Consider the following 57,671-nt stretch of genomic DNA (forward strand, 5'->3'; position numbering starts at 1 on the left):
GGTTTGTGTACATGTACCGCGTAGTTAGCACCTATAGGCAGTGTTGCAATAAATTGCCCATCAGTATAGTCAGATTCGTTAAGGTAAACTATTTCACCATTGTGTGTATTTGCTACAGAGATCGTAGCAGATAGAGCATTTCTGTTTTCCGAATCGTAGACAGTTCCCTGTATGTAGGCGACAGGTATCGGTTGTATGTGGCGCGGGATGTCTACGCTGTAAATATCAAGTTGTCCTGTAGAGTCGGCCGAAGACAGATAACCTACGGATCCATTCATAATAATGTGGATAGCGGTCTGGTCGTAATTGTTGTTAATCGGAGCGCCTAAGTTGGTAGGAGGAGTCCACTCTCCTAAACTATCTATTTGAGTTTTGAATAGGTCGAATTGACCAAATCCTGGCCAGCCAGCAGATGCAAAGTACAAGGTTTTGTTGTCCGCATGAATGTAAGGCGAGCGCTCGTCAAATATTGAATTTACTTTGCCACCTAGATTTTGGGGTGTTTGCCATTTGCCGTCTTGAGATAGTTCACTTTTCCATATATCACTTCCTCCGAATCCCCCTTCTCTGTTACTTACGAAGTAAAGCGTTCGGCCATCTGCTGATATGGCGGGTTGTGCTTCCCAGCCTTTTGTGTTGATAGGTGGTCCTAGATTATGAGGTATACTCCATGTTCCATTTTCGTATTTAGACACATAGATGTCGCAACTACCGATACCGTTAGGTCTATTGCATCCTGTAAAAAATAAATACTTACCATCTGGTGATATGCTATGTGCTCCTTCGTTAAAAAAATCGGAATTTATTGATCCGGATAGCTTTTTTGCAATAGACCAAGATTGCTCTTTCATGATGCTCTCAAAGAAGTTCTCTTGATTGTTGGTTTTTCGTGTGAATACAATATGTTTGGCATCAGCTGTCAACTTTGGAAAATATTCATCATCTTGTGTGTTTATGGAGCTTGATAGTTTTTTAACCTGTATAGACTTATCTGATATTTGATTAAGAGCAAATTCACAATCTTGTATGTATTTTTTAACCTTCTCCTTGCTTTTTGGCGATAGATCATTTTTTGCATATGATACTAGATTATCTAAAGCAGATTGATATTCTCCATTTGCAAGTAGGCATTCACCAAGGCCAAAAAATGTCAATTTGGTCAGATTCGGATCTATCTGTAATACCTTTTTGTATAGTGGGATAGCTTGTCGATATTGCTTTTCAGAACGGTATAAATCAGCTAATTGCTGATAAGCTGTGGCGAAGTACGGATCTAGTTGAGTAGCGTATTGAAGCTCCTTAATCGCGTTAGTTTTATCTTGAAGAGTCAAGAGTTTTGTCGCATTTTTATATGCGTTTTGCGCCTTTTTATTCGTCGATTCTTTTTGGGAGAAAGCGAACGTTCCCCAGCAGAATGCGATTAAAAAAAAGAATATTCTGAATAACCATTTCATCTGAAAATTTGTTTTTGTACAGGATGAACAGAAATACCGAGTATCTAAAGTCAGACGTTAAAAATAGGAAACTTTCTTTAAATAAGCGAATTAAGGTATGTTCAAGAATTTGTGGGTTTGTAAAGAAATATCCCAATGCGGATGATCTTTCACGTATTCAATGATTAATGGTGTTATTTCATTTGATTTGGACCACTCCGGTTGAAGGTATAATTTACAATTAGGACCAACCATTTTAGCATGTTCTTCAGCCCATTTAAAATCGCTTTTATTGAAAACAATCACTTTAAGCTCACCCGCAGCCTGTAGTACGTCTTCTTTCGGTCCTTTGAATTTCTTTGGAGACAGACATATCCAGTCCCAGACACCACTTAGTGGGTAGGCCCCAGAAGTTTCAATAAAAGTTTTTATTCCTTCTTCCTTGAGGCGTTGGGTGAGATAGTCTAAATTATAAATAAGTGGTTCGCCACCTGTAATTACCACAGTTTTTGCAGGATGCTTTTTTGCATTTTCTACGATAGTTTCCGCATCGGTAAGAGGGTGTAATTCAGCGTCCCAACTCTCTTTTACATCACACCAATGGCACCCGACATCACAACCTCCTAGGCGAATGAAATAAGCTGCTTTCCCAGTATGAAACCCTTCTCCTTGAATCGTATAGAATTCTTCCATTAATGGAAGTTTTGTGCCGTTTTCGGGGACTTGATGTGACATTATCATGTATTTTATAGCTTGCAAAGGTAATATAAATAAGCCAAGGATAACGCATGTAAAAAGTTTAAATTCCATTGTTGTTATTTTATTACGAAAAGATTATATTTGGTTCAGTCCTTCTGGACACATCTATCTATACTATGAATATGAAATGGAACATGCTCCTGTTGGTGGGCTTGTTTTTTTGGACGAATGTCGTTTTGGGCGAAGGTTCTAGGGACCTATATCCTGAAAATGTCAGAGGAAATAGGGCATTTTTGGTCTCGAAACCTTTGGGAAGAAATGCTTTCGCCAATCAAGCTTCACATTATGCCTATGCTCAAGAAGGGGAGACGATAGCAGTAGCCTCTAGTGCTCAGAATATTGGTATAGGCCGTATTATACTTACGGCTCCAGATGGAAAAAAATATCAGACCAAGTCAAATAATATAGGGAAAATTTCAGAATTCAACGGATCTACACGTGCTGCCGAGCTGGCTGGTCCTCGTGTTGGTTATGTTCCTTTTGAAGTTCCTGTGACAACCGGACAAGATGGTATTTGGCTAGTTGAGTTTACATCTCCCGATGTTGACCCTATTAATGGCAGTTTAATCGAACCTTATAATTTGAGAGCCAATGCAAATTGGAAGCAACACGAAGAAGGCAGTTTGATTGCGGCATGGGATATCTCTATTCGAAATAAGAATAATACGGATTGGGTAGCTGGAAGAGTTTTTGCCACAGTATTACAACTGCATATTTCCAAAGAAAGCTTAGCTTACAGGGATGGCGCTTTTTATGGTCGCAATTATGTTTTGACCGACGACGGTTATATTTATCATGTAGATGGGAATGGGAGTCACGGAATAGATTTTGCTTACTTTGTTAATAGTTCGGGAATTTTGAACGAACAAAATACTCCCTCGTATAAGAGTGCCGACGAAGAAAAAAGTGCAAAATTCCACAATCCTAATAGTGAGGATGAAGGGCTTCATATTACACATAAGATGTTTTACAATCTTCCCGACAATAAAATGCCTAGAGAGAGTCGTGGATGTGTTCCTAGTGGTAGAACCTGGCTCTTTAATTCACAACGATTTGTAGAAGTTAAAGATATTCAGATTGCTCAAGCCATAGATAATTCAAATAAGATAGCCTCGAAGGGAATTTCTATGAGCTTTAACACCAATCGTAATGGACGTTATAAGATTTTGATAAGTTCTAGATCAGAAAAACATTCGTTTGATAAGCGCGAAATAAGTATTGAAGCGAAAGAAGGAGTGAATGTTTTCTTTTGGGACGGATTGGATGGTCAAGGAAAGCCTATGCCGAATGGTAAGGACTACTCAATAGGCGTTTCAGTGTCTTTAGTTGAAGGAGAAATTCATTTTCCTTATTTCGATATGGAGATTAACCCCAATGGAGTTCTTGTGGATCGAATCAACGCGGATGGTAGCAGGCATAGTGACGCAATTATGTTTTGGGACGATTCGGCTGTCACTAGGGGTCAAGATAGCGAGTCTTCCAAACCAAATGTAAATAGAGAGGGCACTCCGAGCCGCATAGACGGCCATAGATGGGGGACGTATTCCTCCAGTAAATTTATAAACAACGGGTCTTCCAATGGAGGTTATGGAGCCTACAGTTATGGTAATGAGCGTGTAATGGATACCTGGACCTATACCGCAAAGTTGCAGGCTGAGGTCGAATTACAGATTAGTTTTGGAGTACCATCTGATATTGAAGGTGGGGGGGCAGCGCTGCCAATAGAAGGGAAAAAGTACGTAGAATTGTATCAAGGAGGAGACGTTGTTTTTGATCTGTTAGGGGGGGATAGTCGCAATGTGTCGTTAAGTAGTTATGCTAGGATAGAGATTCTTGAAGTCCCCTATTACGGAGACTTAACCATAAATGGTAGCACCGTCCTTTACAAGACAAAAGATACCGGTTATGTCGGAAACGACGTGCTTTCTTATAGATTGATAGACGAAAATGGTCTGGAGAGTATGATGGGCAAAGTATATTTTGAAATCAAGATGACCACGCCTCTGGCTAAGGATGATTTTTTTGAAATTGTATACAACACGGTGGATATATCTGACGTGACGAATAATGATTTTGTTGAATATTCCTATTTAAATAAGGAAAGCTTTCGTATTGTAGAACATCCAGTTAATGGAAGGCTGTCTAAAGATGCAGACGGAAAATGGATTTATGAGTCTGTTGATAAGTTTGTTGGCAAAGATCAATTTAGGTATCAGATTATGGACGGCAACGGAAATTGGTCGAATATAGCTACAGTACATGTTTACATAAAGGGGCTGTTTATTCCTAATACAATAACACCCAATGGCGATTTGAAAAATGATACCTTTCACATTGTTGGATTATCCTATTTTGATCATGCGGAGGTGAGCGTTATGGATAGATTCGGTAGGATCGTATTTGCCTCGCCAGACTATAAAAATAATTGGTCGGTTCCCTCCAATTTGACTAGCGGGGTTTACTATTATGTTTTCAAGGGGAATAAGCATGGACAGAAGCCAGTACTTAATAAAGGGTCGCTTATGGTCTTAACTAGCATGAATTTTTCAAAATAATGATTTTTGTTGTTATTTTTTCTTGGTAGTAAATTATAGTACTATATTTGAGTTAATTAATTATAATTAATTGTTTGATTGAACTTCGTTGTTGTAACGTTTGTTTAGGCATTCCATAATTTACCAATTATAAGTATGTGCTATATATATAACGCTTTTGTAGTTGCTATTATTTTGTTTTGCAATATTTGCGCTTATGCTGACGGTTCAAAAGATTTTTATCCGCGATATCCTGAGCAAGTAAGGGGCAATAGGGCTTTTTTGGTCTCGCGCGCCCAAAATTCAACCAACGTTTTTTTTAATCAAGCGGCGCATTATGTATATGTTCGGGAAAATGAAGTATTAGCTGTTGCTTCGAGTGCCCAAGGTATTAAAAACGGCTTTATCCAGTTGACATCCCCTTCCGGAAAGGTAGTCCAGACGATAATAGGCAGTACTACCGGTAAAATAGCTTCTCGAGCAGAAGAAGTAGCGGGGCCGGGGCTAGGTTACACGCCTTTTGAAATTAATGTAGGAGACGATATTGGGGTATGGCGTGTCGAGTTTATCCCTACTCGTTGGTCTAATAATAGGTTGCTGGAGAATTCTGACAAAGATTTGGTTGTTAGGGCAGATGATGATTGGATACAACCGGATAACAGTTATTATATAGCTGCTTGGGATGTTTCTGTGCGCAAAGCAGGCAATACGATTACAGAATGGCTTCCGGGACGCGTTTTTACCAATGTGTTGCATCTGTACATTAGCTCTGCCACATTAAACCAAGAAGAAGGAGCTTTCTTTGGGCAAAATTATGTGCTGACTAAGGATGGATACATTTATAAGGTAGATGGAAATGGTAGTCATGGAATCGATTTTCAATATTTTGTCAATAGTTCAGGGATTTTAGATGCCGACCATAATCCATCTTATAAGAGTTCTAACGACGGATTTAAAGCACTATTTCATGATCCTAATAAACAAGATGTCTCGGGGAATATAACGCATAAAATGTTTTATCGATTCCCAGATGTCACAATGCCTAAGAATAGCCCCGCAGCTTCGCCTTTGATAGAGACTTGGTTGTATAATGAAATTAAGATTGCTCAAATCAGTAATGTTGAGTTTGAAACTATTGAAGGGAATAAGAACTACGTAAATAAAAAGGGCGCAGAAATACGCTTTGTTACCAACTATGCCGGTAGGTATAGGGTTACTATTGAATCGGCAAGTGAGGACTTTTTGTTTAAACAAAAGGAAATTATAGTCTCGGGAGTAGTTGGAAAGAACAGTCTGATTTGGGATGGAACGGATGGTGATGGTAGTTTTATCCCGGTAGGATCGGATTATCCGATAAAAGTCTCCGTTTCCTTAATAGAAGGCGAAATACATTTTCCATATTTTGATATGGAAATAAACCCGCGCGGCATTTTGGTAGAGCGATATAATCCTGACGGCACTTCTGCTGGATATGCTAGCATGTATTGGGATGATACTGCAATCACTTCAGGAGCTTTAGGAGAATCTTCGTCTCCGGTTTCGAAATTGGATGATATGTTACAGAGTCAAAATGGCCAACACAGTTGGGGGACTTATAGGCAGAGTGACCTACCTGCCCATGTCGCATCGAATTATGGCGGCAACGATAACTATGGCGCATATAGCTTCGGCAATAATAAGGCTATGGACACCTGGTCTTATTCCGTTAGAATGAATGAATCGATAGAACCTCAAATCACAGTATTGATGATCGATTTGGAAGTGGTCAGTTTGGATGCAGACAAAGACAAAGTAGAATTGGGGGAGACTTTCAGCCATACTGTAGAAGTTCGGAATAATGGCCCATCAGATGCCGTTAATGCCAAGTTTGAGTATGCCTTGCCAATAGGTTTTGTTATTACTGGAGTTTCTCCTCAAAGTTCATGCGGAACACTTTCTAACCAAGTATTGCTCGACAATACGGCTGTCGGCCGTATCGACCTACCTGCCGGCTGTAGAATGACGATTGTGGTCTCGGCAAGATCTGAGATGAGCGTTCCCGATGCAAGTTATGGCATTGTAAAGGCAACAGCCGGATTAGTACGACCTGAAGGCTATTATGATATAGATGCCACGTCAGATGATAGGACGAGGCTGGTGCCTGGAACTGCGGAAGAGGAATGTCTCAGTGGTAAGTGCAATAATATTAAAGTCAATGACAAGGTGTTTTTATTAGAGCCATTTAATGAACGAGGGCAATTGGCCTTAGTGAAGTCTGTAAAGCATATTGATAAAAATGGGAATGGTTTTCAAGAAGCTGATGAGTTGTTAGAGTATACTTTTACAATATTCAATACAGGTGAAGTTGATGTTTCGTCCATATATATAGAAGATCCATTGCTTGATAGTCAAAAAATAAAGTTTGACAATCTGATTTTAAAGAAAGGGGAGAAAGAAGTACGGTCACATACTTATTCTATACAGGGTAAGGATGTATTAAGGGGAGAAGTGGTAAACACGGCTAGAGTTTATGGGCTTAATCCACGGAAATTTATAGTTACAGACATATCCGGTACAGCAGCTGAAAACGATATTGCCACAAGGATTGACATCGACCAATCTCCAAGATTAGGATTAAAAGCTTCCGTAATAAATATAGGTTCAGGAGAAAATGGACAGTTTACAATAGGAGATAGAATAGACTACTTGCTAGAGGTAAAACATGAAGGTAGCATTGCTGTAGGAAAGATCTTGATCCAGGATTTTGCACTTGGTTGGTCTGAGTCGGCTTTGGCGACCGAATATTTCAGTAATAAAATTTTATCCTATCTGTTCTCTTATGTAGTTAATGAAGGTGATATTGAGAGAGGATATGTGAAGCAATCTTCTTTGATTGAAGGTAAAGATGAGAAGTATGGAAACCGTATTATTGATAACTCTGGAGAGACTTTTACAGATGATCTGCCCTTGATAACAAAGACGGCAATCGCACCTAGGGGCGTAGATGATAATTTCACCCTTTATCAGGGGAAAGATGCAGTCTTTGCAGTGTTAGAAAATGATTTGCTAGGAAGCAGCTCGCTAATGACAATTAAATTGGAAATAGTTGATAGCCCTGAATTTGGGACAGTGTCTGTAGATAATGGTCTGGTGAGGTACATTCCTAATCATGCATCCATTTATGGAAAAGATAGCTTTACTTATCGGGTTATGGATAATAGTAAGCTTAAGAGTAATCTTGTACGTGTCAATATTGATATAGTTAAGACCATACCAGTAGCAAAAGACGATTTCTATGTCATGACCTATAATTTTTTTACAGATATAATCCCAAGTAAAAATGATTATGTAGAACACAGTTCTATTGTAAAAGGTAGTGTTCAGATATTAGAAAGTCCTCAAAAAGGGCTATTAAGTCCTATTGGAGAAGGTGTCTTTAGGTATAAGCCTCAAGATAATTATACGGGATACGATAAATTCACTTACATTATACAAGATGAAAATGGAAATTGGTCAGCCCCAGCTACTGTTAATCTAGAAGTTAAAGGGTTTTTCTTGCCAAATACAATAACTCCCAATGGTGATCAAAAAAATGAAACATTTGAGATTCTGGGGGCTTATCTTTTTGATAAAATAGAGCTAGAAATTGTAGATAGGTTTGGTCGGGTAGTATTCCATTCTCGTGATTATCATAACGATTGGAATGTCGATTCTAAAGTTAAAGACGGGACATATTTTTATACTTTCAAAGGGATAAAGAGTGGCGTCGAGCCCATTATTCGCAAGGGATCTTTGTTGATTGTGAGGGAGTTGAGGTGATAGAGACTTTAATGCCATTCTTCCCGACCTAATGGTCTCTTGTTTTGCGTATTTTCTATAGGATGAAAGTCCGCCTCGTTTACTTTTAATTTTGATAAGTTAGGTTGACCGGCATCTATCCAAGCAGAATACCATATGGACGCTACGTAGAAAATAGAAGATCGAAGTCGTCGTTCTACCATGCCGTTAAGCGCTTGATGGTACTTCGTGGCATATCTGTCTGAATAGGTATAGATTAATTGGTTGTTTCTCTCTATATAGGCTTTACGTTCAGATGGTTTAAACTCTTTAGAAAGTAGTTTCTCTATCTGAAGCACCGAGTCGACCATAGCGTTGCTTTCTCTTACTATTTTCCAAGATTCTTCAAGAGGATCGTTGATATATACAGCTCTTTTTATAAAGTAATTATATTCATGTGAGAACATTTCTGGAAGTCTCGTCTCCCAAAAAGCATGTATACCAATTTGATCGGTATATTGACCATTGTAATTGCTACTGGTATGTAGTGGGACGTGAGCATCTGCAATGTAATGTCCTATATCAGCACTGTATTGAATGATTTTTGCCTCATTACGATCTTTGAAAGATCTAACCAAGTTTTGATAGGTTTTCCATATTTGCCAAGGCACTATACCTTGGGCTAATAACTTCCGCTCAGAATACTTTTCTACAGCTTTGCTCCAATGAATCGGAACGGAATCTATATTTTCATAACGATCAATATCTATGTAATGCCTTGGACTTTCAATTGTGTCTATATAGCATCGTTTGTCTGCGTCAACAGCTTTTTCCGTAATAAGCTTTATGTTTTTCTTAAAAAAGGGGGCGATTTCGGGAGGCAAAAGGAATACTGCCGTCTCGTTGATTTTTTTATGAGCATAGAATCCCCAAGAACAAGTAATCATGAGTAAAAAAATCAGTGTCAATACTTTTATTGTGAATATCATAAGTGGTTGGTTATGAGTTTGAATTTACGGAAATAATGTTCTTAATCATAATTTAATACTATGAGGGAAGGCAAATCGAAAAAAATGAGTATTTTCGAATCACTATAGAATAGAGGATGAAAATATTATACGCCATACAGGGTACAGGAAACGGTCATCTTTGTCGAGCAATGGATATCATCCCATGCTTACAGCAATTTGGTCAAGTAGATGTATTAATTAGCGGAATTCAAGCCGATATCCAATTGCCTTTTGATATTACGTACAAACTGCATGGGCTTAGTTTTATTTTTGGAAAAAGCGGTGGAGTTGACTTATGGAAGACATTCATGAGCTCAACAATACGAAAGTTTATCCAGGAAATAAATTCAGTTCCTGTAGAAAAATATGACCTCGTCATTAATGATTTTGAACCCATCACAGCATGGGCATGTCATACAAAAGATATACGTTGTATTGGTTTAAGTCATCAAATTGGCGCATTGCATCCCGATAGTCCCAAGCCTGAGGAAGGGGATATGATGGGTAAGTTTATTATGAAAAATTATGCCCCAGTATCAGAAGCGTACGGATTTCATTTTCAGTCTTACCATAAGTCTGTTTATACACCTGTGATTCGAGAATCCATACGAAATTTACAAGCTACAAATAATAATCATTATACAGTCTATTTACCATCATATGATGATGCTCATCTTTTAAAACATTTGACAAAATTTGATGGCGTAAAATGGGAGGTGTTTTCAAAACACAATTCGAAATCCTTACGTTACAAAAATGTAAGTATCAACCCCATCAACAGTGATGCTTTTGTGAAAAGCATGGCTTCATCTGAGGGGGTATTGTGCGGAGCAGGCTTTGAAACACCAGCAGAGGCATTATACTTAGGAAAAAAAGTATTAGTGATTCCAATGAAGAATCAGTACGAGCAGCATTTGAATGCTGCAGCTCTAGAAAGAATGGGAGTTCCTGTGATAAAAAGCTTAAAAAGAAAATATGAATATGATATCGAGCTGTGGTTAAACGATAAAAGTAATGTTGTTGTTGACTATCCCAATAATACGATGTCTATTATAGAAACCATCATAAATAACCATAAATGAAATTTAGATTAATCTGTGCTCTGGCACTAACAATGACCGGCTCATTGTGTATTGTCAATGGACAAACTGCTAAAAAAAAGCAACCAACGAAATCCCAAACTAAAAGCGTTCAAAGTAATAAAACTGTTGCAAAAAAAGTAAACGTTGTCAATACTGTTGTTTTGAAAAATGGACGAGATTCTTTGTCTTATGCTTTAGGTACCGATGTGGCTAGATCATTAAAATCAAGCGGTTTTGATTTGGATGTTAAAATGCTGTCTGAAGGTATCTCTAATTATTTTAAAGGAGGTAATGTTCTTTTGACGGAAGACAAGAGCGCTGAGATAATTCAAGCCTCTGTCCGAAAGATGATGGAAATCAAAAATTCCGAGCTTCGTAAGCCAGGAGAAGAATTTTTAGCCAAAAATAAGTTGAATCCTAATGTCAAAGTGACGAATGAAGGTGTTCAATATGAAATTTTAAAACAAGGTGATGGAGTTCGACCTAGTGTTGCCGACGAAGTTGTTGTTCACTATTTAGGAACGTTGCCAAACGGTAATAAGTTCGATAGTTCCTACGATCGGAATGAACCTCTTAACCTTTCGCTGTCATCTGTTATAAAAGGCTGGCAGATTGGCATACCTTTGATGAATGTAGGTGCCAAATATAGATTTTTTATTCCCTACAATTTAGCGTATGGCGAACGCGGATCTGGTACAATTCCTCCGTTCAGTCCATTGATTTTCGAAGTAGAACTTTTGGAGGTGAAGACAAAGAATGCGACTGAATAAACTTGGACGTTCCGAGTTAAATGTCTCGCAACTGGGGTTTGGTGCCATGTCGTTATCAGATAAAGATATGGCATCAGGCATTAATCTGGTAAAAGAAGCCTATGCACAAGGAATTAATTATTTTGACACCGCCGACTTGTACGGAAAGGGAGAAAATGAAAAACTGTTGGGCGAAGCTCTGAAAGGATTTAGGGAAGAGATCATTTTAACCACTAAAGTTGGTAATGTGTGGCGTGCAGATGATTCTGGCTGGGACTGGAATGTTTCGAAAGATCATATTAACAAAGCGATAGATGACTCTTTGGCACGGTTACAGACAGACTATATCGACTTATATCAACTACATGGTGGTACAAATGCTGATAATTACGACGAGGTGATTGAGACATTCGAAAGGTTGAAAGATAAAGGGAAGATTCGTGCCTATGGTTTGTCCTCTATTCGCCCCAATGTTTTTCAATACTATGCTAAATTCAGTCATATAGCTTCTAATATGATGCAATTTAGTGCATTAGATACCAGGCCCAAAGAGTATTTTGATTTTTTTGCGGACAATGGCATAAGTGTAATTGCCCGAGGAGCATTAGCACAAGGTATCTTAGTGGAGAAGGCTGCTAAGGATTATCTAACTTTAGATATGAATACCGTAACCCAGATCAAAGAGCAGATTTCAGCTTTGGCAAAAGCTTATGGTGTTTCCAACCTTGCGATAGCACTACGTTACGTTTTACAAAACTCTATTGTTGCTAGTGCTTTGGTCGGCATCCGAACAAAGACTCAACTTTATGAGCTACTAAATGCCTATGACGAGATGAACTCTTTAAATGCGAATGAGTTAATAGAGTTTAGTTCTTATTCGCATTATAGAGAGCATAGGGATTAAGTTATGTATTAAAGTACTTTGCGACTAGAAGTTTTAGATCCTCAGGTGTGTCTATTGCCTCGTTAGAATGGCTAGATATAGCAGTATGAATTTTATAACCGTTGTCTAGCCAGCGTAATTGCTCGAGCGCTTCCATTGCTTCAAGATCCGAGTAGGGAAGGGCTGCCAATTCTTTTAAAATAGGAACACTGTAGCCGTAAATGCCAATATGATTGTAGTAGGGACGTTGTTTTAACCAGTCCTCTTTTTTTGTTCCTCTAAGAAAGGGAACAGCTTGTCGTGAAAAGTAAATTGCCTCACCATTTTTGCTAACTACAACTTTCGGTTTATTTTCATTAAATAGTTCTTCAAAGGTCTCCACTTTACGTATCAATGTTGCTATTTGTGTATTCTGGTTGTCAAAGCAGCTGCGGAGCAGGTTTATCTGTAGAGGGTCGATGAATGGTTCATCCCCCTGTATATTTATCGCTACGTCAAATCCCTGGATATTTTCAATAACTTCTGCGCAACGATCTGTCCCCGATTGGTGATCCTTTTTGGTCATAATCACATTTCCTGCGAAATTTTTGACGTGGTCAAAGATGCGTTGGTCATCTGTTGCTACAATAACTTCGTCCAAAGAGGACGCGTGTTTTGCCTGGTTATAGACGCGTTGTATCATACTGATACCTCCAATATCTATTAAAGGCTTGCCTGGAAATCTCGAAGAATCATAGCGCGCTGGAATTATCCCTATAGTTTTCATCTTTTTATTCTTTATTTGGGAAAATTAGTAATAAATGTGTTATTAAACCATCTTTATATAAATATTTTGTTCAAAGATGGTTCAATTAAGAAGAGACATCCATTTGGATGTCTCTTCAGTAAAAATATAAGGGTTGATTAGTTTATTAGTGAATAAATAGGAGTTCGCGTAATTTTGGTAAAGGCCATCTTGAGTCGTCAACAATCTTTTCTAATTTATTGACATGATAACGTATTTCATCAAAATAAGGCTTAACGATTTCGTCATAGCTGATTGCTTTCTCTCTTGTGTCTTCAAATGTGTTTGCTTTTTTACGAGCTTGACGCATTTCTTCAGATTTTTCAAGGATAGTATTAGCATGTTTAGAGATACGTTCTACGAGATTGAGCTGTGAAGAATAAGATTCCTTTGCTAGGCCCAGCTCTTTAAGACCTTTCACATTTTGTATTAGTTCATTTTGATAAATGAAGCAAGCTGGTGCTATTTGACTATTCACCACTTCACCTATCACACGTGCTTCAATTTGCAATTTTTTGTAGAAATTTTCCAATAAAATCTCATGACGTGCTTCTGATTCTCGCTTTGAATAAATACCCAATCTTTCGAAAAGAGCTATAGTCTCATCCTTAATATAAATATCTAGCGCCTTAGGTGTGGATTTAATATTAGAAAGTCCTCTGGATTCAGCTTCTTGAGCCCATTCATCGCTATAACCATTTCCTTCAAAGCGGATAGATTTAGAGTCTTTGATATATTTTCGGATTACATTTAGGATAGCTAGATCCTTTTTCGTCCCTTTTTTGATTTGTTTATCTACTTCTAGCTTGAATTCAATCAACTGAGCCGCCACTATTGCATTTAATACGGTCATAGGTAAAGCCGAGTTTGCAGAAGAACCTACAGCACGAAATTCAAATTTATTACCAGTGAAAGCAAAAGGAGAAGTCCGGTTACGGTCTGTATTGTCTAGTTTTAGTTCAGGTACCTTAGGTATACCATGCCAAAGATTAGCTTCTGATTTTACTTTTTTTGCAACTCGAGCTGATTCTACTTCTTCTAATAATTCATCTAGTTGAGATCCAAGAAAAATTGAAATAATCGCGGGTGGAGCTTCGTTTGCACCCAATCTGTGATCATTACTATGGCTAGCGATAGAGGCTCTCAATAGGTCTGCATATTCATGAACAGCTTTAATCGTATTTACAAAAAACGTTAAGAACATGAGATTGTTCTTTGGTGTTTTTCCTGGAGATAATAGGTTGACTCCAGTATTTGTAATTAGTGACCAGTTATTGTGTTTTCCAGATCCGTTAACTCCTGAATAAGGCTTTTCATGTAGCAGAACTTTAAAGTTATGACGTATTGCCACTTGTTCCATGACATTCATCAGTAATTGATTATGGTCGATTGCTAAATTTATCTCCTCATACATTGGTGCGCATTCAAACTGCGAAGGAGCTACCTCATTATGACGGGTTTTTAAAGGGATACCTAATTTAAGAGCTTCATTTTCTAGATCGACCATAAATGCTAATACACGTTCAGGAATAGCTCCAAAGTAATGGTCTTCTAATTGTTGACCTTTGGCAGACATATGTCCAAATAGGGTGCGGCCTGTGAGTTGCAAATCTGGACGTGCATTGTAAAGAGCAAGATCTACTAAAAAGTATTCTTGTTCAATGCCTAATGAAGCATTTACTTTCGTAACCGCTTTGTCAAAGTATTGCGCGACATCTGTTGCCGCTTTGTCAATTGCATTTACAGCTTTTAGTAGAGGAGCTTTATAGTCTAGTGATTCTCCAGTATAGGATACAAATACTGTAGGGATACAAAGGGTTTTACCTGCAGCAGACTCATAGATAAAAGCCGGAGATGAAGGATCCCATGCAGTATACCCGCGTGCTTCAAATGTATTTCGTATGCCTCCATTTGGAAATGAAGAAGCATCGGGTTCTTGTTGTACCAATGCATCAGCAGTGAATTTTTCAATAGCATCACCGTTTTCGTCAGGTTCGAAAAAAGCATCATGTTTTTCTGCGGTACTACCTGTTAATGGTTGAAACCAGTGTGTGTAATGAGACACACCATTTTGGATAGCCCATGTTTTCATTGCCTGAGATATGAATTCTGCAATTTCTCTGGTGATTGGCTCGCCATCTTCGATTGCTTTGGTCAGCTCTTTGAAAGTAGTTTTCGGTAGAAAATCTTTCATTTTAGCAATAGTAAATACATTTTTACCAAAAATAGTTAGCGCTCTCTTGGTAACGACCTTTTCTTCTGGCAATGCATGTCTTGAGGACGCAGCATTTACGGATTCAAATCTGATACTTGACATTGGGTTTTGAGTTGGAGTTGCTTTTTGTGTGATTTATTTCTTTTGTTTGTCAAAAATACAATCTATTTTTTTGTTTTTTAAATAAAAATAAAAAAAAGACTCAAAAAAATGTTTTTTTTTGAGTCTTTAGTGGGTTTATTTTTGTCTGTTTTGATTATTTGGTGTCAAATCCCCAGTTTATTCCTTTTTTTGTTGCGTTTACTCCTGTTTTTATCCATTCGGCTGCAGGTTTTTCCTTTAAAAAGTGATCGAAGAATTGACTTTGGCGAATTTGTATGTCTTTTCTGTTTTGTCTTTGTATTAAATTATGGTCATCGCCATTATAGTTCAGCAACCAAACTGGCTTTTGTAGACGACGCAAAGCAGTAAACATTTCAATACCCTGATACCATGGCACAGCTCCATCATTGTCATTGTGCATGATCACTACCGGAGTATTTACGTTGTCCATAAAAAATAAAGGAGAGTTTTCGATATACAAATCTCTGTCTTCCCAAAGTGTTGCCCCCAATCGACTTTGTGTTTTTTCGTATTGAAATTGTCTTGACATGCCAGTTCCCCAGCGAATACCTCCATAAGCAGAAGTCATATTGACAACAGGAGCTCCGGTCCATGCTGCGGCATACATATTAGTGCGAGTTATTAAGTGAGCGACTTGATATCCGCCCCAACTTTGCCCTTGGATAGCCATTTTTGTAGAGTCTACCCAAGTATTTTTTGCTAGGTGACGCATGCCAGAGTTGATATACTCTTCAGCGGATTTACCCGGATGTCCCGTTTCGTACGAGATATCCGGTGCAAAAACTAAGTATTCATTACTCACAAAGTAAGGTATATTAAGTCTTGAAGGAGTAGGGGCTGGGGCTTGATAGCTATATAGACCTTGGGATAGCTTTTCGTAAAAATAAGCTATTATTGGATACTTTTTGTTCGGGTCGAAATTTTCTGGTTTATATAAAATTCCTTCTGCTTGATGACCATTTGGGGTCACCCATTTGATGAGTTCTGCTGTCCCCCAGTTGTAGTCGTTCTGTTGAGGATTAATATTCGTTAGCCTTTGTTCTTTTTTAAACTGGGTAGAAATATAAAGGTCAGGACTGGAACTGTAGTTTTCCTTTGTGTAAATATAGGTTTTAGCCTGTTCATCCGTTGCAAAATTCTTAAATGTGAATTTATCTTGGATAATTTCAAGAGGATTTTGAGTTTTTGACGGATTTACGCTAAATACACCGTTCTCTTTGTTACTTTCATTAAAGCTACTTAAAAACAGCTGTGTTTTTTCGTTTATTTTAAATGTTTTTTTTCTTGGATCGGGGTTGTTTCTAGGGTTTATTGCTCTGAATACAAGTTTATTGTTTCTTCCGAACTGATTAGTAACACATCTCTTAGTTTTGCCATCCAAAGAGAAATACCATATGTCATATCGGTCGTTGATATAAATGCCTGCATTATTGTCTGCCCAAGCTGCTATACCATAGGAAGGTGCTGTTGCAGGCATATCATTTTCCTCGTCAGCAAATTGTACAGAAATATCTTTATTTAATAAATGTTCTGTTCCGGTAGCGATATTATGGCTATACCAATTGCCTTCTTGTTCGTTAAATAAGACGATATACTGTGCGTCTGGGGATAGGTAACCTTGTCCATTCCATTTTGATTTTATTAATTTCCGTTCACCAGTACGTGTTGATATTGCATAGATTTGTTGTAGCAGAAAGGCTTGCCATTGATATTCTATCCTATTGCCAAATGTGGTCGTTGCGAGCATCCATTCCTCCGTGGCTGCGTCGGTGTAAGAAGTTCGGTCGAACGTGTCATCGATTAATGAGATTAATTCATTTGTTTTTAAATTGTACACCGCATCATAATTTCTAGATAGGTCTCTTTTTAAATTGACAAGTTGTTGTGTCATCAAATAATCGTCTTTCCAATGCCATATATCTACTTTCGCATTTTCGAATTCAATCAAGGTGGTGTCTTTTACTGCCGGGATAGGAGCTAGGCCAAGGAAAAGCTTATTGCCATCGGCATCAAATGAGAGTTGACCATCACCCGATACATACCAATCTTTTGGTACTCCATGTGTGTTTTTGTCAATAAGAACTTTCGCTGAATCTTGTCCTATTTTATATAGGTATAGTTTGAAATCTTTTATTTGAGCTTTTGCAGGGCTTTTATCAGCTAAAAAAGAAATTTGATTGCTTTGATCGTCAAATGTTATATTTTTATAAACTCCTTTTCCATTACTGATCTTTTGTAGTGCTTTTTTTGAAAGATCATAGAGATAGAGTCCATCGATACCCGAACTGTCTTTCTCTTCAGTCTTTTTGTTAAAGACTAAGTATTTTTCATTATCACTGAAAAAATAACTCTCTGCTTTCCAAAATTGAAGCGTGTCTCCTGAGTGCAGTTGTTGTAGAACCAATACATTCTCCTTTTTACCCTTCGTACCCTTGATATTTTTTTTTGCAAGTTCAGCACCTGTACTATCAATTTTGTTTTTTGAACTGTCAGCGACGGTAGGTGTATTTAATTCTTGTGTATATGCTACATAATTGATAGCATTTTGGGCTGCTTTAAAACTTTTAATAGGTCCAAGCTTAATTTGTTGCTGATCCTTTATGTTGTAGATCAATAATGAATCTTTGGGAAAATCCTCACTTTTTTTCTTTTTGATCTTAGCCTCCCGAGTGTCCTTGAAGACTGGCTTTATTGTGCTGATCAGAAATTTCTCTCCTTCTGTAATTTTTGATCCAGATGCACGGTCAATCCGTTGTATTAATTTATTGTTTTTGTCTTTTACTTCAAGATAACCATCGCCTTCTTGGGGTGATACCGTGTAAAAAACATAGCTTCCCGATTTGCTGATGTCAGCCGAGCTGATGTTTTTCCACATATCATATGTTGAATGATCTATAGGCTTTTTTTGAGCCATAAGAGTAGGCAGTGTTAAACTGCAGATAATAGATGTCAATAAGCTTTTGTTCATTTAATAATGTGATTGTTCAGTCCAATCAAACTTAGATAAAATGCATCGTATTCAAGAATACCTAATAGAAAAATTACAGAGATACCGCAAGTGTTGCATATTTGGCACGTTAATTACTGTATATGATATAGAGAATCAAAGATTGAAAATAAATCAAATAGTAAATTGACATATGAAATCATCAGGAATTGTAATTAGTATCGTGGCCGCTATCGGGGTGCTCGCGTCGGCTTTTGTATTAGCTAATGCTTATAAGTATAAGTATCGAGTTAATAATACAATTAATGTTACGGGAAATGCAAAAAAAGATTTTGAATCAGATATCGTAAAATGGACTGCTTCATATAGCCGTAAATCGATGGATCTCAGTGAAGCATCAGAACAACTAAAAAGAGACCGGGACTTGGTAAAAAGCTTTTTGGTGCAACGTGGGATTAAAGAAAATGAGATTTTGTTCAATGCTGTAAATATCCTGAAAGATTTTTCTTATCATACCGATGAGCGAGGTAATAGCTATAATACATTCTCAGGTTATAGTCTTACTCAGATGGTGAGTATAGAATCCAGAGATTTGGATAAGGTGGATAATGCATCACGTGAAATTTCTACGCTAATATCCCAGGGAGTGGAGTTGAGTTCCAATTCACCCAATTATTATTATTCTAAACTGGAAGATCTAAAGCTTTCCCTAATTGCTGAAGCATCTCAAAATGCAAAGGCAAGAGCGGAGAATATTGCTAAAGAATCGGGTTCACGTTTAGGTGGGCTTCTTAAGGCGGATCTAGGAATTTTTCAGATTACAGGTCAAAATGATAATGAAGACTTTTCTTATGGAGGTGTCTTTAATACAACAGCGCGGCTAAAAACGGCCAATATTACTATAAAAGCAAGTTATGGTCAATAAAAGGTAATTTTTATAAAAAAAATAAAGCGCAAGATCATCTCTTGCGCTTTTCCTTTTATCGGCTTTTATAATTAACCTAGATAAGATTTTAAAATTTTGCTACGAGAGGTGTGACGTAGTCGTTGTAAAGCTTTGTCTTTAATCTGACGTACACGTTCTCTCGTTAGATTGAATTTTTCACCGATCTCTTCAAGTGAAAGTGGGTGATTTGACCCTAACCCGAAAAATAGAACGATAATTTCTCGTTCGCGCTCTGTCAATGTCGACAAAGATCTTTTGATCTCTTCCGACAGAGATTCATCGATTAGAGAGCTATCCGTATCTGGATCAGAGTTTTCTAATACATCTAACAGGGTGTTTTCTTCTCCTTGAACAAAAGGAGCGTCCATGGATACATGTCGGCCTGAATTACTTAATGTGTCAGATACTTTGTCTACGGTAGTTTCTAAGATGTCAGCTAATTCTTCAGGAGAAGGCTCTCTTTCGTACTCTTGCTCTAATTTTGAAAACGCTTTGCTGATCTTACTTAGTGAACCCACTTGGTTTAGAGGGAGACGTACGATACGTGATTGTTCAGCGATAGCCTGCAAAATAGATTGACGAATCCACCACACCGCATATGAAATAAACTTAAACCCTTTAGTTTCATCAAATCGCTTAGCTGCTTTTATAAGGCCTAAATTCCCTTCGTTGATCAAGTCTCCTAATGTGAGTCCTTGATTTTGATATTGTTTGGCTACAGATACGACGAAACGTAAATTGGTTTTTGTTAATTTTTCTAATGCTACTTGATCCCCCTCGCGAATCCGTTGCGCCAAGATTACTTCTTCTTCAGCGGTAATCAAGTCAACTTTACCAATTTCATGTAAGTACTTGTCTAGAGATTGTGATTCACGATTCGTGATCGATTGTGTAATTTTGAGCTGTCTCATTAAAATTTATACCTTTCTTCTGGAATGTTGCAAAAATACAAAAAAATATCTTCGTATACTGTAACAAAATTGTAATTTATCTATTCATTTTGAGGTAGTTATAGGAGATATTAAAACCTATCATTAACATCAAAAATCGTTCCAAACTTATTGACTGTCATATGTTGTTATTTATTAAAATAATATTCTAAGGTTAAAACCTTTTTTTTTGAAAAATGTTTTATAGGCAAGGAAAATTAAATAAATAGGATTATGGGTATAGTAATACGTTTAGATGAAGTGATGGCAAAAAAGAAAGTGTCTTTAAACGAGCTTAGCGATCGTGTAGGTATTACGCTTTCAAATCTCTCCATCTTAAAAAATCAAAAAGCAAAAGCAATTCGATTAAGTACATTGGCAGCCATTTGTCGTGCACTTGACTGCCAACCTGGGGATATAATTGCGTACAAAGAGGATGATTTTTCTGAGAACAAGGACTAATCGAAGCGATATCCCCTCAAGAATTCTTCAATAGACATCCTCTTCTTACCCTCAATTTGTAGAGATAGCAAGTTGATATACCCATCTTGTGTACAGAATTTTAAGAAGCTCTTGCCATCCGTATCAAAAGACCCCGGAGCTTTTTCTGTAAAAGCTATTTCTGTTGTGACTTCATATATTTTAAGTACTTTACCGTCTAATAGGGTATAGGCTGCAGGGTATGGGCTTAGTCCTCTAATTTTGTTATAGACCTCTCGGGTGGTCTTGTTCCAGTCGACAAGACAATCTTCCTTAAAAATCTTAGGTGCATGTTTAATCTCTGTAGTTGATATATTTTCCTGAGGTATGGGGGTGATACTGTCTGTTCTCAAGCCATTGACTGTATCGATAAGGATTTTAGCTCCAGCATCCATCAGTTTGTCATGTACCAAACCTGCTGTGTCATTATCTTCTATCTTAACTTTTTGGCTAAGTAGAATATTGCCCGTATCGATTTCATGTTGCAGTAAGAAGGTACTCACACCTGTCTCTTTCTCTCCATTGATGATGGCATGGTTGATTGGAGCTGCACCCCGGTATTGTGGTAATAACGATGCATGGACGTTTATAGTGCCCATTGGGGGCATATCCCACACGACTTGAGGAAGCATGCGAAAAGCCACTACAACCTGTAGATCGGCCTTATACGATTTTAGGCTTTCGAGAAAGGTTGGGTCTTTAAGTTTCTCTGGCTGCAGTATGGGTAGGTTTTTTTTCAAAGCAAACTGTTTAACAGCAGATTGATGTAGTTTTTGACCACGTCCAGCTGGTTTGTCAGGACTTGTGATTACAGCCACAACATTTTCTCCAGCATCGAGGAGAGCTTTTAGAGAAGCCACCGCAAAGTCAGGGGTTCCCATGAATATTATACGCATAAATACTGTTTTTTTATTTTTGAAACACTTTGGGTGTCTCGTTTGTCAAGTTGCAAAAATTGTTAACTTTGCGAAGTTACAAAATTATATTTCAGCTTGAATTTTCCATTATTTATCGCAAAGCGAATAATTTTTAGAGGACAGCGAACCTTTTCAAAGCTCATTGTACGTGTCACTATTGGGGCATTGGCATTGGCGGTTATTGCAATTCTTCTTTCTGTCGCAATTTTAAGAGGATTCAAGGATGAGATCACTGATAAACAACGTGGCTTTTTTAGTGATATAATCATCACCAAACAGGATTTAAATCAAGCAGAAAATACACCTATTTCTCTAACTCCTGGCAAGATTGAAGAGATTCGAAATATTCCGAATGTAGTCTCTATCTCCCCTTTCGCGACAAAGGTTGGTATTATGAATGTGAACGGAGAAGTGGAGGGGGTGATGTTGAAAGGTGTGGAGTCCACTTATGACCAATCCTTTCTCGCAAAAACCTTGGTTAGGGGAGATACATTAAATTTCCAAGCAGCCGCGGATGGCCAACTGTTGATTTCTTCATATTTGTCAGAACGGTTGAATCTTGAGTTAAATGATAGTTTTGTAATGTCTTTTGTTCAAGATAATAGGACGCGCAAACGAAAATTCGTAGTTAAAGGGATATTCCGTACCAATTCGGAGGAACTTGATAACAACTATGTAATTGGTTCATTAGATCTGATACGCCGGTTGAACAATCTTGGCGACACAGAAGCAGGAGCATACGAAATCAGAATTAAGAATTTTGAGCAACTGCAGCAAACTACAGACGAAGTTGATGATGTCTTGCCTTTGGATATGAAGTCAATAAATGTAGTCGAGCACCTTGCAGACATTTTCAATTGGTTAAAAATGCTAGACATGAACGATGATATTATATTCGTTCTTATGGTTATTGTGGCTATTATAAATATGATTTCTTCGTTGCTTATTACTATTTTAGAACGTACATTCTTAATAGGTATGTTGAAAGCTATGGGGATGATCAATCGTGAAATTCGAAAGATATTTTTATTAAATTCTTTATATTTAATTAGCTATGGCTTAGTGATAGGCAATGTGGTAGCTTTATTTCTCTATTTTTTACAAAATCAAACTCATTTTTTTAAATTAGATCCCGCTATTTATTATATTGAGTATGTTCCAATGTCTATTGATTTTGGGACGGTTGTTTTACTGAATGTCAGTATAGTTTTAATTGCTTTGTTGACTTTATTCGTTCCCTCAATGCTCATTTCTCGAATTTCTCCAATCAAGACTATACAGTTTAAATAGACTTTAAAAAGCTTCTTTCTTTCAAAAATCTAGTTTTTTTCGTACTTTACGTACGATTACAAACCTATGTTTTTAATTGTAATCGTTAAATGAACTTTCAATTTACATATGAGTAGTAAGATTTTTGAACACCTATCCGAAGCATTTGAAGCGCCTTTAACCAATCCGGTACTCGTTTTTTCTTTAGTACTTTTTATTATACTTTTAGCTCCTATTTTACTCCGACCCATTCGTGTTCCGGGGATAATTGGTCTGATTTTATCGGGGGTAGTTATCGGTCCGCATGGTCTCAACTGGTTAGAAAAAAGTTCGGCCGTAAATCTTTTTTCGACAATAGGTCTATTGTATATCATGTTTATTGCCGGATTAGAGTTAGATATGAATGAGTTTAAGAAGACGAAACATAAAAGTCTTATGTTTGGTTTTTTTACGTTCGCCATACCCATAGCTATAGGCTTTCCGGTCTGTTATTACCTGTTAGGTTATGATATATTGCCGAGCATATTGATAGCTAGTATGTTTGCTACACATACGTTGGTGTCTTATCCTATTGTTAATCGATATGGTATTTCTAAACATGAGGCCGTCGCTATTACTATCGGTGGTACCATATTGACCGATACAGCAGTTTTAATCATCCTTGCCGTTATTACAGGAGCCTCACAGGGGAATATAAACCAAGAGTTTTGGGTTACCCTAGGGATTTCCTTTGCTGTCTTTTTGTTTATTATGTTCGGGATTATTCCGAAGATAGCGAAGTGGTTTTTTGAAAAAATTCAATCCGAGAAAACGGGACATTATATTTTTGTGCTCACGGTTGTTTTTTTTGCTGCTTTTTTAGCAGAGATGGCAGGATTAGAGCCTATTATTGGAGCATTCGTAGCAGGATTGGCCCTTAATAAGTTAATTCCACATTCTTCGGCATTAATGAATCGAATAGAATTCATAGGCAACGCAATCTTTATTCCTTTCTTTTTAATTTCTGTGGGGATGATTGTGGATATCAGTGTATTGGCAAAAGGACCAATGGCGCTAATCGTAGCTGGTACATTGACTGTAGTTGCAGTGTCCGGTAAATACTTGGCAGCTACTGCTACCCAGTTAGTGTTTAAGTATACAGGAAATCAAAAAAACCTAATTTTTGGACTTAGTAATGCCCATGCAGCAGCTACTCTTGCTGTAATTATGGTTGGGTATAGCAATAATATCATTGACGAGAACGTGTTAAATGGAACTATTGTTCTCATCCTTGTGACTTGTATCATCGCATCGATGGTTACCGAGAGTGCATCGAAAAAAGTCGTAATGGAAGGCCATCAAGACGATGCGCATGTCGAACATGTGGAAGAAGGTGAAGAACAGATAATGATTCCGATCGCTAATTTGAATACGATGGAGCCGATATTAGATTTCGCGACATTGATTAAATCAAAGAAGTCACATTACCCATTGAGTATACTAAGTGTGGTTCCTGACAATGAACGTGCAGAGCGCAATCTAGTGGATGCACGTAGAAATCTCGATAATATGGCACAGTATGCATCGGGTTCAGAAACAGAAGTGGAGTTATTGACAACAATTGATTTTAATATCGCAGCAGGTATTGCTAGGATGTCCAGACACTCACTCGCTGACTGTATTATTATGGGCTGGCCTAGTGCAGTTTCATTTGTCGAAAAAATTGTTGGTGAAAAGACAGAAAGTATACTGAATTCCACCGACACAACGTTGTTTATGTGTCGATTAGAAAAACCGTTGATTTCGCATAAATCTATTACTGTATTCGTTCCACCATTAGCAGAGTCAGAATTTGGCTTTGAATATTGGATGGAAAAGATTTTAAAGTTGGCCCAAGAGCTTTCTTTGCCAGTTAATTTTATTTGTAATGCCCGTACACAGGGCGCTACAGAAGAGGTTCAGGAGCTTCTTAAGTCTAGTGTGCCTTTACATTACGCTAATTATGAAGATTGGGACAATATTTATGGCTTAGCTACTTTTAGTAATGTCGACTCGTTGTTGGTATTTGTGTCTTCCCGAAGTGGAGAAGTCTCGTATCGCGACTCGTTGGATGGTTTAGCCCGGAGATTAGGTCGTTATTATAAGAATCAAAATCTAATACTTCTATTTCCAAGCCGTCAGGCAGATTTGCACATCGATGAATATGAAGATATTCAGACAGCGCCTATTTTTAGAAAAATAAGTCGTGAAATAGGAAATATGTTTAATAAGGAGAAATAATAAAGAATATAATTATGGAGGCGAAAATAACAATGAATGCAAATAGAGGTCTAATGGTACCTGATGAGCCCATTATACCCTTTATCATTGGAGATGGAATAGGACCGGATATTTGGAATGCTTCTGTCCGCGTTTTTGATGAAGCCGTCAAAAGGAGTTATGCGGGTAAACGAAAAATCGTCTGGAAAGAAGTGTTGGCAGGAGAGAAATCGTTTAATTTGACAGGTGAATGGTTACCTGAAGAAACGTTGGCTGTTTTTAAGGAGTATTTGGTAGGAATTAAAGGTCCCTTGACAACCCCAATTGGGGGAGGTATCCGTTCATTAAATGTAGCACTTCGTAAGGAATTAGATTTGTATGTATGTCTACGACCTACTTCATGGTATCCCGGAGTACCTTCTCCAGTGAAACGTCCTCAGGATGTAAACATGGTTGTTTTTAGAGAAAATACGGAAGACATATATGCAGGGATAGAGTTTGCTGCTGGAAGTAAAGAGGCGAATGAGCTTCAGGAATACCTAAATCAGAATTTGGGTGTACAATATAATTTTTCCAACACGACTGGAGTCGGAGTAAAGCTTGTCTCTGAAGAAGGGTCAAAAAGGTTGATTCGAGCAGCAATCAGGTATGCGTTGGAACATAAGTTACCTTCCGTGGCTTTGGTGCATAAGGGGAATATCATGAAGTATACCGAGGGGGCTTTCAAGCTTTGGGGCTTTGAGGTGGCAGAAGAAGAGTTTGGCCAACAGACCTATACTTGGGGGCAGTGGGAGCGTACAAAAGCTAGTCGTGGGCAAGAAGCGGCTAATGTGGAGCAAATGGAAGCTGAGCAGGCGGGTAAAATTATTATCAAGGATGTTATAGCTGATAATTTTCTCCAGCAGATTTTGTTGGCACCCAAGGATTACGCAGTTATAGCTACGCTAAATCTGAATGGAGATTATATTTCGGATGCTCTAGCCGCCATGGTTGGAGGGATCGGTATAGCACCAGGCGCAAATATAAATTACAAAACAGGTCATGCAATATTCGAAGCTACCCATGGTACCGCACCAAGGTTTGCGGGTACCGACTCTATGAATCCTTCTTCGGTTATCTTGAGTGGAGTGATGATGTTGGAGTATATGGGGTGGAATGAAGCCGCGGAAAATATTAAGCGTGCGCTGAGCGAAGTAATCCAAAATAAAACCGTGACTGTAGATTTTTATAATCTAATGGAGGATGCGACATTGTTAAAAACGAGTGAGTTTGCGGATAAGATTATCGATAAGATACAGTAGGTTAAATGAATAAAATTTCTTTGCTAGTCTTTTTGGGCTTTTTTACAGTTAATTTTATTCTGGCTCAAGAAAAATTTAAGATAGATACTTTACGGCGTCAAGGACCAGACCAAAAAATGGTAAATTTTATCATTCTTGGAGATGGATACACCAAAGACGAACAGGACAAGTTTAGTAAGGATGCGGAGACCTTCGTTTCTTTCTTTTTAAAGACAGATCCGATGCGTAGCTATGAGTCTTTTTTTAATATTTACGCTATTAGAACTATTTCGGAAGAGTCGGGAGCGATACACGCTTGCATCGCCGCAGATTGTCCCGATGAACACCATACCATAACTGTTAAAGAAAGTAATCAGTTTCTACGGAATGCAAAGGTGCCAGTTAGCAATCCGAAAACAATTTTTGGAAGTAGCTTTGATAATGGTAATATTCATCGTTTGGTAGTTCCACAAAACTTGAGTTTGATTTCCAATATTTTGGAAACACATGTTCCGAAACATGATATGGTTTTAATTCTCGTTAACTCCCCTTTTTACGGGGGGTCTGGAGGTACTTATGCCACCTCTACGGTAAATATGGCCAGCAATGAGATAGCTATTCATGAGATAGGACATTCCTTCGCGGGGCTAGGAGATGAATACTGGGCAGGTAATCAATACGCTTATGAAAGCCCCAATCGTACCCGTATTGCCGATACAGACAAAGTTGTTTGGTCACATTGGATCGGTATTGATGGGGTAGGAGTTTATTCGTATGGCAATAAAGATTCAAAATCAAATTGGTATAGACCACATGAGTTTTGCAAGATGCAAACGCTAAAAGCACCGTTTTGTAAAGTTTGCCAAGAGCAGTTTGTTCGGAAAATCCATGAATTGACTTCTCCTATATTGCTTAAAGAGCCTATCTCAGATACCATAAACCAAAAAGGAAGTATACAGCAGTATAGGGTGGAACTCGCTTTACCTTTTCCTAACACGCTAAAAATACAGTGGTTGTTAAACAAAACTCTTATTGCCACAGAGAGGCCTTTTGTATTGATAGATCCAGGACATTTGAGTTTAGGTAAAAATGTTCTTGAGGTAGTAGTTCAGGATACCACATCTCTGGTGCGGAATCCAACCTATAAAAGCAAAGCCGTATATGTGGAATGTTGGAATATAGAGATGGATGAAGTTTCGCAAATAACTGCTCCAAAAATCACTTGGAAGGATTCCTTGCAAACTTGTTATGGTACATCGCAGGTATTAAATATTGAAGATATTGTGCCTACAGGGGTTTATCGTTGGTACGATAAAGAAGAGGGAGGTGAGCTCTTAGGTCAAGGGGCTACTTTTCATACCCCTCGGATTTTTGAAAATCGTAAGTATTATGTGGAAGTGGAGCTTAATAATAAACGATCAAAACGTACGGCTGTCGATGTTGTATGTTTATCAGCACTTCGCGTAGCCCCCGGTGTAAAAGTAAAATGGGATCGAAGCACCAAGAAGTATAACATCTCTTTGGTTGAAGATATACTAGATCAGACAGAAAGATACAGCTGGACAGAACCGAATGGCAATCCTTTACAGACATGGGATGCTGCAAAGGACAGATATATTTCAGTTGATGATAACAGTAATACGGTGATTGTCGACAAGATGCTTTTGGAAAAGGGTATTTTTGTCCGAAAAGTCAGTAAATCTACGACCTGTATGGGTGATAATTATTCCATTAATTTAAACACACGTTCTAAATGATGAATTATAACGATTTGCCTTCTTTTGTAAAGAATTCTGTTATCCTAAGTGAGGACGAAAAGAATAGGTTGTCGTCTATTGATAAGTTACCCTCCGAACAAGAGGTGGATATAATACGAAACCTGCCCGAGGTGTTAGAGCTTACAAATGCTTTTATAGGCGACGAAAGTACCCGTGACACTCATTTACAGTTAAAAGCGCGCGAGTATTTAAGTAAGGGGGATGTCTTTATGGCTTGGAAAGTGCTTTTATTGTAAAAGTCAGAATTGAAAATCTACGAAACCGTTTTATTCTTAAATTTTCTGTTCTTTTGACTTTGGTATATCCCTGTACGTCCAGCTGTAAACGCAGCAATTAGGGTACAGATTAGCGCAAAAGGAAATATATAACCGCCAAATAATTCCGCTGCCATCACTGCACAGGCGAAAGGTGTTTTGGTACAACCAGAAAATACAGAAACGAACCCCAATGCCGTAATCAGTAATAAGGGGAGGGGAATATAAATTGACATGAAGCTAGCGAAAACAGCACCGATAAAAAACAAAGGCGTTACTTCCCCGCCTTTAAAACCGGCATTCAGCGTTAGACAGGTTAGCAATATCTTCAGAATAAAATCTAGCCCAGATTGCGGTCTATCAAAGGATTCCAGTATGGTTGGCATACCTAGACCGATATGGCGAGTATCGCCAACTATCGCTACGAGAAGTAAAATGATTATAGCGCCGAATAGGACGCGCAAATAAGGACTATCTATTTTTTTTAATAGGAAGTTGAAAGTTTCTCCGGTATAAGTGAATAATCGGGCGACAAATCCTGACAGAATAGCAAAGAGTAGAATCCATAATAGATATTTAATATCTCCGAATTCTAACCTAACGAAGGGGTAGTGCATGTGCGGAGCTTTTAACAACAAGCTGATTCCATGAGAAAGATAAGCGGTAAATAGTGTCGGAATAAAGGCAGAATATCTCAATTTTCCACAGCGAAACATCTCTACAGAGAAGACCGCTCCAGCGAGTGGAGTTCCGAATAGAGAGGCAAATCCAGCAGATACTCCACATATCAATGCAATTCGGGTTTGTGTTTTATCTAGTCTTAAGCGCTTAGCGATTTGATCGGCATAGGTGCCTCCATATTGTACAGCAGTACCTTCACGACCGGCGGATCCGCCGAATAAGTGTGTCAATAAAGTGGCTACGACGACGAGGGGCGCCATGATTAAAGGTATATTGCCCTTAGGATTGTAGTATTCTTCAAAAAGCAAATTATTTCCCTTACTAGCTTTGCCTCCGTAACGATTGTACAAGAATACGATGACTATTCCTGCAAAAGGGAGCCCCCAAAGAAGCTCTTTATGTAATTCGCGAAGATTAGTGACATAGTTGAGTGCATATAAAAAGACTGACGAGGTAAAGCCCGTAAATAGTGCTATTGTAACACATATTTTTAGCCAATCGTACCAGGCAAGACCTTTTAATTGCAGACTTCTTTTATTACACATACAATTCTACTGCAAGAAGGAAGCTAACAGTGCACCCCAACCCACAATCATTAATAATCCACCTAATGGAGTTATCGGTCCTAGAAAACGTAAGTTTACCTTCCAATACTCAGTAAAAGATAAGAGGTATATACTGAAAGAGAAAAGAACCGTTCCGCTTGTAATACCATATACCGCCAAGCGGTGGCTATATAGACTGAAATCACAGGAATAGCCAATTATCAACAGGGTTATTGCACTATACATTTGGTATCGTACACCGACTTCAAATGAAGCCAATCTGTCTGCGCTTATAAGCTTTTTAAATGCATGAGCACCGAATGCGCCTAGTATAATAGCTAGTATTCCGAAGCTAGCGCCAAGGACAAGAGTTGTTGTCTGCATATATATTAGTTAAGTTGTTTCTCTATAGTGTTTTTATCTGCAAACCCGATGTTTTTCCAAATTCTCTTTCCGTCTTTATATAGAAATAGAACCGGGATACTCGTGATGCCCAATTGTTTGATCAGTGTGTTATTTTCATCAACATCAATCTTTACCACTTTCACTTTTCCTACGTATTTTTTAGCTACTTCCTGGATGAAAGGTTCCATCTCTTTACAAGGCCCGCACCAGCTTGCATAAAAGTCAACGAGAACCATCTGCTTATCGTTTGCAATTGTTTTGAATTGTTTTAAAGTCAATCCCTTAGGAGTTGCGAATTGCTCTTTTTCCAAGGGTAGACTCGCGGCTTCCCATTTTAGTAGACCACCATCAATCTCATACACTGTAAACCCTCTGTCGGCTAAAGTCTTGGCGGCTTGTGCACTACGACCTCCTGATAGACAATACACGTATACGGGAGCTTTCTTGTTAAGTTTAGCCGTAATACCCTCTTCAAATTCAGCTTTTTTATTCCAGTCCAAATTTATAGAATTAGCGATGTGTTTATCTAAATACTCTTTTTGAGTACGTACATCGAGTAGTTGGGTCTTTTTTTTCTTTTCAAATATTTGGGATGCTTCCGAGACTGATATTTTGCTTTGCGCCAATCCTGTAGTATAAAACAATCCCAACAGGAGTAGTGGTATAAAATTTTTCATGCTTACATTTCTTTAAGGTATATGATAGGGAACTTTATTAATTAAAGTTCCCCGTTGCAGATGTTAAATCCCCATTTCCTTTAAGATGAACTGCGCATTGTCAATCTTGTCAGCTATCCACAATACATAGCGTATATCGACACCAATAGATCTGCTATAGCTCTCGTTCCAAGCAAAGTCATTGATTGTTGCATCATAAGAACGGTCAAAATTTACACCGATTAATTCGCCATAAGCATTCATAATAGGAGAGCCAGAGTTGCCACCGGTTGTATCCATATTGTAAAGAATATTTACCGGGACATCATTCAGATCAGATTTGCCGTAGGCACCAAAGTTCTTCTTCAACCAAGCCTGTTTTATAGCTTCAGGATAGCGGAATTCAGTATCCCCCGAGTTTCCTTTTTCTAGTAGACCTTGCACTGTTGTAAATGGTTTCATATAAGTTGCATCAGCGGGACTATAACCTTTGATGTTACCATAGGTCAATCGCAAGGTAGAGTTTGCATCGGGGATGAAATTCTTCGATTGATAGACCTCTTTTACAGCGACGTAATCGCCCATGAGTCTGTTCAATACACCTTCACGACGCTTTTGTTCTTGACGAAATGGTTCCATCTCTTTCTCTATCTTCTGCTGAAAAGCGAGCAACTCATCTTTATAAGCAGAAAGACTGTTCATATCTTTCAGAACCTGTGTGTATAGGGTTTCTTTATTGCTGACTTTAGATTGTACAATAGCATTTTCGATATATTGACTTGCTTGCTCTTGGTTCGCAAAGCTTTTATCTGCAATAGCTACGATACGATTCTTATCCTTAAACAGGTAAGCTTGTCCGAACATGTGTCCTGCAATATGTTGATCAGCTTTATTATTATAACTTTCGTAGATCCCGTCTAATTGTTGCTTAAACCGAACAATATTATTTTCGAAAAACTGTTGTTTACTAGAATTTCCAGCTTGTTTAGCCAACATGTCCTTAAAGTCGTTTACCAAAGATGCAATCTGAAGTGAACGTATGCCTGTGTAGAGGTTGTTGAACCACAGCTCGCGCTCAGCATCGCTAAATACCAGTTGGTAATGCTGATCAATGTCAGTCATCAGAGATGCATATTTCGCTTTTAGTTCGGGTTTAGATGCAATGAATTGACTTAGTGCGAGGTCTTCTTGTTTCTTGCTTTGTATTAGGTCGATATTACGTAGACCTTTTAGTTTTCCTCTATAGTTTTTTAATACATTAGCGTTGCGTTTTATTCGTGTGGCTAATGCAAGTTCGGTTGTTTTGTCATTTTTTCCAGCCAACAACATCTGTTGATTTTGAAAATCATAAAGCTCAGAAGTATAAGGCAGTAAAAACTGTTGTTGGTATTCTATATATTGAGCGGGTCTATGCCTGAAAGTCTTCCCGGGATAACCTAAGATAAATACGAAATCATTTTCGTTGACCCCCTTAGGATTTACTTTAAGGTGTTTTTTAGGTTTATAAGGTACATTACTTTTAGAATATTTCGCAGATTTACCATCCGGAGCAACATATGCTCTCAGGAAAGAAAAATCCCCCGTATGTCTAGGCCATACCCAGTTATCGGTTTCTCCTCCAAACTCTCCGATATCCTGACGAGGAATATATACTAATCGCACGTCTTCGATAGTACGATAGCGGAATAGTACATAGCTTTTACCGATAAACATTTCTGATACCTCCGCTTTAATAGAAGCATCTTTACGTTCGGCTTCCTGTGCGATCTCAGCACGCTTTTTATTGATTATATTAATCCGTTCTACAGGATCATTAACCTGAGCGACAGCATTTAATATTTGGGATGAGACATCTTCATAGGATTCTGTTATACGTATAGTAAGACCTCTAGCTTCGATCTCCTGCTCTTGAGAGTTCGCAACAAAGCCATGCTCTAAATAATTGTGTTGGGGGCTTGATGCCAGTTGTACCGCACTGAATGCACAATGGTGATTGGTCACGATGAGGCCATTAGGGGATACGAAAGAACCAGAACATCCAGAGACTTGAACCAAAGCGTCCACAAGACCTATCTGTCCCGGATTATAGATATCCCTTTCATTAATTTTGAGTCCCGCCTTTTTTAATCCAGCCCTGTTTAGGTCACTTAATGGAAACATTCCTTCGTCGGGTATTGATGCCGAAAAATTAAATGTTCCTAACCCTAGTAAAGCGGCTAATAAAATTGATGACTTAAAGTTATATTTCATATGTATAAAGTTATTTCATGATCCGCCAGCTGGCGGATCGGTTTTTCGTTTAATGATCATATGGAATATTCAAATTAGTTTTTTATTTCAAATGACAGGCATGTTGCTGTGCGGTCATTCGTATTTGTGTAGGCATTGCTACATGAATATTTCATATAATCACTTTTTGATAATTTTGCGTTTTTTCAAAAATACTAAATTCCTAACTTTATATCCCTCATTTCCTATCTTTGTATAGTTAAAATTTATAAGATGACCTTAGTCCAATTGGAATATGTTATTGCAGTAGATACTTATCGTAGTTTTGTGGCTGCCGCAGAAAAATGTTTTGTTACGCAACCAACGTTGAGTATGCAGATTCAAAAGTTAGAAGAGTCCCTCGGTGTAAAGATTTTTGATCGAAGTAGGCAACCCGTGATTCCAACGGAAGTGGGGAGTAAGTTGATTAAGCAAGCTCGTGTTGTTCTAATGGAGAGTAAGAAGATTAATGAAATCTTACAGGAATCAAAAGGAGAATTGGAAGGCGAATTTAGAATAGGAGTTATTCCAACAGTAGCGCCTTATTTAATGCCGATGGTGATTAGTTCATTTTTGAAAAAATACCCCAAAGTACAACTGCAGGTTTGGGAATATACAACGGAACGTATAATTCAGGAATTAAAGATTGGTACTTTAGATTGTGGAGTATTGTCTACCCCTCTGTTAGACAATGCCATTCTGGAGATACCATTGTTTTATGAAACTTTTGTAGCATACGTCTCCGAGAAGAGTAAAGTCTTTGAGAAAAAAATGTTAGGATACGAAGATCTCTCTCAGGAGAAGTTGTGGTTGTTAAATGAAGGTCACTGTATGAGAGGGCAAGTACTTAATATTTGCAATTATAGACATAATAAAGGAGGAGAAGGTACATTCGAGTACAATACCGGAAGTGTAGATACGCTGAAAAGAATGGTAGAAATAAATGATGGGTTGACTATTCTACCTGAGTTGAGTATATTAGGCTATGATGAAGATCAGTTAAATCATGTCCGTTATTTCAAGTCACCAGAACCGGTACGAGAAATAAGTATAGTGACAACAAATAACTACGTAAAGAAGCTCGCGGTTAATATACTGCGGGATGAAATACTGAATGTAGTACCCGAACGCTTTAAATCGAATAAGAAAAAGGATGTAATCGGTTTTAACATCTAAAAGGAAAGTATGAAAAGTAGATTTCTGGAAAAATTGGATAAGATTAATAAGTGGCGTATGCAGCGGGTTTCAAATCGAAACTTTCTGGTTTTGCTTGCTTTTTTAGTCGGGTTAATCGGAGGCTTAGCGGCTGCGTTACTTAAGGGGATGACGCATTTTATTGCATCAGCTCTCCAGGATGATGTAGAGTGGCATATTAAGTATTCAGTTTATCTCGTTTTTCCATTAATAGGTATATTGTTGAGTGTTTTGTATGTACGCAAATTTCTGAAGGGAAAGAAATTCGAACATGGTATTACACCGATTATCTATTCTATATCAAGAAAATCAAGTCGTATCGAGGTACATAATGTGTATTCTCAGATTGTAACTAGCGCTATAACTGTTGGATTCGGTGGATCTTGTGGTTTAGAAGCACCAATTGCCTACAGTGGTTCAGCCATTGGTTCTAATATAGGCAGATTCTTTGGCCTCAGTTATCGAGAAGTTACGATGTTATTAGCCTGTGGTGCAGCTGCAGGTATTTCAGGCGCTTTTAATAGTCCTATTGCAGGAATGATTTTTGCTATTGAGATATTACTCCCCGAGTTTTCTATCCCGGCCTTTATCCCATTGTTGATTTCTTCTGCCTTGGCAGCTGTGGTTTCGAGACTCTTATATAGCGAGCCTCTTTTCCATACCGCACTTACAGATTGGGAAGTTGGCGCATTATTTTTCTACTTTCTGCTTGCGATTTTAATCGGTCTGTTTACTGTTTATTTTTCGAAATTAAGTCAGGCGGTTAAAGATTGGTTTGCAAAGATACAGAATCCCTATAATAAGGTCTGGAGCAGTGGAATTTCGTTGGGGGTATTGATATTGGTTTTTCCCGCACTGTATGGTGAGGGTTATCTCACAATACAGCAAATTCTGGATGGACAATTTGACGCTATCGTCAAAAATAGTTTATTCTCCGATTACAGGAATCTTGGATGGGTCGTTGTTTGTTATACAGTCCTTACGCTATTCGCCAAGTCTTTAGCTTCTTTGTTTACAATTAGTGGCGGGGGCAATGGAGGGGTTTTCGGACCGAGTTTGGTGATGGGTGGACTCTTGGGCTTCGCTTTCGCATACGGTGTTAATCTTACTGGTATTATTGAGTTGAATGTGCCGAATTTTGTCATGGCAGGTATGGCTGGGGCTCTAAGTGGTATTATGCATGCTCCCTTGACTGGTATCTTTTTGATTGCTGAAATCACGGGAGGCTATGCTTTAATGGTACCACTGATGATTGTTGCTTCTATTTCTTATCTGATCAATCGGACATTGATGAAGCATTCTATATATACCAAGGTGCTTGCAGAGTCCGGAGATCTGATTTCGTATGAGGACAAAGATAGAACGGTGTTGAGTATGATGAAGCTTCGGTATGTTATCGAACAGAATTTTGTGCTCCTCCGTCCCGAGGAGACACCTATGGAACGAAAGAGTGATATTATTCATTCCAAAAGAAATATTTTTCCAGTGGTTGATGCAGATCGAAAGCTCTTAGGGATTTTGTATAGCGAGAAGCTCTTTTCTATTCTGCTCGGTGAAGAAGAAGGGGCAGGGAGGACGTTCGCTTCACTCGCACAGAAGCCGACAGATATCATCAAAGAAGATGAGGATATGGAACGGGTGATGCAAAAGATGAATAAAGAGGATGTTTGGATACTTCCAGTCGTCGATAGCCAGGATAGGTATTTAGGTTTTATTTCTAAGGCGGCGGTCTTTAATAAATATAGGGCACTTTTGATGCGCCAAGGGACTTACCTAGAATAGTATAAAATAATGGCTCTTAGTTTTTAAGAGCCATTATTTTTGCGATATATTTCCCGATAATATCAAATTCCAGATTAACACGTGTCCCGATATTGACATGTTTTAGATTTGTATGGTCTATTGTGTACGGAATAATAGCTACTGAAAAACGATCATCCTGAGAGTTTACAACCGTAAGACTTATCCCATTTACGGATATAGAGCCTTTTTCAACAGTTATATTATGGAGACTTGGGTCATATTGAAAGGTGAATAGCCAACTTCCGTCATGGTCTTCCTTTGAGATACATCGTGCAGTCTGGTCTACGTGACCTTGCACAATATGTCCGTCAAATCGACCATTTGCTACCGTGCAGCGCTCGATATTGACAGATTGCCCCTCTTGTAGGTCACTCAGATTAGTCTTTTGTAGAGTTTCCTCAATGGCTGTAACCTTATGGATTTCGCCGTTGATCTCGACAACAGTCAGGCATACACCATTATGAGAAACACTCTGATCAATTTTCAACTCTGGAGATAAACTAGACTGAATGTATAAATGCATGTTTGTCTGTTCCCGTTCAATTTTTGTGACAGTTCCTAATGTTTCGATAATACCTGTGAACATAGCGTTAAAAAGATGTTTCAACAAAAATAGTCAAATTTGAACGCATATCCAATCGTTCTATGGGGAGGAGGTAAGCTGTGATTATATGAGATCATCAACGGCACAATAATTAAAATTGAATTTACTTTGATATGTGTATATGATACACTAACTTTACGGTGTTAATCGATTTTTAGAGAAGAATAGAATTTTTACTCTTTAAATGATTTTTTAGAAATTATTTACCTGACTATCAGTTGTTTATTGTGGTCGGGTGTTTTATGTTTCAAAAATGTTTGGAGTGGTAGCAAAATATATATTACCTTTGCTTAGGTTTAGGTTGATTGCCTCGTCTAGAGGTTAATATTTAAAGCCTGGGAAATCGCCTGATTCTCTCAGGCTTTTTCATTTTCCTATAGAAATAGGAACGATTACCTAATTTTTTAAAAGTATTTAAATCTATAATTTTCTGCTTTCCAATGCTTTGTTTGGACTTTTAATATTGTTTTATAAAAAAAGTTTTAGTTTCATATAAAAGTTATATTTTTGCGGGACTGTCTTCGTAGTTCAATGGATAGAATTTCAGATTCCGGTTCTGAAGATGTGGGTTCGACCCCCGCCGAGGACACTTAAAACAAAAAAGCCGCTTCAATTATCGAAGCGGCTTTTTGTTTTAATTAATGACCATGTTCTTCTGTTGTAAAGTGAAGCTGGAACTTAAGATCTAGATCATTCGCTCCAGTAAAAGAAGTAAAGTTGTTATTGTTCCAATCTGTTTTCGGATTTATTTTCTCTTTTACTCCAGGGTTGAGATGGCGCATGATATACCGGGTATTGAAAGTTGTCGCTTCCTTTAATACAGTAAGGTAGCCTTGCACACCAACCTTCACTTTGGTTTCGTCGCTCTTTTTATCACTATAAGTGACAAATGCAGTCTCAGTCGGTATACCTAGAATGAAGGCAAAATGCTGATTGTCTTTTTCCACAAAGGATTGTTGAGTTTCTCTTCCAGCAAAGTCTTTTATTTTTACGTTGAATCGGTAAGATTTTCCAACTTCCAGATGTATATGTTCTCCTGCTGGAGGGAGCATAGGGGTACCCGAAAATTTTATCGTTTCTACTTCTGGACTTTGAATCTCTTTATAATGATAGTGGTCGCCATGAGCTTCCCCCTCTACTTCAGTAAAAGAGATCTCTGCAGATCCAACTTCTTCTTGATCTACTTCAGCGATAGGTTCATCTTTCTTACAGGATGAAAAAGTGAAAATTGAAATCAATAGTAGTGTTATATATTTTTTCATTATGGTGTTTTTTAAAATGTAAAGTTGATTTTTATCGAAACATTGCGCCCTAAGGCATGGGCATAATATCTAAATCTATCCATATAGTCTTTATACGCCTTATTAAATATGTTTTCTACACCTACTTGTATTTGAGCTTTTCTTTGCTTTTCCAGACTTATGGAAGAAGCTAGAATGGCATCAAAGAGATGATAGGAAGGGGGAGGTGAGGCAAAATCAGAGTTGGGTTCATAGCGATTCTGCTTTGCCTGAAAATGATGTTTTATCTTGATGTAATTTTGGGTTCCTTTTGTATTGATATGATAAGCTAACGAATGTTGCAGTCTGGCAGCGGGAATATTGGGTAAGAATTCATCTTTTGTAATATTCTGCGCCTTAACAATTGCTAAGTTAAAACCATAGTGTAAGTTTTGCTTCATTTCCATAGTTAAGGCAAGGTCTGCACCATAAAACAAAGCGCGATCTTGTCTGTATTGAAAAAGAGGAAAGGTTCCTCGGATTGTCTGTCTCGTTGAATCTGGCACCGGTTGACTGTAGATGTAGTTGTCAATGATTTGTGCAAATACATCGATATTACCGTTGATTACTCCTTTCTGAACTAAAAGTGAGTTGACCCATTTTAATCCCCTCTCACTTTTTAGATTTCTATTTCCAACTTCATATGTTCCTGTGCCATGGTGTATTCCATCGCTGTATAGTTCATTTGCGGAGGGAGCACGCCACGCTAAACCAAGATTACTTTTCCACGTAAATACGGAATTAAGACGATGGCTGATGCCGGTTATGCCAGATATGTTATGAAATTCCTTACGGTCAGTCATGAGGTATTGCGGAATCGAACCATCTTGATTGACTTCTTGGTAGTTATAGCGATAGCCTGCGGCATCAAAATACTTGTAGTCATAACGTATACCTGTTTCTATGATAGCGCTCTTTACGGGTATCTTCAAGCTGAAAAAGGAACCAAAACCATGATTTTCAAAGTTGGGTATAATAGGTGTTGAACCTGTACCGGGCACATTGTTGTTCAATTGCATACTACCCGAAATACCTGCAGTGATCAGTGGGCGGCTATAAACAATCTCGAGCTGCTGTGTATTTAAGATAATATCAGCCATCGGTACATCATTCTCCGAGACGCGACGGAGATCAAATTCTCTTCTATGATTACGTTGTACACTGTATTGAGCTTCTATTGTACTATTACCGGTTAAATGGTGTAGATACTCTACTTTCCCAAGTTGATGAGTTACACGTTGCTTTGGTGCCTCTATTTTATAGGTAAAGTCGTACTCTTCAAATGGTTTCCCGTTAGCGATCCGAGCTAATATATCTTCTTTTGAACCGATATGCGCGCCTTGGAATACCCCCAGTGTGTTCCCAAAATGACTGAAGTAGATATTGATTATATTTTTGCCTAATTGATAGCCCACATAAATATTCCCATTGATCTCTTTGTTGCCTGTATTACCGAGATAGTATAATGCAGATTCCCTATTGCCATGATTGCTCGTTGTTACGCCAACACGGTAAGACAGTTTATTTATAGTGCCTTCTAGTTTACTGTTCACGAGGATACCTCTACCGTTGCTGTTTAGAATAATAGAGGTGTTGCTTAATGCCTGCTTGTCTGAATTGATGGGAGTTGCGGATAACTTGACAATTCCCCCTAGCGCATCAGGGCCAAAGCGCACTGCGTCAGCATTTTTGATAATACTGATTTCTTCTGCCGAAAAAGGATCTATTTCTGGTGCATGATCTGTACCCCATTGCTGGCTTTCGTGTCGTACCCCCTGATTTAATAAAACGAGTCTATTCCCAAATAAGCCGTTTATGACAGGCTTTCCATTGTTAGCACCTGTTTTGAGCACACTGATGCCAGCAATGTCACTCAGGACATCTGCTAGATTTTTTCCTTGACTTTCAGTTCGTTGTTGTTTGTTCAGTGTAACCGAACTTCTCGAATCTGCATCATTTGCAGTAGCGGTTACAGTTACCTCATCAAGCTGTTGTGCAATTCGATTTAGAGGCACTACGAATGTAGTATCTTGATTTAATTTAAGAGTTATCTTTTCTTTCGTATACGATTTATGATAGAAGGATAGTGAGGAACTGCCCCTACAAGCCCGTTTAAATATATATATATTCTCATCTTTTACATCGACAGATTGATTATTCAGAAATACCTGAGCATCCGAAATTTTATGACCGTTTTCCGCATCGGTTAATTGAATGCGAATAGTCAATTGACAATCTTGCGCCCAGGCAAGTGTATTCAAGTATAGAATTCCTTGTAGAATTAGAAGTATAATACCTCTCATAGATCATATTTTTCGATAAAAGCACCCTTCGGGCTATAGCTATAGCCTCATTTAATGGTAATCTGTTAAAAAAAGTTGCTTAGCAATAAATTGCAGGCAAAGGGAACTTACTTAATTGGGGGACCTTTATTGGAGATTAAAAGGCGAATAATGTCTACTAATATGGAATCGATAGAAATATCATACGGTATGTAGAAAAACGAAGGTATGTAGCTTAGTTGGAAATTAAAGCTATGTGAGATGGAATTAGGAAGGTGAATGTAATAACAGATTGCACATTCATCTTGGTTATTGAGCCCGTCATGATGATGACAGTTCTCCACATCTTTGCTATCGCATTCCGTATGTTTATGTAAAAGCAAACTACCCGACACCCACAAGTGGATTATGGTCAGTAATAAGGAAGTTGTTTTTACGATGAGTTGCATGTGCTACAAAGATATCTCAATTGCATCAAAGTTGCAAATTAAAATACACATTGTTGCATCAACTTATGATCTCGGATGAAACTGTGTTATGACAGACTGTAGATATTCTTTGTCTATGTGTGCATAAATCTCTGTTGTAGTGATGCTTTCATGTCCCAGCATGTCTTGTACTGCACGTAGATCAGCACCTCCTTCCACCAGATGCGAGGCGAAGCTATGACGAAATGTGTGTGGACTGATTTGTTTTTTTAAGCCGATTTGAGCCGCAAGATCTTTTATGATGATAAATATCATCACGCGCGAGAGCGCTGCGCCTCTACGATTCAGAAACACATAATCTTCATGTCCGAGTTTTATTTTCTGTTGACTTCGAATTTCCTCCAGATAAATTTTTAAGTATTTTATGGCTTGATTACCAATGGGTACCAAACGTTCTTTGTTGCCCTTACCTTCTACTTTAATGAATTCAATATCTAGGAAAAGGTTCGAGATCTTTAACCCAATCAATTCAGATACGCGAAGGCCGCAACCGTAGAGCACTTCTAGGATAGCTTTGTTTCTAGCTCCTTCCGGGCTAGACAGATCTATTGCACTAATCAATGCATCGATTTCTTCAAGATGTAATACATCAGGTATTTTTCGGACTAGGCGAGGCGCCTCGATCAGCTCGACAGGATTGTTTTCCAAGTCGTGTTCTAGTTCTAGAAAGTTGAAGTAGGCTTTGAGTCCCGAAAGAAGTCTAGCTTGTGTAAAAGTTGATATGGAAAATGTATTCATCCATTTTAGAAAATCTTGCACATCCTGTGGTGAAAGTGAGTACAGATCGAGTTGTTGATCTTCACAGTACACTCTTAGCTTCTGAACGTCATTCAAGTAGGCAGATATTGAATTTTCAGAGAGATTTCTTTCGAATTCCAAATATCTTTTAAAATCTTTAAATGTAGTAGACCAATCCATAGACAAAATTAAATATTGTAATATTATTATTGTTTAATATGTATACTAAATTTTTAATGGTAATTTGGCATTAAATTAAAACAATGTTAAATTAATGAGATTCTTAAAGCCTTTAGCTGTAGCATTTTTATTACCTGCTACTTTCGCATCTGTTGATGCATCTCCGTCACATATTTCAACATTAACAAAAGATGCTAAGCTTATCTTAGCGCAAGATACTTTAAATTGGCAAAATAAATTGCCTTTTGATAAGGATGTTACTGTTGGTCAGTTGAAAAACGGATTTAAGTACTATATCCGTAAAAACGTAGAGCCAGAAAAGCGTGTTACTATGTATTTAGGAGTAAAAGTAGGTTCTATCTTAGAGAAAGAAGAAGAGCGCGGATTAGCTCATTTTCTTGAGCACATGAATTTCAATGGCTTAAAGCATTTTCCAAAAAATGATCTTGTTAATTATTTACAGAAAGCAGGTGTACGTTTTGGATCTGATCTAAATGCCTATACCGGCTTTGAAGAGACCGTTTACCAATTACCTATACCTTCAGATGATCCCGAATTATTGAAGAATGGATTGCAGGTGATGCGTGATTGGGCACAAGATGCTTTGTTGGTTACCGATGAAATCGATAAAGAGCGTGGTATTATCATGGAAGAAATGCGCGGAAGTAGAGGGGCTTCTCAGCGGATGCAGGACAAGTTTTTGCCGGTATTACTAAATGGGTCTTTATACGCTAATCGTTTGCCAATAGGAACTGAAGAAGTAGTGATGGGCTTTAAGCCAGACCTAATCCGTGATTTTCATGTCAAATGGTATAGGCCAGATTTACAATCAATTATTATTGTGGGTGATATTGATGTGGCTCAGATCGAGAAAGAAGTTATTCGACTTTTTTCGGATATGAAGACACCTAAAAATCCCGAAAAGCGTACCGAACATGCTGTTAAGTTATTAAACAAAAACCAGTTCTTGGTAGTTACAGATGCTGAGATGCCATCTACAGTTGGTCAGATAATAATCAAACACCCTGAAGAAAAGGTGAATACTGTAGGCGATTATAGAGTGTCATTGATGAAAAATATCTTTAATCAAATGATCAGTGCACGCTTACGCGAGATCAGTCAGCAGCCTAATCCGCCATTTATCCAATCAGGTATAAATATTAGTTCCCTTTTTGGAGGCTTAGATAATCTTTCTATTTCTTTTGTCGCGAAACCAGGTATGTTTGAAGAAGGTCTTAAGGCGACCGTTCGCGAATTGGATCGTTTTCAGAAATTCGGATTTACAGAGTCTGAGTTTAAAAGAACTGTATCCGCTTTCGCAAAAAGTAATGAAACCGTATATAGGGAGCGCGATAAGAAAAAGTCGGATGGTTACGTGAGCACTTATTTACAACATTTCCTGAATGACGCACCAGCTTTGAGTAATGAAGATCGTTATCAGATTACCAAACAATTGTTACCAACGTTGACATTAAAAGAAGTTGAAGCAATAGGGAAACGTTTTTATGTAGATAATAATCGGGATATTATTATTCTTGGACCAGAGAAAGATAAAGCGACGCTTCCTCAAGAAGCACAAGTTAATGCTTGGCTGGCGGAAGTGGATAAAGAGAACTTGACAGCTTACGAAGATAAAGTTTCAGAGCTTCCCTTACTAGCCAAACAACCAGTAAAAGGAAGTGTAAAATCAACAAAAGAAATAGCTGAGATTCAAACTAAAGAACTTATTTTGAGTAATGGAGTAAAGGTTTTATTGAAACCCACAACATTCAAAAATGATCAAATTTTAATTTCAGCATTCAGCCCAGGGGGAACTTCATTATACTCCGATGCAGAATATCTGACGGCTTCTAATGCAGCTGCTTTTGTAAATGGTTCTGGAGTCGGACAATTAAATGCAATCGAACTGAGGAAATACTTAACAGGAAAGAACGTAAATATCTCTCCTTATTTAGGAGAGCGTTCCGAAGGCCTATCTGGATCATCTGATAAAGAAGGGTTGAAAACCGCCTTCGAGATGATTTATGGATATTTCACGGAGCCAAGATTGGATGATGACGTGTTTCAAAGTGGAATGGCACGTACACTTTCTTCCATGCAAAATAGAGAAGATGATCCTAACTTTGTATTCTCTGATGTCATGACAAGAACTTTGTATCAGGACAATGTTCGTCGAACTATCCCTTCTCCAGAACAAATCAAGACTATCAATCAAAAGCGGGCTTTAGAAATCTTCAAAGAACGTTTTGCAGATGCATCTGATTTTACATTTACGGTTGTAGGTTCATTCACGGAAGACGAAATCAAACCTTACTTGGAGCAGTATCTAGCCGCATTACCAAATCTAGGAAGAAAAGAATCAGCCAAAGACTTGGGGATAGTAGAGCCGGTAAAAGGTGTGGAAAAAGTCGTTCGTAAAGGAAAAGAAGCCAAAGCACAAGTTCAAATGTCATACTATGGAGACTATGCATACTCTGAGAAGGAGAATATGAACTTTGATGCCTTGGAGAGTATTTTATCCATTACGTTATTGGAGCGTCTTCGCGAAGATGAAAGTGGCGTATACGGGACAGGAGCCAGGGGATCGTCCTCTAAATATCCAAAAGGGCGCTACAGTTTTAGCATCGGATTTGGTACTAGCGTAGACAAATACGAGTCATTGATCAATTCGGCGATAGATGAAGTTAACAAGATAAAAACAAACGGTCCGAAGCAAACTGATCTCGATAAATTTGTAATCGAACAAAAACGTCAGCTAGAGCTACAGTTGAAGGAGAATGGTTTTTGGATGGGACAGATTTCTAATGCCTACCAAAATAATGAAGATCCAACATATATTCTTCGTTATCTGGACGAATTGAGCAAGGTTTCAGTTCAGTCGGTTAAAGAAGTAGCGGAGAAGTATCTAAAATCGGATCGTCTTTTCAAGTTTATTTTATTGCCTGAAGAACAATCGAAATAAGAATGATCAATAAAAAAAGAGGTGCAAACATGCACCTCTTTTTTTATTAAAGCGACCTACGGTACTTCTTGTTCATGTTTAAAAACTCGTTGATGGTGTTTCCAGTCTTTAACATGTTTTCCTCCCAATAGTTCTCTTCGTGAATCTTCAATACCCAAACAGTCAAAGACAGCGAGGGCACAGAGGTAAGCGATGAACTCTTTGGATTTATGGACTAAGTTTTTTTCAAAGGTTAACCGTCTATTTGTAGTGTCGGCTGTGTAGTAATTTGATTTTAACTTTCGAAGCTGAATGATATTTATCAAACTATCTAATATCTCTTCCCAAAAACCAACAAGTTGTTTAATCTCTTGAAGTAAAAGTGTTTCAAGTAATCTGTCAAGGGCAGATTTTGTTATATTTTTTTTTGATGTGTAGATTGATTTACCTTTGATATAAGGATGCTGCAATCCTTGATCGATTATTAATGCAAAAGAACTATCAAACAACCGGATAGACGCGACCGTATCCACTACGGATTCTTCTTTTTTAATCCATTTGTTCAGGTTTTTGCTTTTGAGGTAAGCGATTAGTTCATCTTGGGATAAACGTGCCGATACTGCAAGCTGTATAACATCCCCTTTTTGTCCTATTATTGAAACACCTGTTTCGCTATCGCGTATGCTGATATAGTAGGTTTTACCCTCAATTTCTATGTACATTATAAAATCGTTACCTTATAATCTAGTGATGATTTGCTATGTTTGTAGATGTATGAATCCATTGCAATCGTACTATATGCAAATGTAATGAACAGAATTTGATATTATCGATTGCGTTCAAGAACACTTTTTGAAAATAAGTACAATCCTAAAATCTGCGATGGTTTCAGCAACGCTAATAAATAAAAAAATCAATGAAAAAAGTAATTGTACTTACAGCCGCTTTAACCGGTGCTACAGTAGCTTTTGCACAGCAGCACCAAGCTATTAATCTCTCCCTCATGGACCAGGGGGTACGCCCACAAGATGATTTTTATAATTATGTAAATGGAAACTGGATGAAGTCTGTCGAAATTCCCTCAGACAAAGCTAGGTGGGGCTCTTTCGATGAGTTACGTGAAAATACAGATATAGCTGCATTAAAGATCCTAAAAGCATCGTTACAAACTAACTTTACTAAAGGTTCTGACGGTCAGAAAATCGCAGACCTCTATAGGTCGTTTGTTGACTTTGATACCAGAAATAAACTTGGTGTAGAACCTATTCAGGAGCAGCTTAACAAAATTGATGCGATTAAAAACTTAAAGGATCTTACATCCTATTTTGTCGCGTATGGTCGCGAGGGGGGGAATCCTTTCTACGGAGGATATGTGGGAGCTCACATGAAAAACTCCAGTATGAATGCTGTCTATCTTGCAGGAGGCAGTCTTGGATTAGGGCGTTCATATTACCAGAAGGTGGATGACAATAATACCAAAACATTGGGAGACTATTCTGACTATATATCCACATTGTATGCAAAGGTTGGTCAGCGCACACGCGATCTGAAAGGGCCAAAAGTTGTAGCTTTTGAAAAGTCTATCGCTTCTTACTTGAAGACAATTGAAGAGTCGCGGGATGCACAGAAAAGATATAATCCTGTTGCTGTAAAAGATCTTGGTAAATTGGTGAAAAATGTAGATGTAGCACAGTATTTAACAGGTATGGGCTTTAAGGCAGATACGGTTATTATAGGAGAGCTCAACTATTTTAAAAATTTAGATAAAATCGTGAACGAGAAGAATATTCCTGTTATTAAGGAATATCTAAAGTTTCATGTAATGAACGACGGTACCTCTTATTTGACTCAGGAATTGGACGAGTTAGCTTTTACCTTCTTTGGACAAAAGCTAAAAGGACAAAAGGAACAACGTGCATTGGATAAAAGAGGACTAGAATTTGTTAACGAAAACGTAGGCGAACTGTTAGGTAAACTTTATGTCAAAGAAAATTTCCCAGAAGATGCTAAAGCGGCTTGCGAGGAGCTTGTCGGTTATTTGGTGAAATCTTTTGAGCAACATATCAATGACCTAACCTGGATGTCTCCGGTTACCAAAGTGAAAGCCGTAGAAAAATTGTCTAAATTTAATGTGAAGATTGGATATCCAGATAAATGGAAAGATTACTCAAAATTAGCTGTTAACAGTTCTTTGGCAGACAATATACGTAATATACATATTTGGGCTTTTGAACAAAACCTAGCAAAACAGGGTAAACCTGTGGATAAAACAGAGTGGGGGATGAGCCCGCAGACTGTAAATGCATATTATAGCCCATTGTACAACGAGATTGTATTTCCTGCGGCAATCTTACAGCCCCCTTTCTATGATTATAAGGCAGATGCCGCAGTTAATTTCGGTGGTATTGGTGCTGTTATCGGGCACGAGTTGTCGCATGGATTTGATGACTCGGGTTCACAGTATGACGGAAATGGAAACCTGAACAATTGGTGGACAAAAGAAGATAAAGCAAAGTTTGATGCTGCAGCAAACGCATTAGTAGCGCAGTTCGAATCGTACGAGCCCGTACCGGGGGTGTTTGTCAATGGCCGATTTACATTAGGCGAAAATATTGGGGATCTTGGTGGATCTTCTGTGGCTTTTGATGCGATGAAGATGTATCTTAAAGATAAAGGAAACCCTGGTAAAATTGATGGATTTACACCAGAGCAACGTTTCTTTTTGTCATGGGCTACGATTTGGCGTACAAAAACGACAGATGAATTTGTGGTGAATCAAGTAAAGACCGACCCACATTCACCTGCGCAATACCGTGCTTTTGGACCTATTATCAATCTTAACGGATTTCATGAAGCATGGGCTACCAAAGAGGGAGATAAGCTATATGTCCCCAAGGAGAAACGTATTGTTATTTGGTAACCCCGAAACAATGTTTTAAACAGTAAAAGAAGCGGGATCTGAATTTTCAGATCCCGCTTCTTTTCTTATTTTAATTTATTTATTGCGTCCTGTTCTTTGAGTTTGTCTACATTATTTTTGTCGCCAAACTCTTCTGTTTTTTGTTGGAATGCGTCCAAAATCTCACGTATAGCGTCGGAATTCTCTGCAGTGCGTTGATAGATATCAGGCATCTTGGACTCTATTAAATTGTCACCCAGTTCAATGTTGTCCACCTCGATTTTTCCTATCTTTTCCAATACCGCTTGTTGGCTATTACGCACATCTTCCAGCTCGCGTGTGATTTTTTCCATCAACTCAAATTTCTTTAATTTATCCATTTTCTCTATCAGTTGTTACATCTATAGAACGGTCGGAAACAGAAAAAGTTTGTTCAAAAAAAATCCCAATAACTTACTGAAGTTATTGGGATCTCTAATTGCTTGTTTTGTTGTACAGCCCTAAGCGACATCGCGCAGGTCAACAGGCACCACGCGAGATATACCTTGCTCTACCATGGTGACACCGTATATAATGTCTGTACTTGCTATCGTACGTTTGTTATGAGACACAACAATGAATTGCGATTGATTGGAAAATTCACGTATGATCTTGTTAAATTTATCAATATTAGTGTCATCCAAAGGCGCATCGACCTCATCGAATATACAGAAAGGGGCGGGTTTCAATAAGTATAATGAAAACAGCAAAGCAGTAGACGTAAGTGTTTTTTCTCCACCGGAAAGCTGATTGATTGACAAAGGACGCTTGCCTTTCGGACGAGCGATAATATCAATGTCCGATTCCAATGGGTTTTTAGGATCACTCAATATTAAATCACAGCTGTCTTCTTCGTTGAATAAAGAACGGAATACCCGGATAAAGTTCTCTCTAACAGAAGTAAAGGCCGCCATGAACTTGTCATTGGCACTGTCATCAATTTCTTGAATGGTCGATAGTAACGAGTCTTTAGCTTCTACCAAATCATTTTTTTCTTTCGTGATAAAATTGAAACGTTCCGTAATTTCATCGTATGCTTCCTTGGCCATCGGGTTGATGGTTCCATATTCATCAAGCTGCTTTTTCAATCGTGTACAGGCCGAACCTAGTTCTTCCTGAGATTGGGTTAACTCAGGCATATCGCCCTCAAGAAGCTCCTTGATATCAATATTGAATTCGACTGCCAACCTTTCTTTCAAACTGTTAAGGTCGATTTGTAGAGTAGTCTTTTTATCTTTAATCTCTGTCACCAAGAAATCATACTGATCCTTCGATTTTCTAAGCGCGGTCAATTCTTCTTCTAAGTCATTGAGATGTTTACGGAACGCATAGAAAACTTCCTCCATTTCGTGCAAAGCTTTTTCTAACGATTCTTTTTGTTCGTAAAGCTCTTTGAGGTCATCATCGTTGCTATCTGTAAACGTCAAGGCGTCTTTCATATCGAGCTTAATCTGCTCTTGATCAGCTGTGTTTTTATTAATACGGGATTCTAAAGCTTCCTTTTGACTTTCTCTGTATTCTAGGTCTTTTTGAATACCCGATACCTTATTTTGCTGCTGATGCAGACGAATATTCTCTTGGTTGTAAGCCGTCGATTTTTCAGTCAACACTTCGTTCAATTCCTGAAATGCATTTTGAAGGTCTTGGGACTGCTTTTGGCGCTCCTCACTCTCCACATGCAGAATCTTTAGTTCTGGTTCTGCTTTATTAAGATCTTCGGATATCTGGCCTAGACGAGCCTCGATATCAGCTTTACGATTCTGTGAATTAGCCAAAAAGGCCTGATATTGCTCCTGTTTAGTCTTTACGGATGTCCATTCATTTTGAAGGCGCGCTAGCTGTATGCGTAGCTCATCAATTAACTCCTTTTGAGATTGTAGTTTTAATGAAGCAATAAGTTGAATTTGTTCCTGCTCGACTTGTTGCAAATCAGCAATGTGTTCATTCAGCGCTTTTATTTCTTTCGCCAAATTCTCTAGGTTCTTTGCTCGTCCGATTCTTTTTCCTTCAAAAAGTCCTACCGAACCACCACTCAAGCCTAATTTGTGCTTATTGAATTTACCTTCATGGTGCAGTAATATACTGTCAGTAGAAGGCAATTCGACTTCGATAGATTTTGAATCATCAGCATGTAACAGATAGACATTTTTCAATAACTCTAGGCATAGCTTTTCGTATTTTTTGTCTACTTTGATGACCTGCATTGCAGGGATCATATTGTCAGGAATAATGACCGCAGACGCTGTTTCTACAGGAAGTACTGCATCTAGAACAAAAAAGTTGGCGCGTCCTCTAGCAGCGTCGCTCAATAGATTGATAGCCTGAATAGCATCTTGCTGTGTATCTACTACATAGTGGTTCATTACTGACTCCAGGTAGTTCTCAATAGCTACACGATATTCCTCTTTACAAAAGAGAATGTCCGAAAATAGGGGGTAAGATTTGCCCCAACCCGCATTTTTACGTAAAAATTTGATTGACTCGGGAAAACCTTCCAAGTTGTCCACCAAAGACTTTGTAAGGTTATATTCATTCTGCTTAGCATCTACCAAGCGAGACTCCTTACTTAGTTGATCTTTTGCTTTACTCAGCTTCTCTTCTGCTGTCTGTATTTTATTGCTGAGATCATTCTCTTGTTCAAGTACTTGCTCGTATTGTGATTGCTGTGCATCTACTTTCAGTTGCAATTCATTCACAGATAGATTGAATTGATTCAATTCTTCGGCTTTACTACTTGCGTCGGTTATATTGCGAAGAGATTCTTGCTCGAGCGATTCTTTCTGAATATTAAAGACAGCAATGTCTTTCTCTACTTTGTAGATTTTATTCTGCAATTCATTGTTATCTGCTGCAAAACGGTCTAACTTATTTTTAGCAGTCTGTTGTTGACCTCTTAATTCTTCAACCTCTGTTTTATTCTTCTGGATATCATCTTGGTATACGTCCAGTTTTGCCTGTTCTTCATAAAGCTCTTCGTTGAGTCTTTTTAGGGTATAATCCACATGGCTCAACTGTTGCTTGTCAAGATTTTGCTCGGTCTGTATACGTGCATCGCGCTCTTGCAGATGATGTAGACGCTCGTTTTTTATTTTACGCTCTGATTCATAGGCGCGAATCTTATTCTGGAATTCGTGCGTAGTTTTTTGTTGCGTGGATAAGCTTTTCTCTTTAACTAAAATTTCTTCACGACCTACACGAAGCTCTTTCTCTTTATTGTCAATTTGTTCGAGGGTATTTTGAAGCGCTTGTTGAAGATCTTTTTCTTTTTCACTCAAAGAGGTTAGATCTGAGCTGAAACTATCTAGACGATAATAAGCTAAACCTACACTAGCCTGCTTATACTCTTCTTTCAATAAGAAGTACTTGTCCGCTTTCTTAGCTTGATTTTCTAAGGACTTTAGGTTTTTTGTGATTTCATACAACAAATCGTCTACACGGGATAGATCCGCTTCTGTCTCTTTTAATTTGTTAAGTGTTTGTTTTTTCCTAACCTTATATTTAGATATACCAGAGGCTTCCTCGAATAGATTCCTTCTTGAATTATCTTTATTGGCGATAATCTCGTCAATCATTTTCAATTCTATAATGGAATAGGTATCTGCTCCGATACCGGTATCCAAAAAGAGATCTGTGATATCTTTGAGTCGACACTTGACATCATTCAAACGGTATTCACTTTCGCCTGTTCTATACAGTTTACGAGTGATTGTTACCGTTGTAAATTCCGTAGGTAAGACACTCTTGTTATTGTTAAAGGTTAGGGACACTTCAGCTAGATTGGCAGGCTTGCGTGTTTTCGTTCCATTGAAGATGATATTTTCCATCTTTTCAGAACGTAACGTCTTTGTACTCTGCTCGCCTAATACCCATCGGATAGCGTCAACAACGTTAGACTTGCCGCAGCCATTCGGACCAACGATTGCCGTGACCCCCTCGTTAAAATTTATTGTGATTTTGTCACCAAAACTTTTAAAACCTTTGATTTCAAGCTTAGTTAGCTCCATTCATCTTGTTGTATTAGTTCCCACGAAAATAAGCAATAAAAAAGAGAATGGGAATCTAGTTTTTGCACATTTTAATAGATTTCCACATCCGCTAAATTTACTGTTTAAAGGGGGTAATAATCTTTGATCTGTATATCTTCTAAAAACCTCGAATCGTGCGATACTACAACCAACGTACCTTGATATGAATTTATCGCATGAGTTAGAATCTGCACATTTTGTAAATCTAGATTGTTAGTCGGTTCATCCAAAATGATAATTTCTGGAGGCGCTGCGGATAATGTAAGACAGCACAGTGTTAAACGTAATCGTTCGCCGCCACTCAACATAGAGACCGACTTATTCCAGTCATCCGGTTGAAATAGAAAACGTTTTAATCTCGTATTTATTTCTGCTGGTTGTAATCCCGAAGTGTTGAATTGTTGGGCTTGCTCGAACAAGCTAAGCCCATTCTGCAAGAGCGCATATTCTTGATCGACATATACAGTCTGTTCATAACCGAAAAAGCATTGCCCTTCGCTGGGTTTCAATTGTTTTTGGATAAGTTTTAATAAGCTGGTTTTACCGCTTCCATTGTCCCCCTGAATCGCAATCCGTTGTCCGCTCCTTATCAAAATGTTTAATGGATTTGACCAAAGCTTTTTACCATCCCTCTTGGCGATTTGGATGTCCTTGCCTTCAAATAAGATTTTCCCTTCATGTACCTTGACGTTTTGAAAGTCAAATTTCATTTTATCTAACTCAGGGAGCGAGGACTTTAGCGAACTTAAGTCTTTAACTAGATCACTGATCTTCGATTGATGAACCGCTTTAAGTTTTGAAGTGCTGTTTTCAGCTTTGTTCTTTAACGTATTCATCATGATGCGGGCTACCCCAGCTTGTTCTTGTTTACGGTGGCCCCGGGCATCTTGTTTGTTCTGTCGTTCTGCAGTTTCTCTTTCCTTAATTTTGGCCTTCCGTAATTCTTTCTCTTTCGAGCCAATATCTTCAGCCAACGCATTCAGTTGTATATGTTTTTGCTCGAGGTAAAAATCATAATTTCCTCCATAGCGCTTTACACCATCTGGATTCATCTCAAAAGTGACATCCAATAGTTTTAATAACTGTCGATCATGACTTACGACCAGTATTGTTTTATTGCTTTCTTCTATGTAGCGGTATAGTTTCGTACGGCTGGAGCTATCCAGATGATTCGAAGGCTCATCCAATAAGACCAATTCAGGTTGGTGAATATCGATGCCTGCAAGGAATACTTTAGTCTTTTGTCCGCCACTTAGCTCACTCATCGGAGATCTTAGGTTAATGTTCGATAAGTCCCAATAAGACAGTGTTTTCTGGCAACGTTCCTCAACGGTCCAATCATCGTTCAATATGGTGTAGTCCTGTTCATTAACACTTCCGCTCAACACATTGTCTAATGCTTGGAGTTTGTCTCGAATACCTAAGGCTTCGGATACAGTCAGATGGTTATATTGACCAAATGCTTGTGGAACAAAATAAATAATACTACTGTTTATTTGTATTGTACCTGTATATGGTGAGGTACATCCACTAATGAGGTGAAGTAAAGTCGATTTTCCCACACCGTTATTGCCGACTAGAGCCGCTTTTTCTTGGGGCGCCAATCGAAAATTTATATTTTCGAACGCAATGGTTTTATTGGAAAATGCGTAGGATACATTTTGTAAAATAAGCATAATTTCTTCTTTTAGAATGGTAATAGAATAACAAATCCAGTTAGCGGATATGTCGTATTAAAAAAGAGAAGAAATTAATTTTACATATATGTACTTTGATGTTTGTTGGTACAAAGATAATAAAACTTTCATAATCCACCAGCTACTGAATTATGAAAGACCTACTGCGTCACTTCGACCTTGTGGAGAGGTCTATGGAACTATCTAGAGAGAAATTTATGTCATAAGATCTCTCCGCTACGGTCGAGATGACGGCAAAACGGTCAAATAAGTGAAAAATATATTTTAGGGCCTTTTAGTTTTTTAGAACAACCCGTATAACTCAGCTTCAATCTTCTGTATGATGCTTCCTAGGTCTTCCGGCTTATTTGCAAAGTCTAAGTTGTCTTTATCTAATACCAATAGTTTGCCTTCGGTGTAGTTGTTGATCCATTTTTCATACTTGTCATTCAATTTGGATAAGTAATCTAATCGGATGCCCGATTCGTAATCTCTACCGCGTGTTTGGATGTTATTGACCAACGTCGGTACAGAAGCTTTTAGATATATCAACAGATCGGGTGGTTTGATATAGTGGATGATACTCTGAAATATGTTGCTGTAATTTTCAAAGTCACGTGCACTCATCAATCCCATATCATAGAGGTTTTCAGCGAAAATGTAAGCATCCTCATAAATTGTACGATCTTGAATCATGTTGATGCTTTTACTTTGTAACTCTACAATGTGACGAAAGCGACTATTCAAGAAGAAAATCTGTAGGTTGAAAGCCCAACGCTTCATATCGCTATAGAAATCCTCGAGATAAGGATTATCGTCCACAGTCTCAAACTGAGGCTCAAAATTGAGGTGATGCGCCAATAGCTTTGTTAAGGTCGTTTTTCCGGCCCCGATATTTCCTACAATTGCAATATGCATAGCTCAAATAAAAATTAAAAAGTCAAAATTAAAAACGTATTTCCCTTAGTCGCAACTTGTTAAAATAGCTTTTTTATACCAATAATTTCTCGCACTTCACGAAGTGTTTTTTGTGCACTGGCAGAGGCTTTATCCGCACCGAATTTAAGTGCTTTCTTGATATACTCTTCGTCCTTGGATATTTCCTCGATCCGCGAACGCACTGGATCGGTAGCAATTACCATATCTTCTGCCAGTTGCTTTTTAAAGTCTCCATAACGTATTTCACATTTGTTATACAAATCATCAAAATGAGATAAAGTATCTGTAGAAGAAGCTACTTTCATTAAGTCAAAAAGATTCTGTATGGACTCTGGTTTTACCTGATTAGGCTCGGTCGGACCTGAATCAGATACGGCACGCATAATCTTTTTACGAATTATTTCGGGGGTATCAGACAAATAGATGCAATCAGCTTCACCGTTTGATTTTCCCATCTTGCCCTGTCCGCTTAATCCAGGTACTTTTACCAGCTTTTGGGCATAAGAGAAGGCAAAAGCCTCCTTAAAGTAATCTACTTTATAAAGATGATTAAAACGGTTTCCAAATGTTCTAGTCATTTCCAAGTGCTGTTCCTGGTCTTTTCCTACCGGCACTTTGGTCGCGTGGTGAAGTAATATATCACATGCCATCAATACAGGGTATGTCAGTAAACCGGCATTTACATTGTCTGGATTAGAACGCACTTTATCCTTAAAAGAGGTCGATCTTTCAAGTTCTCCAAGATAGGCATTCATATTCATATAGAGATACAGTTCTGCTACTTCTGGCACATCAGATTGTACATAAATAGTCGACTTTTCAGGGTCAATTCCAGCAGCTAGATACTCGATGACCACATTGCGGACTGTAGATTGTAAATCTTGAGGAGCTGGATGAGTCGTAAGTGAGTGTAAATCAGCTATAAAAAAGAAGCAGTTGTAGTCATTTTGCATTTTTACAAAATTGCTCAGCGCTCCGTAGTAGTTTCCTAAGTGTAATTTTCCGGTACTTCTTATACCGCTAACGACAGTTTCCATATGCTGCAAAATTAAGGAATTATTCCTAATATTTCGTTTTACCTAACCTATATTTTGGAGGCTATAATCCCAAAGACTTTGCTTCATTCCAATAGATGTCCATTTCATTCAGGTTCATCTCACTAAGTCGCAGACCATTTTCATTTGCTCGCTTTTCAAGATGGGTAAACCTGCGAATAAACTTTTTATTGGTTTTCTCCAGCGCATTCTCTGGATTTATTCCCATATGACGGGCGTAGTTAATCAATGAAAATAGAAGGTCGCCAAATTCTCCCTCCGCTTTTTCCTGATCAATAGTTTCTCCGAGTTGCAGGTCAAATTCTTGTTTAAACTCTTGTAGTTCTTCCTCCACTTTGTTCCATACCTCCGCTTTATCTTCCCAATCGAAGCCTACACCTCGTACTTTGTCCTGTATACGATAGGCTTTTACTAAGGCAGGTAGAGTTTTAGGTACGCCAGATAGTACCGAACGATTTCCTTCGTTCAATTTGATTTGCTCCCAATTATTCTTTACATCCTCGTCATTTGATACTTTTGTGTCCCCATAAATGTGTGGATGCCTATGTATCAATTTGTCACAGACATTATTTAATACATCCGTGATGTCGAAAATATGCTGTTCTTCTGCAATTTTGGCATAAAATACCAAGTGCATCATAAGGTCGCCCAATTCCTTCTTAACTTCATTGAGATCTTGATCCAATATAGCATCGGCAAGCTCATACATCTCTTCAATGGTGAGATGCCGCAGACTTTCCATCGTTTGTTTTCTATCCCACGGACAGTCGATACGTAAGGTATTCATTACAGTCAACAGTCTGGAAAATGCATCAGATGGATTTGTTGCTGAGGGAGGGATTAGATGTGCCATGCCGTCGAAATTTTGTTATTCAAAGGTAGTGTTTTTTCTGAAAGCGTTTGTTCTTTAAAGACATCAAGAACTTTTATGAGGGAACGAAGAAATATACCGTTGTTTTAGCCAAAGCAAAATCAGTGGTCGAAAAATTATTTACCTGTGTTTTTTATTTTTATTGTTTGAGGAGATTAATGGACGATTTTTCCATGTTTTGCTAATTGTCCGTGTTTTTTCGCAAACTCTACCTGTACATTTTCCAAACTCAACCTGTTCATTTTGCAAACTCTACGTGTTCATTTTTAAAAAAGACTTCGTTGAGTTTTATAGAATTACACACTTTTTAGTAGCTCAAAAATGAGGGTTCTCGATAGAGCTAATTTTTAGGGGCTCTATTCAATTATTTTTTTTAGCTATGTTTTATCCTGGCGGGAAGTCTTTTGAGAGATTAACTTAGAGTTAAGTTGCGTTTTTTGTTCATTTCAAAAAAAAGTAAACCGATTCCAGAGTTAGTTGTTTTTAAATATAAACAATGTCATTTAAAAAAATAAGGAGGTTTTGATGGAAACAATCTTCAACTACGAATCTGCAAGTGTGGCCCTAAAAAAGCTGACTGATCTGGGATATACCATTGATTATAATGTGCTTTTTGAAGAGTTATTTAATGCGGCCGAAGAGTATACAATTGATTACCTTTATCGTTATGAAGGGGCTACGGACCCCAGTGACGAGTCTACGGTTTACGGAATCCGGAATATAGTTACTAATGATAAAGGCGTTTTTGTGGTAGGTGATTTATCATTGGTAGAAAGTAAGAAGAGAGAAATAATTCTGAATTTGGAGCTGCGCTCAAAAAATGGTGGAAACTAAAATGTTTTTAATCTGTGATCGAATAAATTCTTGTTAGCTCATATATTTTGTTTTGGTTTTATTGATTTTGGAAATTGTCTTCGGGGTACGTTATTATTTTTCTAGCTTTGAGGAAATATAAAATTTCTAAATTGTATTTCTTCCTCATTAGGGCTGAAATCACAAATTAAAACAAGAATAAACTTATGTATTACAATTATCAGATTCCAGAAAAGTCTTCTTCTTATATTGATATAGAAGAAAAATGTGGTGCGCATAACTATCATCCTCTACCTGTTGTTTTAGCAAAGGGAATCGGTGCCAAAGTTTGGGATGTAGAAGGTAAAGCGTATTTTGATTTTTTATCTGGTTATTCTGCAGTAAACCAAGGACATTGTCACCCTCATATAATCAAAGCATTAACTGATCAAGCCCAAGAGTTGACACTCACTTCTCGTGCTTTTCATAGTGACAAGATGGCTGGGTACACCCAATACATAACGTCGTATTTTGGTTACGACAAAGTGTTGCCGATGAATACAGGGGTCGAAGCTGTGGAGACGGCATTGAAACTAGCGCGTAAATGGGGCTATGAAGTTAAGGGGGTAGAGCAGGGGCAAGCGAAAATTATTACTGTGGAGGGCAACTTTCATGGTCGTACTATAAATGTAATCTCTTTTAGTACAGATGAGACCGCAAGGAATGGCTTTGGTCCGTTTGTAACCGGCTATGTAACGATTCCTTACAACGATATTGAGGCGTTAGAAAAAGCTGTTCAAGATCCCAATGTGGTGGCGTTTTTAGTAGAGCCAATACAAGGCGAAGCGGGCGTTTATGTGCCAGATGAAGGTTATTTAACATCTTGTTACAAAGCATGTAAAGCTAATAACGTATTGTTTATTGCGGATGAAATACAGACAGGA

41 protein-coding genes and 1 tRNA gene (2 of these 42 running past the window's edge) are annotated in these 57,671 nt (G+C 38.1%); 19 read left to right on the forward strand and 23 right to left on the reverse strand.

The window, feature by feature from the left end; genetic code table 11:
• Both B5X76_RS07225 and B5X76_RS07230 read right to left on the reverse strand, forming a co-directional pair.
• Nucleotides 1-1,454, reverse strand: partial view of an OmpA family protein gene (locus B5X76_RS07225; RefSeq protein ID WP_079642441.1) — the 5' portion only. Its footprint begins 436 nt before the window's first position; 1,454 of the gene's 1,890 nt are visible here — the first part of the coding sequence; it begins with the start codon at nt 1,452-1,454; the stop codon falls past the left edge of the window.
• 90 nt (nt 1,455-1,544) lie between these two features.
• Complete coding sequence (locus tag B5X76_RS07230; RefSeq protein ID WP_079642535.1) at nt 1,545-2,168, reverse strand: 7-carboxy-7-deazaguanine synthase QueE; 624 nt, start codon at nt 2,166-2,168, stop codon at nt 1,545-1,547.
• A 146-nt stretch (nt 2,169-2,314) separates the two neighbouring features.
• Here B5X76_RS07230 and B5X76_RS07235 point away from each other — a divergent pair, with 146 nt between their 5' ends.
• A complete protein-coding gene (locus tag B5X76_RS07235; protein WP_176141008.1) occupies nt 2,315-4,747 on the forward strand; it encodes a T9SS type B sorting domain-containing protein in 2,433 nt (810 codons plus the stop codon).
• A gap of 135 nt (nt 4,748-4,882) precedes the next feature.
• Nucleotides 4,883-8,524 (forward strand): Ig-like domain-containing protein, encoded by a 3,642-nt coding sequence (locus B5X76_RS07240; RefSeq protein ID WP_079642443.1) that lies wholly within the window; start codon nt 4,883-4,885, stop codon nt 8,522-8,524.
• An 8-nt stretch (nt 8,525-8,532) separates the two neighbouring features.
• Here B5X76_RS07240 and B5X76_RS07245 read toward each other — a convergent pair whose 3' ends face one another.
• Entirely contained in the window at nt 8,533-9,471 is a 939-nt protein-coding gene (locus tag B5X76_RS07245; RefSeq protein WP_079642444.1) for a zinc dependent phospholipase C family protein, read from the reverse strand.
• A 116-nt stretch (nt 9,472-9,587) separates the two neighbouring features.
• On the opposite strand from B5X76_RS07245, the gene B5X76_RS07250 reads away from it, so the two are divergent.
• From B5X76_RS07250 to B5X76_RS07260, 3 genes are read left to right on the forward strand one after another with little or no spacing between them, the layout of a single operon-like run.
• On the forward strand, nt 9,588-10,574 hold the full coding sequence (locus B5X76_RS07250) for a glycosyltransferase family protein (RefSeq protein WP_079642445.1): 987 nt from the start codon (nt 9,588-9,590) through the stop codon (nt 10,572-10,574).
• A complete protein-coding gene (locus tag B5X76_RS07255; RefSeq protein WP_245800989.1) occupies nt 10,571-11,344 on the forward strand; it encodes an FKBP-type peptidyl-prolyl cis-trans isomerase in 774 nt (257 codons plus the stop codon). Before B5X76_RS07250 ends, B5X76_RS07255 begins: the two co-directional genes overlap by 4 nt.
• Nucleotides 11,331-12,227, forward strand: coding sequence for an aldo/keto reductase (locus B5X76_RS07260; RefSeq protein ID WP_079642446.1), 897 nt, complete (start codon nt 11,331-11,333; stop codon nt 12,225-12,227). Before B5X76_RS07255 ends, B5X76_RS07260 begins: the two co-directional genes overlap by 14 nt.
• A gap of 1 nt (nt 12,228) precedes the next feature.
• On the opposite strand, the gene kdsB is transcribed toward B5X76_RS07260, so the two are convergent.
• The 3 genes from kdsB to B5X76_RS07275 all read right to left on the reverse strand — a co-directional run bounded on the left by kdsB (nt 12,229) and on the right by B5X76_RS07275 (nt 18,242).
• Nucleotides 12,229-12,972 carry a 3-deoxy-manno-octulosonate cytidylyltransferase gene (gene kdsB, locus B5X76_RS07265; protein ID WP_079642447.1) on the reverse strand — a complete coding sequence of 248 codons (744 nt, stop codon included), beginning with the start codon at nt 12,970-12,972 and terminating at the stop codon, nt 12,229-12,231.
• 145 nt (nt 12,973-13,117) lie between these two features.
• Complete coding sequence (locus B5X76_RS07270) at nt 13,118-15,307, reverse strand: glutamine synthetase III family protein (RefSeq protein ID WP_079642448.1); 2,190 nt, start codon at nt 15,305-15,307, stop codon at nt 13,118-13,120.
• Nucleotides 15,308-15,461: 154 nt separating this feature from the next.
• Nucleotides 15,462-18,242, reverse strand: a complete 2,781-nt coding sequence (locus B5X76_RS07275; protein WP_079642537.1) for a S9 family peptidase — start codon at nt 18,240-18,242, stop codon at nt 15,462-15,464.
• Between the two features lie 226 nt (nt 18,243-18,468).
• On the opposite strand from B5X76_RS07275, the gene B5X76_RS07280 reads away from it, so the two are divergent.
• Nucleotides 18,469-19,200: an SIMPL domain-containing protein gene (locus B5X76_RS07280; protein WP_079642449.1), complete on the forward strand. Its 732-nt coding sequence runs from the start codon at nt 18,469-18,471 to the stop codon at nt 19,198-19,200.
• A gap of 71 nt (nt 19,201-19,271) precedes the next feature.
• Here the strand turns inward: B5X76_RS07280 and B5X76_RS07285 are convergent, their stop codons facing one another.
• Complete coding sequence (locus tag B5X76_RS07285) at nt 19,272-20,132, reverse strand: sigma-70 family RNA polymerase sigma factor (protein WP_079642450.1); 861 nt, start codon at nt 20,130-20,132, stop codon at nt 19,272-19,274.
• A 252-nt stretch (nt 20,133-20,384) separates the two neighbouring features.
• Between B5X76_RS07285 and B5X76_RS07290 the strand changes: the two genes are divergently transcribed.
• The gene (locus tag B5X76_RS07290; protein WP_079642451.1) at nt 20,385-20,612 is read left to right on the forward strand and encodes a helix-turn-helix domain-containing protein; all 228 of its coding nucleotides are present in this window, start codon (nt 20,385-20,387) and stop codon (nt 20,610-20,612) included.
• On the opposite strand, the gene fmt is transcribed toward B5X76_RS07290, so the two are convergent.
• Entirely contained in the window at nt 20,609-21,526 is a 918-nt protein-coding gene (fmt, locus tag B5X76_RS07295) for a methionyl-tRNA formyltransferase (protein WP_079642452.1), read from the reverse strand. The two genes, B5X76_RS07290 and fmt, sit on opposite strands and share 4 nt — an antisense overlap.
• 96 nt (nt 21,527-21,622) lie before the next feature.
• Between fmt and B5X76_RS07300 the strand changes: the two genes are divergently transcribed.
• The 5 genes from B5X76_RS07300 (at nt 21,623) to B5X76_RS07320 (ending at nt 28,348) form a co-directional block, all read left to right on the forward strand.
• Nucleotides 21,623-22,837, forward strand: a complete 1,215-nt coding sequence (locus B5X76_RS07300; RefSeq protein WP_079642453.1) for an ABC transporter permease — start codon at nt 21,623-21,625, stop codon at nt 22,835-22,837.
• A 108-nt stretch (nt 22,838-22,945) separates the two neighbouring features.
• Entirely contained in the window at nt 22,946-25,075 is a 2,130-nt protein-coding gene (locus tag B5X76_RS07305; RefSeq protein ID WP_079642454.1) for a cation:proton antiporter, read from the forward strand.
• A gap of 14 nt (nt 25,076-25,089) precedes the next feature.
• Nucleotides 25,090-26,355, forward strand: a complete 1,266-nt coding sequence (icd, locus tag B5X76_RS07310; protein WP_079642455.1) for an NADP-dependent isocitrate dehydrogenase — start codon at nt 25,090-25,092, stop codon at nt 26,353-26,355.
• Nucleotides 26,356-26,360: 5 nt separating this feature from the next.
• Nucleotides 26,361-28,091 carry a M64 family metallopeptidase gene (locus B5X76_RS07315; RefSeq protein WP_079642456.1) on the forward strand — a complete coding sequence of 577 codons (1,731 nt, stop codon included), beginning with the start codon at nt 26,361-26,363 and terminating at the stop codon, nt 28,089-28,091.
• Nucleotides 28,088-28,348 carry a hypothetical protein gene (locus B5X76_RS07320; protein WP_079642457.1) on the forward strand — a complete coding sequence of 87 codons (261 nt, stop codon included), beginning with the start codon at nt 28,088-28,090 and terminating at the stop codon, nt 28,346-28,348. Before B5X76_RS07315 ends, B5X76_RS07320 begins: the two co-directional genes overlap by 4 nt.
• Before the next feature lie 17 nt (nt 28,349-28,365).
• Here B5X76_RS07320 and B5X76_RS07325 read toward each other — a convergent pair whose 3' ends face one another.
• The 4 genes from B5X76_RS07325 to B5X76_RS07340 all read right to left on the reverse strand — a co-directional run bounded on the left by B5X76_RS07325 (nt 28,366) and on the right by B5X76_RS07340 (nt 32,903).
• The gene (locus B5X76_RS07325) at nt 28,366-29,592 is read right to left on the reverse strand and encodes a chloride channel protein (protein WP_079642458.1); all 1,227 of its coding nucleotides are present in this window, start codon (nt 29,590-29,592) and stop codon (nt 28,366-28,368) included.
• A 6-nt stretch (nt 29,593-29,598) separates the two neighbouring features.
• Complete coding sequence (locus B5X76_RS07330; RefSeq protein WP_079642459.1) at nt 29,599-29,976, reverse strand: DUF423 domain-containing protein; 378 nt, start codon at nt 29,974-29,976, stop codon at nt 29,599-29,601.
• 5 nt (nt 29,977-29,981) lie between these two features.
• Complete coding sequence (gene trxA / locus B5X76_RS07335; protein WP_079642460.1) at nt 29,982-30,674, reverse strand: thioredoxin; 693 nt, start codon at nt 30,672-30,674, stop codon at nt 29,982-29,984.
• 63 nt (nt 30,675-30,737) lie between these two features.
• On the reverse strand, nt 30,738-32,903 hold the full coding sequence (locus B5X76_RS07340) for a S46 family peptidase (RefSeq protein ID WP_079642461.1): 2,166 nt from the start codon (nt 32,901-32,903) through the stop codon (nt 30,738-30,740).
• 252 nt (nt 32,904-33,155) lie between these two features.
• Between B5X76_RS07340 and B5X76_RS07345 the strand changes: the two genes are divergently transcribed.
• Both B5X76_RS07345 and B5X76_RS07350 read left to right on the forward strand, forming a co-directional pair.
• Complete coding sequence (locus tag B5X76_RS07345) at nt 33,156-34,097, forward strand: hydrogen peroxide-inducible genes activator (RefSeq protein WP_079642462.1); 942 nt, start codon at nt 33,156-33,158, stop codon at nt 34,095-34,097.
• A 9-nt stretch (nt 34,098-34,106) separates the two neighbouring features.
• The gene (locus tag B5X76_RS07350; RefSeq protein ID WP_079642463.1) at nt 34,107-35,897 is read left to right on the forward strand and encodes a chloride channel protein; all 1,791 of its coding nucleotides are present in this window, start codon (nt 34,107-34,109) and stop codon (nt 35,895-35,897) included.
• A 16-nt stretch (nt 35,898-35,913) separates the two neighbouring features.
• Here B5X76_RS07350 and B5X76_RS07355 read toward each other — a convergent pair whose 3' ends face one another.
• Nucleotides 35,914-36,504, reverse strand: coding sequence for a riboflavin synthase (locus tag B5X76_RS07355; protein WP_079642464.1), 591 nt, complete (start codon nt 36,502-36,504; stop codon nt 35,914-35,916).
• 535 nt (nt 36,505-37,039) lie between these two features.
• On the opposite strand from B5X76_RS07355, the gene B5X76_RS07360 reads away from it, so the two are divergent.
• Nucleotides 37,040-37,111: transfer RNA gene (locus B5X76_RS07360), tRNA-Arg, on the forward strand.
• A gap of 49 nt (nt 37,112-37,160) precedes the next feature.
• Here B5X76_RS07360 and B5X76_RS07365 read toward each other — a convergent pair.
• From B5X76_RS07365 to xerD, 3 genes are all read right to left on the reverse strand, one after another.
• Entirely contained in the window at nt 37,161-37,784 is a 624-nt protein-coding gene (locus B5X76_RS07365) for a hypothetical protein (RefSeq protein WP_079642465.1), read from the reverse strand.
• An 11-nt stretch (nt 37,785-37,795) separates the two neighbouring features.
• Nucleotides 37,796-40,105 carry a TonB-dependent receptor gene (locus B5X76_RS07370; protein ID WP_079642466.1) on the reverse strand — a complete coding sequence of 770 codons (2,310 nt, stop codon included), beginning with the start codon at nt 40,103-40,105 and terminating at the stop codon, nt 37,796-37,798.
• Between the two features lie 491 nt (nt 40,106-40,596).
• Entirely contained in the window at nt 40,597-41,490 is an 894-nt protein-coding gene (xerD, locus tag B5X76_RS07375; protein ID WP_079642467.1) for a site-specific tyrosine recombinase XerD, read from the reverse strand.
• Nucleotides 41,491-41,584: 94 nt separating this feature from the next.
• On the opposite strand from xerD, the gene B5X76_RS07380 reads away from it, so the two are divergent.
• A complete protein-coding gene (locus B5X76_RS07380; protein WP_079642468.1) occupies nt 41,585-44,452 on the forward strand; it encodes a M16 family metallopeptidase in 2,868 nt (955 codons plus the stop codon).
• 56 nt (nt 44,453-44,508) lie between these two features.
• Here B5X76_RS07380 and B5X76_RS07385 read toward each other — a convergent pair whose 3' ends face one another.
• Nucleotides 44,509-45,153 (reverse strand): YgjP-like metallopeptidase domain-containing protein, encoded by a 645-nt coding sequence (locus B5X76_RS07385; protein WP_079642469.1) that lies wholly within the window; start codon nt 45,151-45,153, stop codon nt 44,509-44,511.
• A 194-nt stretch (nt 45,154-45,347) separates the two neighbouring features.
• Between B5X76_RS07385 and B5X76_RS07390 the strand changes: the two genes are divergently transcribed.
• Nucleotides 45,348-47,351 (forward strand): M13 family metallopeptidase, encoded by a 2,004-nt coding sequence (locus B5X76_RS07390; RefSeq protein ID WP_079642470.1) that lies wholly within the window; start codon nt 45,348-45,350, stop codon nt 47,349-47,351.
• 65 nt (nt 47,352-47,416) lie between these two features.
• On the opposite strand, the gene B5X76_RS07395 is transcribed toward B5X76_RS07390, so the two are convergent.
• The 6 genes from B5X76_RS07395 to mazG all read right to left on the reverse strand — a co-directional run bounded on the left by B5X76_RS07395 (nt 47,417) and on the right by mazG (nt 55,917).
• Nucleotides 47,417-47,710, reverse strand: a complete 294-nt coding sequence (locus tag B5X76_RS07395) for a hypothetical protein (RefSeq protein WP_079642471.1) — start codon at nt 47,708-47,710, stop codon at nt 47,417-47,419.
• Between the two features lie 120 nt (nt 47,711-47,830).
• The gene (smc, locus tag B5X76_RS07400; RefSeq protein WP_079642472.1) at nt 47,831-51,373 is read right to left on the reverse strand and encodes a chromosome segregation protein SMC; all 3,543 of its coding nucleotides are present in this window, start codon (nt 51,371-51,373) and stop codon (nt 47,831-47,833) included.
• Nucleotides 51,374-51,477: 104 nt separating this feature from the next.
• Complete coding sequence (locus B5X76_RS07405; RefSeq protein ID WP_079642473.1) at nt 51,478-53,070, reverse strand: ABC-F family ATP-binding cassette domain-containing protein; 1,593 nt, start codon at nt 53,068-53,070, stop codon at nt 51,478-51,480.
• Between the two features lie 303 nt (nt 53,071-53,373).
• On the reverse strand, nt 53,374-53,988 hold the full coding sequence (locus B5X76_RS07410) for a deoxynucleoside kinase (RefSeq protein ID WP_079642474.1): 615 nt from the start codon (nt 53,986-53,988) through the stop codon (nt 53,374-53,376).
• A 59-nt stretch (nt 53,989-54,047) separates the two neighbouring features.
• Nucleotides 54,048-55,046: a tryptophan--tRNA ligase gene (gene trpS / locus B5X76_RS07415; protein WP_079642475.1), complete on the reverse strand. Its 999-nt coding sequence runs from the start codon at nt 55,044-55,046 to the stop codon at nt 54,048-54,050.
• Between the two features lie 61 nt (nt 55,047-55,107).
• Complete coding sequence (gene mazG / locus B5X76_RS07420) at nt 55,108-55,917, reverse strand: nucleoside triphosphate pyrophosphohydrolase (RefSeq protein ID WP_079642476.1); 810 nt, start codon at nt 55,915-55,917, stop codon at nt 55,108-55,110.
• A gap of 543 nt (nt 55,918-56,460) precedes the next feature.
• Here mazG and B5X76_RS07425 point away from each other — a divergent pair.
• Both B5X76_RS07425 and rocD read left to right on the forward strand, forming a co-directional pair.
• On the forward strand, nt 56,461-56,769 hold the full coding sequence (locus tag B5X76_RS07425) for a hypothetical protein (protein WP_079642477.1): 309 nt from the start codon (nt 56,461-56,463) through the stop codon (nt 56,767-56,769).
• Nucleotides 56,770-56,954: 185 nt separating this feature from the next.
• Nucleotides 56,955-57,671, forward strand: partial view of an ornithine--oxo-acid transaminase gene (gene rocD / locus B5X76_RS07430; RefSeq protein ID WP_079642478.1) — the 5' portion only. 525 nt of this gene lie beyond the right edge of the window; 717 of the gene's 1,242 nt are visible here — the first part of the coding sequence; the start codon lies at nt 56,955-56,957; the stop codon falls past the right edge of the window.

The sequence above is a fragment of the Sphingobacterium nematocida genome (assembly GCF_900168125.1).
Classification (GTDB): Bacteria; Bacteroidota; Bacteroidia; order Sphingobacteriales; family Sphingobacteriaceae; genus Sphingobacterium; species Sphingobacterium nematocida.

What these genes read in the sequence shown, in the direction of transcription:
- B5X76_RS07230 (WP_079642535.1), bottom strand. Translation starts at nt 2,168, where the DNA reads ATGTCACATCAAGTCCCCGAAAACGGCACAAAACTTCCATTAATGGAA.
- B5X76_RS07235 (WP_176141008.1), top strand. Translation starts at nt 2,315, where the DNA reads ATGAAATGGAACATGCTCCTGTTGGTGGGCTTGTTTTTTTGGACGAAT.
- B5X76_RS07240 (WP_079642443.1), top strand. Translation starts at nt 4,883, where the DNA reads ATGTGCTATATATATAACGCTTTTGTAGTTGCTATTATTTTGTTTTGC.
- B5X76_RS07245 (WP_079642444.1), bottom strand. Translation starts at nt 9,471, where the DNA reads ATGATATTCACAATAAAAGTATTGACACTGATTTTTTTACTCATGATT.
- B5X76_RS07250 (WP_079642445.1), top strand. Translation starts at nt 9,588, where the DNA reads ATGAAAATATTATACGCCATACAGGGTACAGGAAACGGTCATCTTTGT.
- B5X76_RS07255 (WP_245800989.1), top strand. Translation starts at nt 10,571, where the DNA reads ATGAAATTTAGATTAATCTGTGCTCTGGCACTAACAATGACCGGCTCA.
- B5X76_RS07260 (WP_079642446.1), top strand. Translation starts at nt 11,331, where the DNA reads ATGCGACTGAATAAACTTGGACGTTCCGAGTTAAATGTCTCGCAACTG.
- kdsB (WP_079642447.1), bottom strand. Translation starts at nt 12,972, where the DNA reads ATGAAAACTATAGGGATAATTCCAGCGCGCTATGATTCTTCGAGATTT.
- B5X76_RS07270 (WP_079642448.1), bottom strand. Translation starts at nt 15,307, where the DNA reads ATGTCAAGTATCAGATTTGAATCCGTAAATGCTGCGTCCTCAAGACAT.
- B5X76_RS07275 (WP_079642537.1), bottom strand. Translation starts at nt 18,242, where the DNA reads ATGGCTCAAAAAAAGCCTATAGATCATTCAACATATGATATGTGGAAA.
- B5X76_RS07280 (WP_079642449.1), top strand. Translation starts at nt 18,469, where the DNA reads ATGAAATCATCAGGAATTGTAATTAGTATCGTGGCCGCTATCGGGGTG.
- B5X76_RS07285 (WP_079642450.1), bottom strand. Translation starts at nt 20,132, where the DNA reads ATGAGACAGCTCAAAATTACACAATCGATCACGAATCGTGAATCACAA.
- B5X76_RS07290 (WP_079642451.1), top strand. Translation starts at nt 20,385, where the DNA reads ATGGGTATAGTAATACGTTTAGATGAAGTGATGGCAAAAAAGAAAGTG.
- fmt (WP_079642452.1), bottom strand. Translation starts at nt 21,526, where the DNA reads ATGCGTATAATATTCATGGGAACCCCTGACTTTGCGGTGGCTTCTCTA.
- B5X76_RS07305 (WP_079642454.1), top strand. Translation starts at nt 22,946, where the DNA reads ATGAGTAGTAAGATTTTTGAACACCTATCCGAAGCATTTGAAGCGCCT.
- icd (WP_079642455.1), top strand. Translation starts at nt 25,090, where the DNA reads ATGGAGGCGAAAATAACAATGAATGCAAATAGAGGTCTAATGGTACCT.
- B5X76_RS07315 (WP_079642456.1), top strand. Translation starts at nt 26,361, where the DNA reads ATGAATAAAATTTCTTTGCTAGTCTTTTTGGGCTTTTTTACAGTTAAT.
- B5X76_RS07320 (WP_079642457.1), top strand. Translation starts at nt 28,088, where the DNA reads ATGATGAATTATAACGATTTGCCTTCTTTTGTAAAGAATTCTGTTATC.
- B5X76_RS07325 (WP_079642458.1), bottom strand. Translation starts at nt 29,592, where the DNA reads ATGTGTAATAAAAGAAGTCTGCAATTAAAAGGTCTTGCCTGGTACGAT.
- B5X76_RS07330 (WP_079642459.1), bottom strand. Translation starts at nt 29,976, where the DNA reads ATGCAGACAACAACTCTTGTCCTTGGCGCTAGCTTCGGAATACTAGCT.
- trxA (WP_079642460.1), bottom strand. Translation starts at nt 30,674, where the DNA reads ATGAAAAATTTTATACCACTACTCCTGTTGGGATTGTTTTATACTACA.
- B5X76_RS07340 (WP_079642461.1), bottom strand. Translation starts at nt 32,903, where the DNA reads ATGAAATATAACTTTAAGTCATCAATTTTATTAGCCGCTTTACTAGGG.
- B5X76_RS07345 (WP_079642462.1), top strand. Translation starts at nt 33,156, where the DNA reads ATGACCTTAGTCCAATTGGAATATGTTATTGCAGTAGATACTTATCGT.
- B5X76_RS07350 (WP_079642463.1), top strand. Translation starts at nt 34,107, where the DNA reads ATGAAAAGTAGATTTCTGGAAAAATTGGATAAGATTAATAAGTGGCGT.
- B5X76_RS07355 (WP_079642464.1), bottom strand. Translation starts at nt 36,504, where the DNA reads ATGTTCACAGGTATTATCGAAACATTAGGAACTGTCACAAAAATTGAA.
- B5X76_RS07365 (WP_079642465.1), bottom strand. Translation starts at nt 37,784, where the DNA reads ATGAAAAAATATATAACACTACTATTGATTTCAATTTTCACTTTTTCA.
- B5X76_RS07370 (WP_079642466.1), bottom strand. Translation starts at nt 40,105, where the DNA reads ATGAGAGGTATTATACTTCTAATTCTACAAGGAATTCTATACTTGAAT.
- xerD (WP_079642467.1), bottom strand. Translation starts at nt 41,490, where the DNA reads ATGGATTGGTCTACTACATTTAAAGATTTTAAAAGATATTTGGAATTC.
- B5X76_RS07380 (WP_079642468.1), top strand. Translation starts at nt 41,585, where the DNA reads ATGAGATTCTTAAAGCCTTTAGCTGTAGCATTTTTATTACCTGCTACT.
- B5X76_RS07385 (WP_079642469.1), bottom strand. Translation starts at nt 45,153, where the DNA reads ATGTACATAGAAATTGAGGGTAAAACCTACTATATCAGCATACGCGAT.
- B5X76_RS07390 (WP_079642470.1), top strand. Translation starts at nt 45,348, where the DNA reads ATGAAAAAAGTAATTGTACTTACAGCCGCTTTAACCGGTGCTACAGTA.
- B5X76_RS07395 (WP_079642471.1), bottom strand. Translation starts at nt 47,710, where the DNA reads ATGGATAAATTAAAGAAATTTGAGTTGATGGAAAAAATCACACGCGAG.
- smc (WP_079642472.1), bottom strand. Translation starts at nt 51,373, where the DNA reads ATGGAGCTAACTAAGCTTGAAATCAAAGGTTTTAAAAGTTTTGGTGAC.
- B5X76_RS07405 (WP_079642473.1), bottom strand. Translation starts at nt 53,070, where the DNA reads ATGCTTATTTTACAAAATGTATCCTACGCATTTTCCAATAAAACCATT.
- B5X76_RS07410 (WP_079642474.1), bottom strand. Translation starts at nt 53,988, where the DNA reads ATGCATATTGCAATTGTAGGAAATATCGGGGCCGGAAAAACGACCTTA.
- trpS (WP_079642475.1), bottom strand. Translation starts at nt 55,046, where the DNA reads ATGGAAACTGTCGTTAGCGGTATAAGAAGTACCGGAAAATTACACTTA.
- mazG (WP_079642476.1), bottom strand. Translation starts at nt 55,917, where the DNA reads ATGGCACATCTAATCCCTCCCTCAGCAACAAATCCATCTGATGCATTT.
- B5X76_RS07425 (WP_079642477.1), top strand. Translation starts at nt 56,461, where the DNA reads ATGGAAACAATCTTCAACTACGAATCTGCAAGTGTGGCCCTAAAAAAG.